This window comes from Streptomyces apricus (assembly GCF_008369065.1).
GTDB lineage: Bacteria > Actinomycetota > Actinomycetes > Streptomycetales > Streptomycetaceae > Streptomyces > Streptomyces apricus.
Genome location: NZ_VDFC01000034.1, coordinates 68502 through 111670, shown reverse-complemented (window position 1 = coordinate 111670; position 43169 = coordinate 68502). Strand labels below are relative to the sequence as shown.

Annotated in this window: 32 protein-coding genes and 2 pseudogenes (1 of these 34 only partly in view); 29 read left to right on the top strand and 5 right to left on the bottom strand. The window is 72.3% G+C overall.

Features of this window, described 5'->3' with window-relative positions; genetic code table 11:
- The first annotated feature begins 69 nt into the window (after positions 1 to 69).
- From FGF04_RS12170 to FGF04_RS12070, 20 genes and pseudogenes are all read left to right on the top strand, one after another.
- Positions 70 to 1548, top strand: a complete 1479-nt coding sequence (locus FGF04_RS12170; protein ID WP_149511309.1) for a sugar transferase — start codon at positions 70 to 72, stop codon at positions 1546 to 1548.
- Between the two features lie 73 nt (positions 1549 to 1621).
- Positions 1622 to 2941, top strand: coding sequence for a nucleotide sugar dehydrogenase (locus tag FGF04_RS12165; protein ID WP_149511308.1), 1320 nt, complete (start codon positions 1622 to 1624; stop codon positions 2939 to 2941).
- A 58-nt stretch (positions 2942 to 2999) separates the two neighbouring features.
- Complete coding sequence (locus FGF04_RS12160) at positions 3000 to 4253, top strand: glycosyltransferase family 4 protein (RefSeq protein WP_149511341.1); 1254 nt, start codon at positions 3000 to 3002, stop codon at positions 4251 to 4253.
- Positions 4250 to 5600: pseudogene (locus tag FGF04_RS12155) on the top strand (Wzz/FepE/Etk N-terminal domain-containing protein). Before FGF04_RS12160 ends, FGF04_RS12155 begins: the two are co-directional and overlap by 4 nt.
- On the top strand, positions 5597 to 7162 hold the full coding sequence (locus tag FGF04_RS12150) for a Wzz/FepE/Etk N-terminal domain-containing protein (protein WP_149511307.1): 1566 nt from the start codon (positions 5597 to 5599) through the stop codon (positions 7160 to 7162). The pseudogene FGF04_RS12155 and the gene FGF04_RS12150 overlap by 4 nt, the downstream one beginning before the upstream one ends.
- A 3-nt stretch (positions 7163 to 7165) precedes the next feature.
- Entirely contained in the window at positions 7166 to 9112 is a 1947-nt protein-coding gene (gene asnB / locus FGF04_RS12145; RefSeq protein WP_149511306.1) for an asparagine synthase (glutamine-hydrolyzing), read from the top strand.
- Positions 9113 to 9189: 77 nt separating this feature from the next.
- Positions 9190 to 11397, top strand: coding sequence for a bi-domain-containing oxidoreductase (locus FGF04_RS12140; RefSeq protein WP_149511305.1), 2208 nt, complete (start codon positions 9190 to 9192; stop codon positions 11395 to 11397).
- Positions 11394 to 14864 carry a heparinase II/III domain-containing protein gene (locus FGF04_RS41000; protein WP_235882294.1) on the top strand — a complete coding sequence of 1157 codons (3471 nt, stop codon included), beginning with the start codon at positions 11394 to 11396 and terminating at the stop codon, positions 14862 to 14864. The genes FGF04_RS12140 and FGF04_RS41000 overlap by 4 nt, the downstream gene beginning before the upstream one ends.
- 1 nt (position 14865) lies before the next feature.
- Entirely contained in the window at positions 14866 to 16221 is a 1356-nt protein-coding gene (locus tag FGF04_RS12125) for an O-antigen ligase domain-containing protein (protein ID WP_188114059.1), read from the top strand.
- 15 nt (positions 16222 to 16236) lie between these two features.
- A complete protein-coding gene (locus tag FGF04_RS12120; RefSeq protein WP_149511339.1) occupies positions 16237 to 17511 on the top strand; it encodes a glycosyltransferase in 1275 nt (424 codons plus the stop codon).
- Entirely contained in the window at positions 17508 to 18743 is a 1236-nt protein-coding gene (locus FGF04_RS12115) for a class I SAM-dependent methyltransferase (protein WP_149511303.1), read from the top strand. The genes FGF04_RS12120 and FGF04_RS12115 overlap by 4 nt, the downstream gene beginning before the upstream one ends.
- Before the next feature lie 13 nt (positions 18744 to 18756).
- Positions 18757 to 19566 carry a glycosyltransferase family protein gene (locus FGF04_RS12110; RefSeq protein WP_149511302.1) on the top strand — a complete coding sequence of 270 codons (810 nt, stop codon included), beginning with the start codon at positions 18757 to 18759 and terminating at the stop codon, positions 19564 to 19566.
- A pseudogene (locus FGF04_RS12105) lies at positions 19563 to 20204 on the top strand (PIG-L deacetylase family protein); the annotation flags it as partial. The gene FGF04_RS12110 and the pseudogene FGF04_RS12105, both read left to right, overlap by 4 nt.
- A 99-nt stretch (positions 20205 to 20303) precedes the next feature.
- Positions 20304 to 21329 carry an NAD-dependent epimerase/dehydratase family protein gene (locus FGF04_RS12100; RefSeq protein WP_149511300.1) on the top strand — a complete coding sequence of 342 codons (1026 nt, stop codon included), beginning with the start codon at positions 20304 to 20306 and terminating at the stop codon, positions 21327 to 21329.
- 65 nt (positions 21330 to 21394) lie between these two features.
- Positions 21395 to 22648 carry a DUF4910 domain-containing protein gene (locus tag FGF04_RS12095; protein WP_149511338.1) on the top strand — a complete coding sequence of 418 codons (1254 nt, stop codon included), beginning with the start codon at positions 21395 to 21397 and terminating at the stop codon, positions 22646 to 22648.
- A 5-nt stretch (positions 22649 to 22653) separates the two neighbouring features.
- Positions 22654 to 23940, top strand: coding sequence for an MATE family efflux transporter (locus FGF04_RS12090; protein WP_149511299.1), 1287 nt, complete (start codon positions 22654 to 22656; stop codon positions 23938 to 23940).
- Positions 23937 to 24884 (top strand): glycosyltransferase family 2 protein, encoded by a 948-nt coding sequence (locus FGF04_RS12085; RefSeq protein ID WP_149511298.1) that lies wholly within the window; start codon positions 23937 to 23939, stop codon positions 24882 to 24884. Before FGF04_RS12090 ends, FGF04_RS12085 begins: the two co-directional genes overlap by 4 nt.
- Positions 24881 to 26155 (top strand): polysaccharide pyruvyl transferase family protein, encoded by a 1275-nt coding sequence (locus FGF04_RS12080; protein ID WP_149511297.1) that lies wholly within the window; start codon positions 24881 to 24883, stop codon positions 26153 to 26155. The genes FGF04_RS12085 and FGF04_RS12080 overlap by 4 nt, the downstream gene beginning before the upstream one ends.
- Positions 26152 to 26703 carry a dTDP-4-dehydrorhamnose 3,5-epimerase gene (gene rfbC, locus FGF04_RS12075; protein ID WP_149511296.1) on the top strand — a complete coding sequence of 184 codons (552 nt, stop codon included), beginning with the start codon at positions 26152 to 26154 and terminating at the stop codon, positions 26701 to 26703. Before FGF04_RS12080 ends, rfbC begins: the two co-directional genes overlap by 4 nt.
- Positions 26704 to 26710: 7 nt before the next feature.
- Entirely contained in the window at positions 26711 to 28054 is a 1344-nt protein-coding gene (locus FGF04_RS12070) for a glutamate-1-semialdehyde 2,1-aminomutase (protein WP_149511295.1), read from the top strand.
- 13 nt (positions 28055 to 28067) lie between these two features.
- Here FGF04_RS12070 and FGF04_RS12065 read toward each other — a convergent pair whose 3' ends face one another.
- Both FGF04_RS12065 and FGF04_RS12060 read right to left on the bottom strand, forming a co-directional pair.
- Positions 28068 to 28769, bottom strand: a complete 702-nt coding sequence (locus tag FGF04_RS12065) for a phosphatase PAP2 family protein (protein WP_235882293.1) — start codon at positions 28767 to 28769, stop codon at positions 28068 to 28070.
- A 65-nt stretch (positions 28770 to 28834) separates the two neighbouring features.
- Positions 28835 to 30073 carry a DUF418 domain-containing protein gene (locus FGF04_RS12060; RefSeq protein ID WP_149511293.1) on the bottom strand — a complete coding sequence of 413 codons (1239 nt, stop codon included), beginning with the start codon at positions 30071 to 30073 and terminating at the stop codon, positions 28835 to 28837.
- 176 nt (positions 30074 to 30249) lie between these two features.
- On the opposite strand from FGF04_RS12060, the gene FGF04_RS12055 reads away from it, so the two are divergent.
- The 7 genes from FGF04_RS12055 to FGF04_RS40015 all read left to right on the top strand — a co-directional run bounded on the left by FGF04_RS12055 (position 30250) and on the right by FGF04_RS40015 (position 37083).
- Entirely contained in the window at positions 30250 to 30915 is a 666-nt protein-coding gene (locus tag FGF04_RS12055) for a response regulator (protein WP_149511292.1), read from the top strand.
- Entirely contained in the window at positions 30912 to 31826 is a 915-nt protein-coding gene (locus tag FGF04_RS12050) for a histidine kinase (protein WP_149511291.1), read from the top strand. Before FGF04_RS12055 ends, FGF04_RS12050 begins: the two co-directional genes overlap by 4 nt.
- Before the next feature lie 592 nt (positions 31827 to 32418).
- Positions 32419 to 33603, top strand: coding sequence for a cytochrome P450 family protein (locus FGF04_RS12040; protein WP_188114056.1), 1185 nt, complete (start codon positions 32419 to 32421; stop codon positions 33601 to 33603).
- Between the two features lie 177 nt (positions 33604 to 33780).
- Positions 33781 to 34122: a DUF427 domain-containing protein gene (locus FGF04_RS12035; protein ID WP_149511290.1), complete on the top strand. Its 342-nt coding sequence runs from the start codon at positions 33781 to 33783 to the stop codon at positions 34120 to 34122.
- 192 nt (positions 34123 to 34314) lie between these two features.
- Complete coding sequence (locus FGF04_RS12030; protein WP_223146376.1) at positions 34315 to 34668, top strand: hypothetical protein; 354 nt, start codon at positions 34315 to 34317, stop codon at positions 34666 to 34668.
- Positions 34665 to 36311, top strand: a complete 1647-nt coding sequence (locus tag FGF04_RS12025; protein ID WP_149511289.1) for a molybdopterin-dependent oxidoreductase — start codon at positions 34665 to 34667, stop codon at positions 36309 to 36311. The genes FGF04_RS12030 and FGF04_RS12025 overlap by 4 nt, the downstream gene beginning before the upstream one ends.
- Before the next feature lie 418 nt (positions 36312 to 36729).
- Positions 36730 to 37083, top strand: a complete 354-nt coding sequence (locus FGF04_RS40015; protein ID WP_188114055.1) for a COG4315 family predicted lipoprotein — start codon at positions 36730 to 36732, stop codon at positions 37081 to 37083.
- 435 nt (positions 37084 to 37518) lie between these two features.
- On the opposite strand, the gene FGF04_RS12015 is transcribed toward FGF04_RS40015, so the two are convergent.
- Positions 37519 to 38892, bottom strand: a complete 1374-nt coding sequence (locus tag FGF04_RS12015; protein WP_149511287.1) for an FAD-binding oxidoreductase — start codon at positions 38890 to 38892, stop codon at positions 37519 to 37521.
- A 550-nt stretch (positions 38893 to 39442) separates the two neighbouring features.
- Between FGF04_RS12015 and FGF04_RS12010 the strand changes: the two genes are divergently transcribed.
- Entirely contained in the window at positions 39443 to 40225 is a 783-nt protein-coding gene (locus FGF04_RS12010; RefSeq protein ID WP_149511336.1) for an SAM-dependent methyltransferase, read from the top strand.
- A gap of 178 nt (positions 40226 to 40403) precedes the next feature.
- Here the strand turns inward: FGF04_RS12010 and FGF04_RS12005 are convergent, their stop codons facing one another.
- Entirely contained in the window at positions 40404 to 41276 is an 873-nt protein-coding gene (locus FGF04_RS12005) for a helix-turn-helix transcriptional regulator (RefSeq protein ID WP_149511286.1), read from the bottom strand.
- Positions 41277 to 41466: 190 nt separating this feature from the next.
- Between FGF04_RS12005 and FGF04_RS12000 the strand changes: the two genes are divergently transcribed.
- The gene (locus FGF04_RS12000) at positions 41467 to 42225 is read left to right on the top strand and encodes an SDR family oxidoreductase (protein ID WP_149511285.1); all 759 of its coding nucleotides are present in this window, start codon (positions 41467 to 41469) and stop codon (positions 42223 to 42225) included.
- A gap of 408 nt (positions 42226 to 42633) precedes the next feature.
- Here the strand turns inward: FGF04_RS12000 and FGF04_RS11995 are convergent, their stop codons facing one another.
- Positions 42634 to 43169, bottom strand: the 3' portion of a protein-coding gene (locus FGF04_RS11995; protein ID WP_268893769.1) for a DJ-1/PfpI family protein. 151 nt of this gene lie beyond the right edge of the window; the window shows 536 of its 687 coding nt (coding positions 152-687); its start codon lies off the right edge, out of view — the gene reads right to left on this strand; it ends in the stop codon at positions 42634 to 42636.

Here is a 43169-nt window from a genome sequence, read left to right as displayed (position 1 = left end):
GGGGTCTCCCGAAGGGGGAGGAACAGTGTTGGGCGAAGACGTCGAATCACTGGGGACCTGGGGGGTTCTGTGCAACGGGGGGAATTAGTCGACCCTTTTCCGTCTGCGCGCGGAGGTCTGGCCAGCAGAACGATCAGCCGGGCCACGATCGACTGGGAGCAGCGCTACAGACGCACGGTGATCATCACCGACACCCTGACCACCGCTTTCGTGGTGGCGTCGATCGGCAACTTCTTCGGAGCCCGGGACGCGGCCAACTGGCATGAGAAATGGGTGATCCTGGCCTTCGGCACCGAACTGCTGGTGCTGGGAGCGCTCGCGGTGAGCCGCGCCTGGGCCCCGGCCGTACTGGGCCAGGGCGCCGAGGAGTTCCGCCGGCTCGGCCGCTCGCTCTTCGCGGCGGCCGTCGTGCTGGCACTCGGCGGGATCGCCCTGACCTCGCGCAACATCAAGCTCTGGATCTTCGTCGCGATTCCCGCGATCGCGATCCTCACCATGATCGCGCGGTACCTGCTGCGTCTGCGGCTGCACAGGCAGCGCATCGAGGGACGGTGCCTCAGACCGGTGCTCGCGGCCGGGAGCCCGGACACCGTGCGCGACCTGATCGCCCGCTCCCGCAAGTTCCCGCACCTCGGCTGGCGGGTGGACGCGGTCTGCACGACGGACGGACTCGGGCCCGACGGCGACCACCTGGACGGTGTGCCGGTCGTCGGCCGGCTGTCGGACGTCGCGGGCCACGTCCGCCGCGACGGCTACCGGGTCGTCGCGATCACCCCGGACCCGCACTGGTCACCGGACCGGCTGCAGCGGCTGGCCTGGAACCTCGAAGGCAGCGACGCCGAGATGGTCGTAGCCCCCGTGCTGATGGAGGTGGCCGGCCCGCGGCTGCACGTCGACGCGGTGCTCGGCATCCCGCTGCTGCGGGTCAGCATGCCGGCCTTCACCGGCGGCCGCCGGGTGGTCAAGGGGGTCGTCGACCGGCTGGGCGCGGCGGTCCTGCTGCTGCTCCTCGCGCCGCTGATGGTGCTGGTCGGGCTGCTCGTGCTGCTGGACAGCCGGGGCGGCGCCCTCTACCGGCAGCGCCGGGTCGGCAAGGACGGCCGCGAGTTCACCATCTTCAAGTTCCGCACCATGGTCGCCGGGGCCGACCGGGCCCGCGCCGCGCTCGCCGGCCGCAACGAGGGCGCGGGGCTGCTGTTCAAGCTCCGCCGCGACCCGCGGGTGACCCGGGTGGGAGCGGTGCTGCGCCGCTACTCCCTGGACGAACTCCCGCAGCTCTTCAACGTACTGACCGGGTCGATGTCGCTCGTCGGCCCGCGCCCCCCGCTGCCGGAGGAGTCCGCCGCCTACGGCCCGGACATCCGGCGGCGGCTGCTGGTCAAGCCAGGCCTCACCGGCCTGTGGCAGATCAGCGGACGCAGCGACCTGCCGTGGGAGGAGGCGGTCCGCCTCGACCTGCGGTACGTGGAGGACTGGTCGCTCGCCCTGGACACGGTGATCTTGTGGAAGACGCTGCGCGCGGTGCTCTACGGCCACGGGGCCTACTGATGTGGGGGAAGCGCCGCCTCGGCGGCGCACGGACGGCGGGCCGCCGTGGCCTGCCCGGGGGGAGGGACGGGTCATGAGAGTCAGTGTCTTCGGGCTCGGCTACGTGGGCTGCGTGTCGGCCGCGTGCCTGGCCAGCATGGGACACGAGGTCATCGGGGTGGACGTCAACCAGGTCAAGGTCGACCTGGTCAACGACGGCAAGGCCCCGGTGGTGGAGGAACGTATCGGCGAACTGATCGCCGAGGTCGTGCGGACCGGCGCGCTGCGCGCCACCGACGACGTCCGCGAGGCCGTCATGAACAGCGAGGTGTCGCTGGTCTGCGTGGGCACGCCGTCGGAGCCCAACGGCAGCCTGTGCACCACCTACCTGGAGCGGGTCACCGAGCAGATCGGCGCCGCGCTGGCCGAGCGGGGCGGGCGGCACACCGTCGTCTTCCGCTCCACCATGCTCCCGGGCACCTGCCTGAACCTGCTCGTGCCGATCCTGGAGAAGTACGTCGGCGGCACGGCCGGGGTGGACGTCGGGGTCGCGGTCAACCCCGAGTTCCTGCGCGAGGGCACCAGCGTGCGGGACTTCTTCGATCCGCCCAAGACCGTCATCGGCGAACTCGACCGGGCCAGCGGCGACGCGGTCGCGGCGCTGTACGAGGGCCTGCCCGGCGAGGTGTTCCGGGTGCCGGTCCCGACCGCCGAGGCGATCAAGTACGCGGACAACGCCTTCCACGGCCTCAAGATCGGCTTCGCGAACGAGCTGGGCGCGGTGTGCCAGGCCCTCGGGGTCGACTCGCACCAGGTGATCGATGTGTTCCTGGCCGACCGCAAGCTGAACATCAGCCCCGCCTACCTGCGGCCCGGCTTCGCCTTCGGCGGCTCCTGCCTGCCCAAGGACCTGCGCAGCCTGGTCCACGCGGCGCAGCGCGCCGACGTCTCGGTGCCCATCCTCGCCCATGTGCTGCCCTCCAACTCCGCCCATCTGCAACGCGCGGTGGAGCTGGTCGAGCGCACCGGCAGGCGCCGGGTGGGGATGTTCGGGCTGTCCTTCAAACCCGGCACCGACGACCTGCGCGAGAGCCCGCTCGTCGAACTGGCGGAACGTCTCTTCGGCAAGGGGTACGACCTGAAGATCTACGACGCCAACGTCAGCCTCTCCCGGCTGCTCGGCGCGAACCGCGAGTACATCGAGAACCGGCTGCCGCACCTCGCGCACCTGCTCGCCGACTCCGTCGACGACGTCCTCGACCACGCCGAGGTGTGCCTGATCGGCACCAAGGACCCGGCCGTCCTGTCGGCGCTGCCCCACGGCGACGGCGGACCGCTGCTCATCGATCTCGTCCACCTTCCCGACGCCGAGGCGCGCCGGACCGAACCGGGGTACATGGGCCTTGCTTGGTAACGGATCGTCCGGCGGCACACCGTCCGGCGGCACCTCGCACGACGCCGCCGGTGGCGGCATCGCCGGCGGCGGCCGGCCGGACCGGCGCGCGCTGATCCTGGTGGAGAACCTCTCGGTGCCCTTCGACCGGCGGGTGTGGCAGGAGTGCACCACGCTGCGCGACGCGGGCTGGGAGGTGCACGTCATCTGCCCCCGCGGGACCAAGCGGGACACCGAACCGGAGGCGGTCGTCGACGGGGTGCGGATCCACCGCTACCCGCTGCGCGCGGCCACCGGGGGACCGGCCGGCTACCTGCGGGAGTACGGCTCGGCGCTGTGGCACACGGCCCGGCTGGCCCGCAGGGTCGGCCCGGTCGACGTGGTCCACGCCTGCAACCCGCCCGACCTGCTGTTCCTGCCCGCGCTGTGGCTCAAGCGGCGCGGCGCGCGGTTCGTCTTCGACCAGCACGACCTGGTGCCCGAGCTGTACCTCTCGCGCTTCGGCCGCGGCGAGGACCTGCTCTACCGCGGCGTGCGCGCGCTGGAACGCATGACCTACCGGGCCGCGGACGTCGTGCTCGCCACGAACGAGAGCTACCGCGACGTCGCCGTGCGCCGCGGCGGGAAGCGCCCCGAGGACGTCTTCGTGGTGCGCAGCGCGCCGCAGACCGACCGCTTCCGGCCGGTGCCGCCCGAACCGGAGCTGAAGCGCGGCAAGCCCCATCTGCTGTGCTACCTCGGCGTCATGGGCCCCCAGGACGGCGTCGACTACGCCCTGCGGGCCCTGGCGAAACTGCGCGACGAACTCGGACGCACCGACTGGCACGCGGTGTTCGTCGGCTCCGGCGACGCCTTCGACGCGATGGTGGAGCTGTCCGGGCGGCTCGGGCTCTCCGATCAGGTCGAGTTCACCGGCCGCATCCCGGACGCCGACCTGGTGCGGTACCTGTCCACCGCGGACGTGTGCCTGTCGCCCGACCCGTGCAACCCGCTCAACGACGTGTCGACCATGAACAAGGTCCTGGAGTACATGGCCATGGGCCGGCCGATCGTCTCCTTCGACCTGCGGGAGGCGCGGGTCTCCGCCGGTGACGCCGCCCTCTACGCGTCCGCCGACGACGAGGCCGAGTTCGCCAAGCTCGTCACGGTGCTGCTGGACGACCCGGAGAAGCGGGCCCGCATGGGCCGGACCGGCCAGGAGCGGATCGGCGGGGAGCTCTCCTGGCGCAACTCCCAGCGGTCGCTGCTCGCCGCCTACGCCGCCGCCTGCCGCGACCGCGGCCCGGCGCCTGCGAAGGGCCCCCGAAGCACAGGGAAGAGGCAGCACCGTTGAACGACGAGACCATACGCCTGATCACGATCGGGCGGATCCTCCGCCGGCGCCGGCGACTGCTCGCCCTCCTCACCCTGGTGGGCGCGCTCGTCGGCCTCGGCGCCTCGGTGGTGTTCCCGCCGAGGTACACGGCCTCGGCGTCGGTACTGCTGCCGGGGCAGTGGGAGGAGCGCGAACTGCTGACCCAGGCGGAGATCGCGACCAGCTCGGTCGTGGTCGACCGCGCGGCCGCCGCACTCGGCTGGCGGGGCGTCAGCGGCGGGGACCTCAAGGACCGGGTGAGCGCCCGGGCCGCCGACGGCAACATCATCAAGATCTCCGGCACGGCCGGTACCCCGGAGCGCGCGCAGCAGCTCTCCGACCGGATGGCCCAGCAGTTCGTCACGTTCGCCGCCCGGATCGCGGGCGACAGCACCGACTCCGCGCAGACCACGGGCCCCGAGGCACTGCGGGAGCAGGTCGAGGAGACCAACCGCCGCATCTCCGACCTGGCCGAGGCGGCCGACCCGGGGCGGACCGTGGAGAGCGTGCAGGCCCGCACCGCGCTCGCGAACCTGCGCACCGCGCTGGAAGAGGCCATGGAGAAACTGGACCAGGCCGACCCGGCGAGCAACGTGGCCGGGATGGTCGTCATGGGGCCCGCGGCCCGGCCGAACGGCGAGGCGCCGCCCACCCGGGTGCAGCTCGTCGTCGGCGGGGCGCTGCTGTTCTTCCTGCTCACCGTCATCGGTCACCTCACCGCCGCCCGCATGAACCGCCGCCTGCGCACCGAGACGGAGATCGCCGCGGCGCTCGGCTCGGCGCTGCTGGGCACCGTCGACGTCCCCGGCGAACCGCCCGCGCAGCGCCCGCGGGGCCGTGGCGCGCGGGCCCGGATCCGCCGGCTCCTGGGCGTCGACACCCGCTGGGACGTGCCCGACCCGCAGTTGTCCGGCGACGAGGCCGGCAGACGGATCCGCTACCGGCGGGTGTGCGCCCGCCTGCGGGACCGGCTGCCCGCGCCGCGACGGCTGCTGGTCGTCGTACCGGACGGCGACGGGCCCGCCCGCCGCGCCGCCGGACAGCTCGTCACCGAGGCCGGGGGCGACCCGCTGCTGCGGGTGGTCGAGGTCCCGGTGTCCCAGCCGATGGTGCCGGACCGCGGCACCATTCCTCGGCGCGGGCAGCTGGACCGCCGCGGAACTCACCGGCGTCGCCGAGGCGTGCGCGGACGCCGGGCACGAGGTCGTGGGCGTGGTCGTGGCCGGCACGGTCCGCGAGCGCCCCGCGCGCCCGACCGCCCCTCCCGCGGACGGCGCCGCCCCGGCCCTCGCGGCCCGCGGCCGGTCGACGGGGGGTCCGGCATGACGACGACGGGCACGACTCCACCGCCGCCGGCGGCCACCCCGCTCCTCGACCTGCACGCCCTGGTGGTGGCGGTGCGCAGGCGCCGCCGCCTCTGGAGCTCCCTGGCGGTCCTGGGACTGCTGCTGGGAGCGGCGGTCGCGGTCCTGCTGCCACCGCCGCCCACCGCGACGGTCAAGGTCCTGGTCGTCCACGAGGACGACCAGCCCAACGACACCGGCACGCTGATCCGCACCGACGTCGCGCTGCTGGGCACCACGCGGATCGCCGGCAACGCCCTGAAGTCCCTCAACTCCCCGGAGGATCCCGAGGACTTCATGGAGGACTACCGGGGCACCGGCCTCACCAACAATCTGCTGCAGATCGAGGTGACGGGTGAGGACGACGCGCAGGCGGTGGCCCGCGCGGGGGCACTGGCCGACGCCTTCGTCGCGGACCACGTACGGCGGATGCGGCAGACCGCGGCGGCCGAGGCCAAGGCGCTGCTCGACCAGCGCGACCGCATGCGCGACGAACTCGCGCAGGTCAACGAGGCGATCGGCGACCGGTCGCCGGAGAGCGACCCGCAGGCATCGGCGAGCATCGAGTCGCTCTACGCCCGCCGGGCCCTGCTCAACTCGCGGATCGCCGACTTCGACCAGCGCGCCGCGGACGCGCGCACCGGCACACCCAAGATCATCGCCGGTACGCAGATCGTGGACGCCCCGCGCGCGGTGCGGCACTCCCTGCCCAAGGCCGCCGCCACCAACGGCGCGATCGGGCTCGTCCTCGGGCTCGTCCTCGGGCTCATGGTGGCCGCGATCGGCACGGTGGTGGCGGACCGCCCCGTCCTGCGCCGGGAGATCGCGGCGAACCTGGGCGCCTCCGTCATCGCGGAACTGTCCGCCACCTCCCGCCGGCCGTCCTGGCCGTGGCGGCGCCGGCGCACCCGCCTGGCGCACGAACGGCTCACCGCGACCCTGGCCCGCGCCGTGCGCGGCTCCACGGAACCGGTGTCCCTGCTGGAGCTGGGCTGCGCGCGCACCACCGGCGCGCTCGCCCTGGACGTCGCCGGGGCGCTCACGGCGGAGGGCCCGGTGGCCGTCGTCGACGGGCTGCCGCGTCCGCGGCTCGCCGACAGCCGCCGCAAGCCCCGCGACGTGAGCGTGGTCGCCGGTGAGCACGCCGCGGCCGTGCCGCTCACGACCCGCCGGATCGGCGTCGGCTCGGTCGCCCCCGGCACCGCGTGGACCGACCTGCACCACCTCGGCGGCCAGACCGTGCTGGTCGTACGGGCCGGGCACGGCAGCGCCGCCTGGCTGCACACCGTGGCACGGCAACTCGCCGACCAGCGCATCCCGGTGATCGGCGTGGTGCTGGTCGATCCCGATCCGCGTGACCGGACCGACGGCACGCTGTGGGACGGGCAGCGCACCGCGCTGCGCGGCCACTACGAGTGGGCGGCCCGGCAGAACGGTACGGGTACCTCCCACGCCGTTCAGGCCGTGGGGGACGGCCGCCCGCGCACGGAACGGCCGCCGAGGCCGGCCGTACGGGTCCCGGACAGCGACCAGGAGGCCAGGTAGACCATGTGTGGCATCGCAGGCACATACCACTGGCCGGACGGGAAGGCCGTGACCGACCGGCTCACCGACGTCCTCGCCCACCGCGGCCCGGACGGGTCCGGCCGGTACGGCCACTCCGCGGGCGACGGCGAGGTGCACCTCGGGCACCGCCGGCTGTCCATCATCGACCTGTCCGAGACCGGCGCCCAGCCGATGGTGTCCGACGGCCTCGTGCTGACGTACAACGGCGAGCTGTACAACGCACCCGAACTGCGGGCCGAGCTGACCGCCGCCGGAGTGCGCTTCCGCGGCACCTCCGACACCGAGGTGCTCCTTGAGGCGTGGCGCCGCTGGGGCACGGACTGCCTGCCCCGGCTGCGCGGCATGTTCGCGTTCGCCGTCTTCGACGAGCGCACCGGGGAACTGGTGCTCGCCCGCGACCAGCTCGGCATCAAGCCGCTGTTCCTGCTCCGGCGCGGCCAAGGCCTGATGTTCGCCTCCGAGCTCAAGGCGCTCGCCGCCGTGACCGGCGGGTCGCTGGAGGTGGACCCCGCGGCCCTGGTGGCCTCGCTCCTCTACTACTGGGTGCCGGACTCGCGCTGCGCGTACCGCGAGGCGGAGAAACTGCCGCCGGGCAGCTGGCTGCGCCGCCACCCCGACGGCCGGACCGAACGCGGCCGGTACTGGAACCTGCGGGACGTCGCCGCCGAGGGCCAGGAGCGGGCCCGCAGCGGCGAACTGCCGGACCTGGCCGCCGTCGTCGAGGAGTCGACCCGGCAGCACCTGCTCTCCGACGTGCCCGTGGCGACCTTCCTCTCCGGCGGCCTCGACTCCAGCTGGCTGACCGCGCTGGCGGCCCGCCACCGGCCCGGGATCTCCGCCTACACGATCGGGTTCCGCGCCGAGGACGCGAAGTTCGAGGCGATGCCGAACGACCTGCGCTACGCCCGGCAGGTGGCCGAGCGGTTCGGCGTCGACCTGCACGAGATCGAGATCGCCCCGGACGTGCTCGACCTGCTGCCGCGGATGACCCACCACCTGGACGAGCCGATCGGCGACCCCGCCGCCATCAACACCTACCTGATCTGCCGGGCCGCCCGCGAGGCCGGAGTCAAGGTGATGCTCTCGGGGATGGGCGCCGACGAGCTGTTCGCCGGGTACCGCAAGCACCTGGCCAACCTGCTGGCGCTGCGCTACCAGCGCGTCCCGCGGCCCCTGCGGCGCGGCCTGTCGGCGGCCGTGGACCGGCTGCCGGTCGCCACGTCCCGCCGCGGGTACCGGTCGGTGCGCTTCGCGAAGCGGTTCCTGTCCTTCGCGGACCTGCCGGAGGAGACCGCGTTCCGGCGCAGCTACACCCTGTACGACCGGCAGGAGCTGCTCGCCCTGATCGACCCGGACCTGGCCCCGGCGGTCGACGACGTGCTGACCGAGCACGCGGACACCTACCGGGACAACGAGCTCGACGACTTCGTCAACCGGATGTGCCTGGGCGACGCCCGGATGTTCCTGCCGGGCCTCAACCTCGCCTACACCGACCGCTCCAGCATGGCCGCGTCGACCGAGGTGCGGGTGCCGTACGTGGACGTCGAGGTGGTCAGGGCGGCGTTCGCCGTGCCCGGCGACCGCAAGATCGTCGGACGGCAGGGCAAGGCCGTCCTCAAGGAGGCGGCCACCTCGATCCTGCCCCGGGAGATCGTCTACCGGCCCAAGGGCCTGTTCAGCGCCCCGCTGCGGGCCTGGATGAGCCGGGACCTGGCACCGCTGGTGCGCGAGGTGGTGCACGACGGACTGCTCGTCAACTCGGGGCTGCTGCGCCGCGACGCGCTGGCGCGGATGGTCGCCGAGGACGCCGCCGGGCAGCGGGACTTCTCCAAGCACCTGTGGCACGTGCTGACCCTGGAGCACTGGTACCGCGAGGCGACCTCCGGGTCCGGCTCCGGGACCGGGTCCGGCGGGAGCCGAGCCGCCTGACCGCGCGAAGACATGGCCGGGAGACACGGCGCAGGGACCCGGCACAGAGACACGGCGTAGAGACGAAGAGGACTTCGGTGAAACAGGTTGTTCAGAACTACAAGAGCGGCGAGCTGGCGGTCCTCGACGTGCCGGTGCCGGGGTGCAAGCCGGGCGGGGTGCTGGTGCGCAGCGCCTACTCGCTGATCTCCACCGGGACCGAGCTCATGAAGGTGTCCGAGGCCGGCATGTCGATGGTGGGCAAGGCCCGCTCCCGGCCGGACCAGGTCGCCAAGGTCATGCAGAGCGTCGCCACCAACGGGGTGCCCGCCACCTACCGCAAGGTGATGGGCAAGCTGGACTCCTACACCCCGCTGGGCTACTCGCTGTGCGGGGTGGTCGAGCAGGTCGGCGAGGGCGTCGACGACGTGAAGACCGGCGACCTCGTGGCCTGCGCAGGCAACGAGCACGCGCTGCACGCCGAGCTGAACTGGGTGCCGAAGAACCTCTACGCGCCGGTGCCGGACGGCCTCGCGCCGCGGCACGCGGCCTTCGGCACCGTCGGGTCGATCGCGATGCAGGGCGTGCGCCAGGGCGAGCCGCAGCTCGGCGAAGTGGCGCTGGTCGTCGGACTCGGGCTGATCGGGCAGCTGGTGGCGCAGCTCCTCACCGCCTCGGGGGTCCGCGTCGTCGGCGCCGACCCCGACCCGGCGCGCTGCGAGCTCGCCGAGCGCCTGGGCGCCGCGGCCTGCGGCGACCCGGGGTCCGCGGCCGTGGAGAGCGCCGTCGCCGAACTCACCGGCGGGCACGGCGTGGACCAGGTGTACCTGGCCGCCGGCGGCGGCTCCAACCAGCCCGTCGAGCTGGCCGCCCGGCTCTGCCGCGACCGCGGCCGGGTCGTCGACATCGGCAAGTGCCGGCTGGACCTGCCCTGGAACGCGTACTACGAGAAGGAGCTCGACGTCCGCTTCTCCCGCAGCTACGGCCCCGGGCGCTACGACCCGGAGTACGAACTGGAGGGACGTGACTACCCGATCGGGTACGTGCGCTGGACCGAGCGCCGCAACCTGGCCTGCTTCCTCGACCTGATGGCCCGCGGCAGCGTCGACGTGGAGCCCCTGGTCTCCCACGTCGCCGACTTCGACGACGCCGTCGAGACGTACCGGCGGCTGAAGGACGGCGAACTGAAGGCCGTGGCCGTCCTGTTCCGCTACCCCACGCACGCGGCCGAGGCGCAGGACCCGGCCCCGGCGCCGGCGGTGACCGTGCCCGAGGTCAGGCGCGGCGGCGGGACCCCCGCTCCGGCCAGGCCCGTGAAGTCGCCGGTGCGGCTGGCGTTCGTCGGCGCGGGGAACTACGCGACGTCCATGCTGCTGCCGCACCTGGCGCGGCGCGACGGCGTCGAACTGTCCACGGTCGTCACCACGACCGCGCTGTCCGCGGCCAACGCGAAGCGGAAGTTCGGATTCACCAATGCCACCACCGACCTCGACGCCGTGCTCGGCGACTCCTCGGTGGACGCGGTGTTCGTCGTCACCCGCCACAGCTCGCACGCCGACCTGACCCGCCGGGCCCTGCTCGCCGGCAAGACGGTGTTCGTGGAGAAGCCCCTGGCGCTCACCGAGGACGAACTGGCCGGCGTGCTCGCGGCGGTGGAGGAGTCCGGCAACGACCGGCTGCAGGTGGGCTTCAACCGCCGCTTCGCGCCCCTGCTGCAGGAGGCGAAGAAGCGGTTCGGCGTCCGCACCGGCCCGGCGAGCCTGCGCTACCTGGTCAACGCGGGCCGGCTGCAGCACGGCAGCTGGTACCTCCAGCAGGGCACCGAGGGCTCCCGGTTCGCCGGTGAGGGCGGGCACTTCATCGACACGGCGAGCTGGCTGCTGGGGGCCGACCCGGTGTCGGTGTACGCCGTCGCCCCGGCCGGCAACGAGGACCTGCAGGTCGTGCTCGGCTACCCGGACGGCTCCACCGCCACCCTCAGCTACGTCACCACCGGCGCGCCCGGCTTCCCCAAGGAGACGCTGGACCTCGTCGCGGACGGCAAGGTGCTGCGGCTCGACGACTTCGTGCGCGCATCCGTGTACGCGGACGGCAGGGGCGCCCCCAAGCGCTGGGTCAGCTCGCGGCTGCCCAAGGCCCGCGACAAGGGCCAGTCCGCCGAACTGGCCGCCTTCGTCAGGGCCGTGCGCACCGGCGGTCCGATGCCGGTGCCGCTGGAGTCGCTGGTCGCCACCACGGCAGCCACCCTCGCCGTGCGGACGGGCCTGGCCGGCGGTGTGCCGGTGACCCTGGCGGGCGCCCGATGACCATGACCGCGGGCTGGTACCTGCGGCGCCTGTCCCGGATGGGCCCGCGGGAGATCGGCGGCCGGGCGGGCGACACCGTGCGCAGACGGCGCTGGCGGCGATCGGCCCCGCCCGAATGCCCGCAGGTCGACGGCGCCCGGTTCACCGCGGCGCTGCCCGCCCAGGCGATCGCCGAGGTGCCGCCGGACGCGGCGAAACGGCTCGTCGCCGAGGCGGACCGGCTGATGGACGGGCACGCCGAGTTCTTCGGCGTGGCCCGCGACGACCTGGTCGACCCGGACTGGTGGTACGACCCGAAGACCGGGCGCCGGGCCCCCGGGGGCTACGCCTTCGACGTGCCCTACCGGGACGAGGCGACGGCCGGGGACGTCAAGCAGATCTGGGAACCCTCCCGGCACCAGTACCTCACCGTGCTCGCCGCCGCCTACGCGCTCACCGGGGACGAGCGGTACGCCGAGCGCGTCGCCGCGCACCTGCGGTCGTGGTGGGCGGCCAACCCGCCGCTGCGCGGTGTGCACTGGGTCAGCGGCATCGAGCTGGGCATCCGGCTGCTGTCCTGGGTCTGGATCCGCCGGCTGCTCGACGGCTGGCCGGGCGCGCCCGCCCTGTTCGAGGACGACCCGCTGGCGCGCCACCAGATCTGGCACCACCAGCGCTGGCTCGCCGCCTTCCCCAGCCGGGGCTCCTCGGCCAACAACCACGTGATCGCCGAAGCCGCCGGGCAGTTCGCGGCGGCCTGCGCCTTCGGCTGGTTCCCCGCCTCGCCGCGCTGGCAGGCCGACGCGCTGCGCTCCCTGGAGCGGCACCTGCGCGCCAACACCTTCCCCTCCGGCCTCAACCGCGAGCTGGCCACCGAGTACCACGGGCTCGTCCTCGAACTCGGCCTGGCCGCCGTGGCCGAGGCGGACGCCGCGGGCGTGCCCGTCCCCGACTCCGTCCGGCTGGTGCTGCTGCGGATGACCGACGCGCTCGCGGCCGTCGTGGACGACCGGCTGCGGCCACCGCGCCAGGGCGACGCGGACGACGGGCACGGCCTCGTCGTGGACGGCGCCGGCACCGACCGCTGGGCCTCGCTGCTGGCCACCGGGGACGCCGTGTTCGGCCGGCTCGCCTGGTGGCCGGCCGTGACCGGCACCGATGTGCGCACCCCGCTGCTCGCCGCGCTCCTGCGGCCGTACGCGAAGGAGGGCACGGCGCCGCCCGTGACCCGCCCGGCGAGCAGACCGGCCCACTTCGCCGACGCGGGACTCACCGTCCTGCGCGGCCCGGGCCGCGGCTCGGCCCCGGGTGCGGATCCGGACCCGGGGGAGATCTGGTGCCGCTGCGACGGCGGGCCGCACGGCTTCCTCTCCATCGCCGCGCACGCCCACGCCGACGCGCTGTCCGTGGAGGTACGGCACGACGGGGTCGACGTGCTCGCCGACCCGGGGACGTACTGCTACCACGGCGAGCCGAAGTGGCGGCAGTACTTCCGCTCCACCCTCGGCCACAACACCCTGCAGCTGGACGGCGCCGACCAGTCCGTCTCCGGCGGCCCGTTCCTGTGGACCCGCCAGGCCCGCAGCCGCGTCCTGGCCGTGGACGCCACCCAGGGGGAGACGGCCACCTGGTGCGCCGAGCACGACGGTTACGGCGACTCCGTGCACCGCCGCCGGGTGGAGCTGACCGCCGCGGACCGCACGCTGCGCGTGGTCGACGAGGTGCGCGGCGGCCCGCGCCGGGCCGTACGCCTGGCCTTCCACCTCGGTCCTGCGGTCACCGCGGACCTGACCGGGAACCGGGCCCGGCTCACCTGGACCCGGGACGGCCGGGACCGTTCCGCGGTGCTCGACCTGCCCGGACGGCTGGAGTGGCGGGCGCCCCCCGGCCCGCGACGGCACGCGGGAGTTCACGACCGTACTCACGTTCGGCGCACAGGGCTAGGAAGGAAGGGACGACGCGTGGGGATCAGAGGGCGGAAGCGGGTGCTGCCGTCGGTGGCGCTCGCCCTGCTGGCGGCCGGCTGCGTGGGCACGCCCGGCGGCCCGGCGAAGCCGGCCACCGCGCCGCCGTCCACGTCCGCGGCCCCCGCCGTGGCCCGGGTGTGCGCCCATCCCGCGCCCGGACCGGCGAAAGCACCGAAGGGCGCGGTGACGGTCGATCCCGCGGTCGTCGGCGACCTGGCCGCGAAGACCAGGAAGAACCTGCCGGGGACCACGTTCTGGCTGCGGCCGGGCACGCACCGGCTCGCACCGGACCGCTACGCCCAGGTCGTCCCGAAGAAGGGCAACCGCTACCTCGGCGCGCCGGGCGCGGTGCTCGACGGCCGCAGGACCAACCAGTACGCGTTCGGCGGCGGCGCCCGCGACGTCACCATCCGCCACCTCACCGTGCAGAACTTCGTCGCGCCGCACGACGAGGGCGTGGTCAACCACGACTCGGCCGACGGCTGGGTGATCGAGCACGCGACGATCCGGCGCAACTCCGGCGCCGGCCTGATGGCCGGCGCCCGCCAGCAGGTGCGCGCCAGCTGCCTGCGCGACAACGGCCAGTACGGCATGAACGCCTACAAGTCCGCGGGCCGGCTGCGCGACCTGGTCGTCGAGGGCAACGAGATCACCGGCAACAACACCGGCGACTGGGAGCGCAAGCGGGAGGGCTGCGGCTGCACCGGCGGCATCAAGTTCTGGGCCGTCGACGGCGCCGACGTCCGCGGCAACTGGGTCCACGACAACCGCGGGGCCGGGCTGTGGGCGGACACCAACAACAACGACTTCCGCATCGAGAACAACGTGATCGAGGCCAACGACGGCGCCGCGCTGATGTACGAGACCAGCTACAACGCGGTCATCCGCAAGAACACGATCCGCCGCAACAACTGGGTCGAGGGCCGCAGGTACGCCGACCGCGGCGACACCTTCCCCTTCGCGACCCTCTACCTCTCCGAGTCCGGCGGCGAACCGCGCGTCCCGGCCCGCACCGACAGGATCGAGATCTACCGCAACGTGCTGGAGGACAACTGGTCCGGCATCACCCTGTGGGAGAACGCCGACCGGTTCTGCAACAGCCCGGCCAACACCTCCTCCGGCGACTGCACCCTGCTGGCGCGCGACACCGACCGCTGCGTGCGGCCGGGGATCACCCGCGCGCCGCTCTACGCCGACTGCCGGTGGAGGACCCAGCGGGTGGACATCCACGACAACCGCTTCCTGCTGGACAAGTCCGTCGTCGGGTGCACGGTGCGGTGCGACCGCATGGGCGTGCTGGCCAACTACGGCACCTACCCGGACTGGTCGCCGTACAAGGGCGAGAAGGTGGCCCGGGCGATCACCCTCGACCAGCACAACCGCTGGCACGACAACGTCTACGTCGGGCCCTGGCAGTTCGTCGCCCACGACCCCAGCCGGGTCCTCGACTTCGGGCAGTGGCAGGGCGCGCCCTACCAGCAGGACGCCGGCAGCACCCTCGACCCGCGGGCCGGTGGCTGACATGGACCAGGAACTGCGACCCGGCGGACCGCCCGCCGCACCGGACCCGGCGGCCACGGCGGCCACGGCAGCCACGGCGGACGGCGGGCCCGGCGCCGGACCGCCGCCGTCCACCGGCACCCCGAGGACCGTCGGCGTCGTCTGGGGGCTGCTGGTCCTCAACACCCTCGGCTCCGCCGGGGCGAAGACCATCGTCCCGCTGCCCCGCTCCCTCATCCAGCTGGTCACCATGGGCGCGCTGGTCGCCGCGTTCACCCTGGCGCTCGTGCTCAACCTGCGGCTGCGCGTCCGCCCCAGCGCCTACGTGCTGCTGCTCACGCTGCTGCTGGTGCCGAGCCTGATCTCCAGCATGCAACTGGAGTCGGGCCTCGGCGCACTGTTCCGCTGCGCCCGGCTGGCCCTCTTCGTCGCCACGCTGTGGCTGCTCACCCGCTGGTGGGACGGCGGCACCACCTTCGTGCGGCACCACATCCGGATGTACTTCGCGGTCCTCGGCTCGGTCGCCGCGGGAGCGCTCGTCTCACCCGGCGCGGCCATGCCCGAGCTCTACGGCGGACGGCTGGTCGGCGCGCTGTGGCCGCTCACCCCGCCGCAGATCGGCCAGTACGCCGCGGTGATCATCGGGCTCACCGTGCTGCTCGTCCTGGGCCGCCGCACCGACCGCACCAGTGCGGCGGTCGTCATCGTGCCCTCGGTCGTCCTGCTCGCGCTGACCCACACCCGTACGGCCACGCTCGGCCTGCTCATCGGACTGGTGCTGGCGATCGGCTCGCTCGTCCTGACCAGCGCCGCCGCCCGCCGGTTCTTCACCTGGACGGTGCTTGTCGCCGTGGTGGCCGCGGTGGGCTTCGCCTCCGCGCTGCGGACGTGGTTCCTGCGCGGGCAGAGCCAGGAGAACCTCACCAGCCTCACCGGCCGGGCCAAGGTCTGGGACGCCCTGCTGGCGGCGCCCCGGAGCACCGGCGAGGAGCTGTTCGGCGTGGGCCTGGGCGACAAGTCGTTCGGCGGGCTGCCGATCGACAACAGCTGGCTGGCGGTCTACCACGAACAGGGCTGGGCCGGGGTGACCCTGGTGGCGGCGGTCTTCGCCGTGCTGGGCGGCGTCGCGCTGCTGCGGCCGCCGTCGCTGTCGCGGGCCTGCGCGATCTTCCTGATCAGCTACTGCGCGATCGCGTCGTACACCGAGGCCGGCCTGGGCGACGCCTCGCCGTACCTGCTGCACCTGGCCGTGGCGGCCTCGCTGCTGGCCGCGCCCACCCCCCTCACCGCAGCCCCGGGGACGCCCCTCGCGACCCCCCTGACGACGTCCGTGACCCGCCGCCGGCAACGACATGTCCCGCGCTGGGCCAGGGACTAGGAGATGACCTCACGCATGCACGTCCTCGTGGTGCACAACCGCTACTCCTCGGCGCAGCCGAGCGGGGAGAACAGGGTCGTCGACCAGGAAGTGGAGCTGCTGCGCGCGGCCGGCCACCGGGTCGGGGTGTTCGAGCGGCGCAGCGACGACATCGCCGCCCGGTCCCTGCCGGGCAAGGCCGCGCTCCCGCTCCTCGTGCCGTGGAACCCGTCGGTCCGCAAGGAACTCGTCGCCCGGCTCCGTGCCGAGCGGCCGGACGTGGTGCACGTCCACAACGTCTTCCCGCTGCTGTCGCCCGCGGTCCTCGCCGCCTGCGCCGACGCCGGCGTGCCCGCCGTCGCCACGCTGCACAACTACACCCAGGTCTGCCCGCCCGGCACGCTCCTGCGCGACGCCCGGCCGTGCACCGAGTGCGTCGGCTCGACGCCCCTGCCCGCCGTCCGGCACGGCTGCTACCGCGACTCCCGGCTGGCGACCGTGCCGCTGGCGGTCAGCCTGTCGGTCAACCGGCGGCGCTGGTGGACGGGCGTGCAGCGGTTCCTGTGCATCTCCGCCGCCCAGCGCGAGGTCCTGGTGGCCGCCGGGATGCCCGCCGACCGGCTGGCGGTCAAGCACAACTTCGTCCCCGACCCGGACGTCCACCGCCCGGGCGACGGCGAGCACCTGCTCTACCTGGGCCGGCTCGCGGAGGCCAAGGGCGTACGGCTGCTCATGGCCGCGTGGGACGAGGTCGCGGCGGGCGGCGGCGCGGGCGTGCCGCTGGTGATCGCCGGCACCGGACCGCTGGAGCGGGAGGTGACCGCCTGGGCCGCGGGCCGCGACGACGTCCGGTACGCCGGCCTGCTGGACCCGGCGCAGTGCCGGGAGGCGCTCGCGCGGTCGGTCGCCGTGGTGGCGCCCTCGACCTGGCTGGAGGCGTTCGGCCTGGTGGTCGTGGAGGCGATGGCAGCCGGGGTCCCGGCCGTCGCCGCCGGGCACGGCGCCTTCACCGAACTCGTCGACGACGGGGGGACCGGGCTGCTGCACCGGCCGGGGGAGGCCGCCTCGCTCGCGGCCTGCCTGCGCCGGATCACCGCTGATCCGGCCCGCAACCGGGAGATGGGACAGGCGGCCCGGCGCCGCTACGAACAGCGGTTCAGCCCGCAGGTCGGGCTGGAGCGCCTGCTGGAGGAGTACCGCACCGCGATCGCGGGACGGGCCGCCGACGGGGACCGCCCGCCGGCGGCACAGGACGCAAGCAGTGGCTCGCGGCGGGGGGCCCGCGCGAGCAGGGATGGGGGAAGCAGATGACAGCATGCCGACTCTGCGGCTCGGCGGCGCTGGAGAGCGTCGTCGACCTGGGGGCGACCCCGCCGTGCGAGAGCTTTCTCGCGGCCGATCAGCTCGACCAGCCGGAGCCGGCGTACCCGCTGCACCTACGGGTCTGCACCGACTGCTGGCTCGCCCAGATCCCTCCGCTGATCACTCCGGAGGAGACCTTCAGCGAGTACGCGTACTTCTCGTCCTTCTCGACCTCCTGGGTCGAGCACGCGCGCACCTTCGTGGCCGGCGCCGTGCACAGGACCGGACTGCGCCCCGACGGGTTCGTCGTCGAGGTCGCGAGCAACGACGGGTACCTGCTGAAGCACGTGGTGGACCGCGGGATCCGCTGCCTCGGCGTCGAGCCGTCGGTCAACGTCGGCGCCGCGGCGCGGGACGCGGGGGTACCCACCCTCACCGCGTTCCTGTCCCCGGACACCGGCGCGGCCGTCCGCGCCGAGCACGGCCCGGCGGACCTGGTCGTGGCCAACAACGTGTACGCGCACATCCCCGACGTGGTCGGGTTCACCCAGGGGCTGCGCGCCCTGGTCGCCGACGACGGCTGGGTCTCCATCGAGGTGCAGCACCTGCTGACCCTGATCGAGGAGAACCAGTACGACACGATCTACCACGAGCATTTCCAGTACTACACGGTCGCCTCCGCGATCCGGGCCCTGGCGAGCGGCGGACTGACCCTCGTGGACGTGGAGCTGCTGCCCACGCACGGCGGCTCGATCCGGCTGTGGGCCCGCCCGGCCGAGGCGGCCGGCGAGCCGTCCCGGCGGGTGGCCGACGTGCTGGCCCGCGAGAAGGCCGCCGGACTGCAGGAGCTGTCCGGGTACGCCGAGTTCTCCGCCCGGGTCGCCAAGGTGCGCCGCGACCTCCTGAAGTTCCTCATCGGGGCGGCCGAGCGCGGCGAGACGGTCGTCGGCTACGGCGCCCCCGGCAAGGGCAACACCCTGCTCAACCACTGCGGGATCCGGCCCGACCTGCTCCCGTACACGGTCGACCGCAACCCCTACAAGCACGGCAGGTTCACCCCGGGCACCCGCATCCCGATCCTGGCGCCGGAGCGGATCGCCGCCGACCGGCCGGACTACGTGCTCGTCCTGCCCTGGAACCTGCGGACCGAGCTCGTCGAGCAGCTCTCCTTCGTGCACGAGTGGGGCGGCCGGCTGGTCTTCCCCATCCCCGAACTCAGCATTGTCGAGGCCACGTCGTGAAAGAGGTTGCAGCATGAAGGTCATACTGTTCTGCGGCGGCTACGGGCTGCGGATGCGCAGCGGGGCCTCCGACGACATGCCCAAGCCGATGGCGATGGTCGGCCCGCGCCCGCTGATCTGGCACGTCATGCGCTACTACGCGCACTTCGGGCACACCGAGTTCATCCTGTGCCTGGGCTACGGGGCCCACCACATCAAGGACTTCTTCCTCAACTACGAGGAGACGACGTCCAACGACTTCGTCCTGCGCGGCGGACGCACCGAGCTGCTGTCCACCGACATCGCCGACTGGACGATCACCTTCGCGCAGACCGGCATCGAGTCGCCGATCGGGGAGCGGCTGCGCCGGGTGCGCCACCACCTGGACGGCGACGAGATGTTCCTCGCCAACTACGCCGACGTGCTCACCGACGCCCCGCTGCCGCGGATGATCGAGCAGTTCGCCCGGCGCGACGCCGGCGCGTCGATGATGGTGGTGCCGCCGCAGTCCTCGTTCCACTGCGTGGACCTGGGCGAGGACGGCCTGGTGGGCGGCATCACCGCGGTGAGCGACATGCCGCTGTGGGAGAACGGCGGCTACTTCGTGCTCCGCCAGGAGGTCTTCGACCACATCCCGGAGGGCGGGGACCTGGTCGCCGACGGATGCGGTCAACTGGCCAAGCAGGGAAGGCTGGTGGCGTACCAGCACCGCGGCTTCTGGAAGCCGACCGACACCGTCAAGGAGAAGGCCGCGCTCGACGGGGCCTACGCCCGGGGCGAGCGCCCGTGGGCCGTGTGGGAGCAGGACGGCGTGCGGGCGGACACCAGAGCGGTGACCGCGTGATCCGGCTCGGCGCCGGGCCCCTGGACCGGATCGTCGCGGTGGGCGCGCACTGCGACGACATCGCCATCGGCGCCGGCGGCACCCTGCTGTCGCTGTGCCTGGCCCGGCCCGGCATCCGCGTCGACGCCCTCGTCCTCACCGGCGGCGGCAGCGAGCGCGAGCAGGAGGAGCAGGCCGCGCTCGCCGCCTTCTGCCCGGGCGCGGACCTGCGCCTGACCGTGCTCAAACTGACGGACGGCCGGCTGCCCGCGCAGTGGGAGGAGGCCAAGGGCGCGGTCGAGGAACTGCGCGGGCGCACCGAGCCCGACCTGGTCCTCGCCCCGCGCACCGACGACGCGCACCAGGACCACCGCGGCCTGGCGCAGCTGATGTCCACCGCGTTCCGCGACCACCTCGTCCTCGGCTACGAGATCGTCAAGTGGGACGGCGACCTCGGCCGGATGGCGGCGTACCAGCCGCTGCCGCCGGGGATCGCCGAACGCAAGGCCGACCTGCTGCAGCAGCACTACGCCTCGCAGCGGCACCGGCCCTGGTACGACCGGGAGGCCTTCCTCGGGCTCGCCCGGATCCGCGGGATCGAATGCCACGCGCGCTACGCCGAGGCGTTCGCCGTCACCAAGCTCACGCTCGGCCTGGGCACCTCCGGACCTGCCACCTCCGCACCGGCCGCTTCCGGGCCGGGCACTTCCGGGCCGGGCACTTCCGAACCGGTTACCTCCGACCTAGGGGAATGAACTGTGCGCGTACTGCTGACCGGGCACCAGGGTTATCTGGGCACCGTGATGGCCCCGGTCCTCGCGGCCGCCGGACACGAGGTCGTCGGTCTCGACGCCGGCCTGTTCGCCGACTGCGTCCTCGGCCCGGTGCCCGCGGACCCGCCGGGACACCGGGTGGACCTGCGGGACGTCACGGCCGAGCACGTGGCCGGGGTGGACGCCGTGATCCACCTGGCCGCGCTGTCCAACGACCCGCTGGGTTCACTGGCGCCGGAACTCACCTACGACATCAACCACCACGCCTCCGTACGGCTGGCCCGCCTCGCCCGCGAGGCCGGCGTGCGGCGCTTCCTGTACGCGTCCACCTGCTCGGTCTACGGCGCCGCGGGCGGCGACGAACTGGTGGCCGAGGACGCCCCGCTGCGCCCGGTGACGCCGTACGCGGAGTCCAAGGTGCGGGTCGAGGACGACCTGCACGCCCTCGCCGACGCCGACTTCAGCCCGGTGTACATGCGCAACGCCACCGCCTTCGGGTACTCGCCCCGGCTGCGCGCCGACATCGTGCTGAACAACCTGGTCGGTCACGCACTGCTGTCGGGCGAGGTGCTCGTGCTCTCCGACGGCACGCCCTGGCGCCCGCTGGTGCACGCCGCCGACATCGCCCGGGCCTTCACGGCCGCCCTGGAGGCGCCCCGGGAGGCGGTCCACGACCGGGCGTTCAACATCGGCAGCGAGACCAACAACGTCACGGTCGCCGAGATAGCGGAGCAGGTCGCCGAGGCGGTGTCCGGCGCGAAGGTGCGGATCACCGGCGAGAACGGCGCCGACCCGCGCTCCTACCGGGTGGACTTCTCCCGGTTCCGCGCCGCGGTCCCCGGCTTCGACTGCGAGTGGACGGTGAAGCGGGGCGCGCTCGAACTCGCCGACGCCTACCGCGAACACGGGCTCACCAAGGAGGACTTCGAGCGCCGCTTCACCCGGCTCGCCGTGCTGCGGTCCGCGTCCGAGGCCGGGGCCGTCGACGACACCCTGCGGTGGCGCCGGTGACCACAAGGACGACCACACGGACGACCGGGCGGGCGCAGGACGGCGGCGGCGACGCCGGCGAGGAGATGCACGCGCTGGTGGAGCGGCTGTACCCGCTGTGCCGCAGCATCACCGGCGACGGGGTGCGCGCCACCCTGGACATCGTCGGCGAATACATCCCCTTGCGGGTCCACGAGGTGCCGACCGGGACGCAGGTCCTCGACTGGACGGTGCCGCAGGAGTGGAACATCCGGGACGCGTACGTCGCCGACGCCGCGGGCGACCGGGTCGTCGACTTCCGCGCGTCCAGCCTGCACGTGCTCGGCTACAGCCTGCCGGTGTCGCGGACCATGCCGCTCTCCGAGCTGCGCGCGCACCTGCACACCCTGCCGGAGCAGCCGTCCCTGGTGCCGTACCGCACCAGCTACTACAAGCCGGACTGGGGGTTCTGCCTGGCCCAGGAGACCCTGGACGCGCTGCCCGACGGCGAGTACGAGGTGCGCATCGACTCCACCCTGGCCGACGGCCACCTCACCTACGCCGAGCACGTGATCCCCGGGCAGGTCCCCGACGAGGTGATCGTCTCCTGCCACGTCTGCCACCCGTCGCTGGCCAACGACAACCTGGCCGGCGTCGCGGTGGCCACGTACCTGGCCAGGGCGCTGGCGCGGACGACCCCCTACTACACCTACCGGTTCATCTTCGCGCCCGGCACCATCGGCGCGATCACCTGGCTCGCCCGCAACGCGGAGCGGATCGACCGGGTGAAGCACGGCCTCGTCCTGGCCTGCGCGGGCGACAGCGGGGATCTGACGTACAAGCGGAGCAGGCGCGGCGACGCGGAGATCGACCGGGTGCTGCGGCACGTGCTCACCGCCTCCGGACGCCCGCACACCGTCAACGAGTTCACCCCGTACGGCTACGACGAGCGGCAGTACTGCTCGCCCGGCTTCGACCTCGGCGTGGGCTCGCTCAGCCGGACCCCGTACGCCGGGTACCCCGAGTACCACACGTCGGCGGACGACCCGGACTTCGTCTCCCCGGAGGCGATGGCCGACACCCTCGCCGTCTGCCGCGAGGCGTTCGCGGTCCTGGACCGCAACCGGACGTACACCAACCTCAGCCCCTACGGCGAACCGCAGCTGGGACGGCGGGGGCTGTACGACGCGCTCGGCGGGCGCAGTGACACCAAGCAGGCCCAGTTGGCCATGCTCTGGGTGCTCAGCCTCTCCGACGGCGGGCACAGTCTGCTGGACGTCGCCGAGCGCTCCGGGCTGCCGTTCGACGCCGTCGCCGGCGCGGCCGACGCCCTGCACGGCGCCGGGCTGATCAAGGCATGACGCCGATGGCCACCGGGAGGGAGAAGAAGACGGCCCCGCCGGGCGCCGGGCGGGGCCTCGTCGGCCGGCTGTCCTGGGGACTGGCCGACCAGGCGGCCTCCAGCATGACCAACTTCGCGGTGGGCATCTACGTGGCGCGCTCGCTGGGGCTGTCCGCGTTCGGCGTGTTCAGCCTGGCCTGGCTGACCTACGGCGTGGTGCTCAACGTCGCCCGCGGGCTGGCCACCGACCCGCTCGTGGTGCGCTTCAGCGGCGTGCCGGACGCGTCCTGGCGCGCCGCGACGGCCCGGGCGTCGGGCGCCGCGCTCGGCGTCGGTACGGTCCTCGGCACGCTGTGCCTGCTGGTCGGGCTCGGCCTCGGCGGCCGGGTGGGCCCCGCGTTCGTCTGCCTCGGCGTCGTCCTGCCGGCGCTGCTGCTCCAGGACGCCTGGCGGTTCGCGTTCTTCGCCGCCGGCGCCGGACGCAAGGCCTTCCTCAACGACCTCGTGTGGGGGATCGCGCTCGTCCCGGCCATGCTGGTGGCGGCCCGCGCGGACACCGTGGGCGCCTTCGTGCTCGCCTGGGGCGCCTCCGCGGCGGTGGCCGCCGTGTACGGCTGCGCGCAGTCCGGCATCCGGCCGCGCATGACGCGGGCCCGCGGCTGGCTGCGCGAGCAGCGCGACCTCGGCTACCGGTACCTCGTCGAGAACGTCAGCCTCAGCGGCGCGAGCCAGCTGCGGGCGTACGGGCTCGGCGTGATCGCCGGCGTCGGCGCGGTGGGCGCCGTGCGCGGCGCGGAACTCCTGCTCGGCCCGTTCCTCGCCCTGCTCATGGGCCTTTCGCTGGTCACCGTCGCGGAGGCGGCCCGCGTCCTGCGGCGGGCCCCGCACCGGCTGGGCAGGTTCTGCCTCCTGCTCGGCGGCGGACAGGCCGCCGCCGCCCTGCTCTGGGGCGCGGCCCTGCTGCTGATGCCGGACCGGGCCGGCGAGTTCGTGCTCGGCGGCGTCTGGGACTCCGCCGCACAGCTCATCGTGCCGGCCACGCTGGGCGTCGCGGGCGCCGGACTCGGCAGCGGCGCCGCGGCCGGGCTGCGCGCGCTCGCCGCGGCCCGGCGCAGCCTGCGCTGCCAGCTCTTCGCCTCCGCCTGCTACGTCACCGGCGGGCTCGGCGGAGCCGCCCTGGGCGGCACGGTCGGCTCGGCCTGGGGCGTCGCCGCCGCGACCCTCTGCGGCTCGGCCGTGTGGTGGCTGCAGCTGCGCGCCGCCCTCCACGAGCGCCATCGCATCCCCATCCCCGAAGTGAGGACCCCATGACCGCCCACCCCAGGCTGAGCATCGGCCTGCCCGTCCACAACGGCGAGGAATACCTCGCCGAGGCGTTCGACGCCCTGCTCGGCCAGACCTACGAGGACTTCGAACTGGTCGTCTCCGACAACGCCTCGACCGACGGGACCCAGGAGATCTGCCGCACGTACGCGGCCAAGGACCCGCGCATCCGCTACATCCGGCTGCCCCGCAACATCGGCGCCGCGCCGAACCACAACTACGTGTTCACCGAGTGCCGTGGCGAACTGTTCAAGTGGGCCTCCCACGACGACCTCTACGCCCGGGACCTGCTGCGGGCTTGCGTGGAGGCGCTGGACGATCGCCCTGACGTGGTCCTCGCGCACAGCGGCCAGGCGGTCATCGACGAGGCCGGCCAAGTCAAGGTCCCCTACGAGTACGCGCTCGCCACCGACTCGCCGCACGCGCCGGAGCGCTTCCGCAGCCTGCTGTTCGAGCCCGGCGGCGACGACTTCTACGGCGTGATGCGGGCCGACATGCTGCGCCGGGTGAAGCCGCACGACAGCTACCACCACGCGGACCGCACCTTCGTCGCCGAGATCACCCTGCACGGCCCCTTCCACCAGGTCCCGGAGCTGCTGTACTTCCGCCGCGACCACCCCACCCGTGCCGAGCGGGCCAACCCCTCCAAGCGCTCCCGGTGCGTCAACCTGGACCCGCGCCGGGCGGGCCCGCTGCACCCGACGCCCCGGCTGCTGGCCGAGTACGTCTGGGGCTTCGTCTCGGCGGTCCGGCGGGCGCCGCTGTCCGCGGCCGACCGGCGCGCCTGCTACCGCCACCTCGCCGCGTGGGCGACCAGCCGGGCCCGGCCGGGCGCCGGCGAGCGGGTCGAGGACCGCGCCCCGGTCGACCCGGCCCGGCTCACCGTCTCCGTCGACGCCCTGGTGGCCGGCCGGGAGGGGAGGCGGGCATGACGTCCGCGGACACGGCGGGCGCGGCGGGCACGGCTCCGGTACGGGTCGGGGTGTTCGGCCTGCTCGGCTCCGGCAACCTCGGCAACGACGGCTCCCTGGAGGCGGTGCTCGGATATCTGCGCACCGCGCACCCGGACGCGGCGGTGGACGCGCTGTGCGGCGGCCCCGAGGTCGTCACGGCCCGCTACGGGATCCCCGCGACGCGGCTGCACTGGTACCGCGGCGAGTACCGCACCGCCTCCCGGGCCGGCGCGGTCGCGGGCAAGGCCCTGGGCAAGCTCGTCGACGTCTTCCGCACCGCCGCCTGGGTGCGCCGGCACGACGTGGTGATCGTGCCCGGCATGGGCGTCCTGGAGGCCACGCTGCCGCTGCGGCCGTGGGGCTTCCCGTACTCCCTGTTCCTGCTCTGCGCGAGCGGCCGGCTGCTCGGCACCCGGGTCGCGCTGGTCGGCGTCGGCGCCGCCCCGATCCGGGACCGGGCCACCCGGGCCCTGGTGCGCCGGGCGGCCCGGCTGGCCGCGTACCGCTCGTACCGGGACGACCGGTCCCGCGACGCGCTGCGGGAGATGGGCGTGGACACCGCGCACGACAGGGTCCACCCGGACCTGGCGTTCGCCCTGCCGGCACCCGGGGCGAGCGGGCCGCAGGGGTCGCCGGGCCCGGTCTGCGTCGGCGTCATGGACTTCCACGGCAGTAACGACGACCGCGCCCGCGCCGGGGAGATCCACCGGCGCTACCTCGACGGGACGACCCGGTTCGTCCGCGCGCTGGTCGAGGACGGCAGACCGGTCCGGCTGCTCACCGGCGACGCGTGCGACGCCACGGTGGTCGCCGCGATCCTCGACGCGGTGGACTCGCCGCTGGTCACCGCCGCCGGGGCGGACTCCCTGGCCGGCCTGATGGAGGAGACGGCGGCCGCGAGCGCCGTGGTGGCCACCCGCTACCACAACCTGGTCTGCGCGCTGAAGGCCGGCACCCCGACCCTCGCCCTCAGCTACGCCGCCAAGAGCGACGCGCTGATGGCCCGGATGGGGCTCGGCGCGTACTGCCACCCGGCCCGCGAGGTCGACGCCGGCCGGCTGCTCGAACAGTTCCGCGACCTGGAGAAGCGGTCGGCGGAGCTGCGGCTGACCCTGGCCGAGCGCAACGCCGACGTCACCCGCCAACTCGACGACCAGTTCGCGCAGTTGACCGCGGCCCTGTTCCCGAAGACCGACCGGACCGACGCCCACACCCACGCCCACACTCACGCCGTACGGAAGGCCCCATGAGAGCGACCGAAGTCCCGGCGATCGCCGGCGCCTACCTGTTCGAGCCGACGCCGTACGCCGACGAACGCGGCTTCTTCAGCCGCACCTTCGACGCCGACGTGGTCCGCTCGGTGGGCCTCGACCCGCACGCCTTCGTCCAGGACAGCGTCTCCCGCTCGGCCCGGGGGGTGCTGCGCGGCCTGCACCTGCGCTCCGGCGCCGGCGAGGCCAAGCTGGTGCGCTGCTCGTACGGGAAGGTCTTCGACGTCGTCGTGGACCTGCGGCCGGACTCGCCGACGTACCGCAATGTGGCCACCTTCGAGCTGTCCGACGAGACGCAGGCGACCCTCTACATCCCGGCGGGATGCGCCCACGGCTTCCAGGCGCTGACCGCGACCGCCGACACCTCCTACCGCATCGACCGCCCGCACGATCCGGCCGAGGACGTGACGATCGCCTTCGACGACCCGGAGCTCGCCATCGCGTGGCCGCTGCCGGTCACCTCCATGTCCCCGCGGGACCGGGAGGCGCCGAGCCTGGCCGTGGCCCTGAAGCAGAGGGAGGGCTGAGGCCGTCATGGACACCGAACAGAGCGCAGAAGCAACGGAGTTCGCCCTGCCCCGTTCGCGGGCGGCCAACGAACGGCTGCACGCCCTGGTCCCCGGGGGCGCGCACACCTACGCCAAGGGCGACGACCAGTACCCCGAGGACCTGGCCCCGGTCATCAGCCACGGCCGCGGCGCCCACGTGTGGGACGTCGACGGCAACCGCTACGTCGAGTACGGCTCCGGCCTGCGGTCGGTCAGTCTCGGCCACGCCCACCCGCGCGTGACCGAGGCCGTACGGCGCGAACTCGACCGCGGCAGCAACTTCGTGCGGCCCTCCGTCGTCGAGGTCGAGGCGGCGGAGCGCTTCCTGGCCACCGTGCCGACGGCGGAGATGGTCAAGTTCGCGAAGAACGGCTCCGACGCCACCACCGCGGCGGTACGCCTGGCCCGCGCCGCCACCGGACGCCCGCGGGTGGCCGTCTGCGCGGACCACCCGTTCTTCTCCACCGACGACTGGTTCATCGGCACCACGCCGATGTCCGCGGGCATCCCGGCGGCGACCACCGACCTCACCGTCCGCTTCCCCTACGGGGATCTGGCCGCCACGGAGGATCTGCTCACCCGGCACCGGGACGAGGTCGCGTGCCTGATCCTCGAACCCGCCACCCACACCGAGCCGCCGCCCGGCTACCTGGCGGGACTGCGCGAGCTGGCCGACCGGCACGGCTGCGTCCTGGTCTTCGACGAGATGATCACCGGCCTGCGCTGGTCCGAGGCGGGCGCCCAGGGCCTGTACGGCGTCGTTCCCGACCTCTCCACCTTCGGCAAGGCGCTGGGCAACGGGTTCGCCGTCTCCGCGCTGGCCGGGCGCCGCGAGCTGATGGAACGGGGCGGGTTGCGCCACTCCGGCGAGCGGGTGTTCCTGCTCTCCACCACGCACGGCGCGGAGACGCACTCCCTGGCGGCGGCCATGGCCGTACAGGCCACCTACGCCGAGGAGGGCATCACGGCGCGGCTGCACGCCCTCGGCGAGCGGCTGGCCGCCGGGGTGCGCGACGCCGCGGCCGGCATGGGCGTCGGTGACCACGTCGTCGTCCGGGGCCGGGCCAGCAACCTGGTCTTCGCCACCCTCGACCAGAACGGGCAGCCGTCGCAGGAGTACCGCACGCTGTTCCTGCGCCGGCTCCTCGCGGGCGGGGTGCTGGCGCCGTCGTTCGTGGTGAGCAGCGCGCTCGACGACGCCGACATCGACCACACCGTCGACGTGGTGACCCAGGCGTGCGCGGTGTACCGCAAGGCACTGGACGCGGGCGACCCCACGCCGTGGACGGGCGGCCGGGCGGTGAAACCGGTGTTCCGCAGCCGGTCCTGACGCGACGTCAGCCCTACTGGTACCCCTGCTGCCGGTGCCCGCGCCGTTCGGCGATCCGGTCGGCGATCCGGTCGACCAGCCACGCGGTCACCGGCACCACCGCCAGCGCGGTGCACCAGCCGCCGAGGACGTCGGTCGGGTAGTGCGCGCCCAGGGCGACCTGCGCCCAGCCCATGGCGGCGCCCGCAACCAGCGCGGCGGCCAAGGCGAGTGAGGCGCCGGCCGCCCCGCCGGGGCCGGGCCGCCCGGCCGGGAGGAGGGCCAGGGCGAGGGCGAGGGCGAGCGCGGTGAGGAAGGCGGTGTGCCCGCTCGGGTAGGACAGGTTGCCGGGCCCGTGGATGGTGCGTCCCACCAGGGACTTGAGCAGCGTGGCCACCACCACGGCGACGCCGGTCCCGGCCACGGCGGACACCGCCGCACGAGGACGCCGCAGCAGCAGGCAGCCCGTCACGGCGGCCAGGACCAGGACGGCGGCCCCAACGGGCTCCCCGAGGAAGTCGACGGCGAGCGCGACGCCCCGCCAGGGCGGCCGCACGCTGTCGGCGGTCGGGTCCATGACCCACCGGTCCGCCCGGCCGGCCTCGCCGTGACCGGCGTACACCGCCGCGAGCACGGCGACCGCGACCGCGGCGAGGGCCGCGAGCACCCCGAACCACGCGCGTAACGGCGGGGGCAGTGCGGCGGGCACCGGCCGGGACTCAGTCTCTGCTGCCACCCTGCCCACCCTAGCCAACGGGTGGACGTGGCCCACGGCGTATGCAGGTCCCCGCCGCACCGGTGTCACCTGATGCGGCGGGTGACGAGCGTGGCGCGGTGCAGCAGGTACTCCAGCGGGCCGCGGCGGAAGTACCGCGTCCAGAGCGTCGCCGCGAGCAGGGCGGCCGCGCTCAGCGCGCCCAGCGCGAGCAGGGCGGGTCCGGTCTCCTCCGCCATGCCGAACCGGGCGATGACGAGGATGTGCACGACGTAGGCGGACAYCGCGACCGCGCCCACCGCGGCGACCGGGCCGGCCAGCCGTGTCAGGCGCGGCATCCGGGCGGCAACCGTCACGCAGGCGGCCACCACGAGCAGGGCGACCCCGGTGTTACCCAGGACGGAGAACGTGGACTGGCTGTGGGGCGCGCCCACCAGCAGCCAGGCGGCGGGGGCGCCGTCGTCGAGCCCGCCGACGGTGTCGGACCACCAGGCGGAGGCCCCCGCGTCGCCGTCGGTGGCCGCGGCGACGGCGGCGCGGGCATGCGGGACGGTGTGCAGAGCCAGCCAGGAGCCGCCGTACCCGAGCACCGCCAGCGCCGCGCCCGTCCACGCCAGGCGGAGGCGGATCCGGCCGCTGCCGAGGTCGAGCCGGGCGAGCGCCATCCCGGCGAGCACGAACGGCATCCAGGTCACCACCGGGTACTCGCCGGTGAACAGCAGCTCGAACAGCCCGTCGGTGCCGGTCAGGCGCGCGAGGGGGTCGGCGCCGACGAACGCGTCGGCCCAGTCGCCGTCGTACGCGGCCCGCCGGACCAGGTACAGCAGTTGGGGCATGAGCAGGGCGCTCGCGGCCGCCAGCAGGGCCAGGGTGCGGGCCCGCAGCCGGTGCAGGGGCAGCAGGAGCAGGAAGAGCAGGCCGTAGAAGGAGAGGATGACGTCGACGTCGGTGTCCAGGGCGGTCAGCGCGTAGCCCGCGGCGATCAGGACGAGTGCCCGTACGACGACGCGGCCCGCCGCCTGCCGCCCGGCCCGGCCGGTGTGCGGCCGCGGACGGCCGGTGATCAGGACGAGGGAGAACCCGGCGAGCAGCGCGAAGAGCGCGGAGGAGCGGCCGCGGGGCAGTTCGGCGAGGAAGCCCAGCGGTCCGCCGATCGCCGGCTCTGGCCCCACGTGGGCGGCGTACATGCCGAGGACCGCCAGGCCGCGGGCGAGGTCGATGCCGACGAGACGGCCGGGCCGCGGAGTCGGTCGTGGCGTGAATCGCGGCGTGGGGTGCGGAGCCGGCCGGGGCGGCGCGGGCACCGAGGACGCGTCGTGTGTCATGGATTCCAGGCTGGCGCCGTCCCGCGCCCGGGCCCATCCGGCACCTGGCCGCTCCTCGCCCGCCGACCGGCTGGATGCGTGCCGCCGTCCGGTGGGAAAGGGGAGGGGGAACCCCCGCGTGGCCCCGTGCGTGGTAGGAATCGCCCGGCGGCCCACATCGATGCGAGGGGGCGCACATGATCCGCGTACTGGTGGTCGACGACGAGGCGTTGGTCCGCACCGGCTTCGAGCACATCCTGTCCGCGGCGGACGACATCGAGGTGGTGGCCGCGGTCGCCGGCGGCCGGGCGGTCCGGGCCGCCCGGGAACTGCGCCCGGACGTGGTGCTGCTGGACATCCGGATGCCGGACGTGGACGGGCTGACCGTGCTGGCCCAGCTGCGCCGGCTGCCCGACCGGCCGGTGGTGGCCATGCTCACCACCTTCGACATGGACGAGTACGTGGCCGCCGCCCTGCGCTCGGGAGCGGCCGGTTTCCTGCTCAAGGACACCGATCCGGTGCAACTGCCGGTGCTGGTGCGCAATCTGGCCGCAGGTGGCGTCGTGCTGTCCTCCTCCGTGACCCGCACCGTCGTGCACGGCTACCTCGACAACGGCCCCCGGCATGCTGCGATGCGGCGCGTCCAGGTGCTGAGCGAGCGCGAACGCGCGGTGCTGGTCCTGATCGCCGAAGGACTGTCCAACACCGCCATCGGGGCGCGGCTGCACCTGAGCACCGGCACGGTCAAGGACCACGTCAGCGCCGTCCTGTCCAAGCTGCGGGTCGTCAGCCGCGTCCAGGCGGCCCTGCTGGCCGAACGCGCCGGTCTGCTCAAGGCGCCGGAGCCCCGGGAGGACCGGTGAGGGGCGGCCGGGTCCCCGCTCCCGTACTGGACGTCCTGCTCATCGCCGTGTCCCTGCTGGACGTCCTCGTGCACGAGGAGTCGGGGGAGCCGCTGCGCAGGGGCGCCGCCCTGCTGGCCACCGCCGCACTGGCCCTGCGCCGCCACGCGCCGCTGCCGGTCTTCGTGCTGACCCTGCCCGCCGCCCTGGTCAGCGACGCGCTCTTCGCCCCGCTGGCCGCGCTCTACACCCTGGCCTCGCTCAACCGCCACCGGGTGCTGCTGGCGGCCGGGGTGCTGGTGCTGGCCGCCTGCGACCTCACCCACTGGACGTGGCCGGCGCCGGAGTTCGCCGACCTGACCGACTCCTCCGACCTGGTCACCGTCACCTACAGCCTGGCCACCGCCACCGCGCCGGTGTTCCTCGGCCAGCTCGTCCAGGCCCGCCGCGAACTGTCGCTGCGGCTGACCGAGATCTCCCGGGCCCGCGAGCACGAGCGCGAACTGCTGGCGCAGAGCGTGCTGGCGGCGGAACGCGCCCAGCTCGCCCGGGAGATGCACGACGTGGTCTCGCACCAGGTGAGCCTCATCGCGGTCCGCGCCGGAGCGCTCCAGGTCGCCACCCGGGACGACGCGGCACGCGAAGCCGCCACCACCATCCGGCAGTTGAGCGTGCAGACACTGGAGGAACTGCGGCGCGGTGGCGGTGGCCAGGCTGTAGGTGACGGTGACCAGGTCGGAGGAGTCGGTCAGGTCGGCGAACTCCGGCGCCGGCCACGTCCAGTGGGTGAGGTCGCAGGCGGCCAGCACCAGCACCCCGGCCGCCAGCAGCACCCGGTGGCGGTTGAGCGAGGCCAGGGTGTAGAGATCTTCGACGGCCTGCGCCCCGCGGGAGCCCACCCGCTGCCCCAGCCGCCGCCCGCTTCCCCGTAAGGAGGCGCGGGCGCTCATTGGCGCGTCCGGCCAGAAATCCGCCGGCGAGCTGCGACGGCCTCGGCCACCGGTGCGATGGTGGTGCGCAGAAGGGTGCCGTACGCGTTCTGGGGGAGGTTCGGGGCGTGCTCTCTGGCCGCGTCGCTCGGCGCCTCGCGCCTCTCGTCGAGGCAACGGGAGCTGCGGAACTGGTGCTGTTCATACCCGTGTACGCACCGCGGGATCGTCTGCGCTCGTACGAACTCATCGGCTAGGCCTCGACGGAAGCCGCCGTCAGTGCGGTGGAAAGGCCGACAGGACGGCGTGGTAGAACGTTCTGTCTTTACAACAGGGGAAGCGTTCGTTAGCGTTCCCCTCGGCAGAACGACCAGTCTGGCTGAACGAATGCAGTCCGCCCTATGCCCTCGGCAGGCAGACCTGACGACAGGATGCCTGGGCGTGGCGGCGGCCCGGACCGCGGAGGTCTTCACCTGCGCGCCGAGAGGCAACTGATCGCACCTGGCACGTCGTTGGAGAAGTCATGGCCGTCGGCCCGCAGCATGTGTCGATGTTCGAGCCCGGTAGCCCGACCTCTACGTGAGAAAGGCATTACGTGACGAACATCGTTGACCTGGAAGAGTTCGGTGAGGGGTTCCGAAAGGACCCGCATCCGGTGTACGCGCAATTACGCGCACGTGGCCCGGTGCACCGGGTGCGGCTGCCGGGACCGGGCCCTCGCCAGGAGGTTTGGCTGATCGTGGGACATGAGCAGGCGCGCGCCGCGCTCGCCGATCCACGACTCGCCAAGGACGAGAGCAAAATCGGGTTCATCCCCCTGGACGAGGAGTTGATCGGCAAGCATCTGCTCGTGGCGGACCCGCCGCAGCACACCCGGCTGCGCAGCCTGATCGCGCGGGCGTTCACGGCGCGCCGCGTCGAGGAACTGCGGCCGCGGATCCAGCAGATCACCGACGACCTCCTGGACGTGATGCTTGCGCAGGACCGCGCCGACCTCATCGAGTCCTTCGCCTACCCGCTGCCGATCACTGTGATTTGCGAGCTGTTGGGCGTCCCTGAGCTGGACCGCACCGAGTTCCGCAAGATTTCCAATGACGTGGTGGTGCCGGCCGACCCCGAGATCATGCACAACGCCTTTGCGCGCCTCGCCGATTACCTGGACGGTCTCATCGAGGACAAGCAAGGTGCCGGGCCCGGCAGCGATCTGCTGAGCGAGCTGATCCGCACCACGGCGGAGGACGGCGACCGGCTCTCGCCGGACGAACTGCGCGGCATGGCCTTCGTCCTGTTGGTCGCCGGACACGAGACGACAGTCAATCTCATCACCAACGCCGTCCACGCCTTGCTCACCCACCCCGAACAACTGGCCGCTCTGCGCGCCGATATGACCCTCCTGCACGGCACCGTCGAGGAGGCCCTCAGGTACGAAGGGCCGGTGGAGACCGCTACGTACCGGTACGCCGCCGAGCCCCTGGAGATCGCCGGAGTTCCGATCGCGCAGGGCGAGTGGGTACTGGTCGGACTGGCGGCCGCTGACCGCGACGCGGACCGCTTCGCCGACCCCGACCGATTCGATATCCGGCGGGACACCCGCGGTCATGTCGCCTTCGGCCACGGCATCCACCATTGCCTCGGCGCGCCCCTGGCCCGCCTGGAAGCTCGCATCGCACTCCGGTCCCTTGTGGAGCGTGCCCCGAACCTCGCCCTCGACGGACCGCCGCAGGAGTGGCTCCCGGGCGTGCTGATGCGCGGAGTGCGAAGCCTGCCCGTGCGCTGGTGACGCCCGCGGGGCCGGGCAGCCGTGACCGCGAGTCGTGAGTTGCCGGTTCCTGTGCGGTGTCGACCGGGAGGGATCGCAGGCGTTCGGGGAAGCGATCGCGTTCTTCCGCAGGTGCGGAAGGTGCGCGGCTTCCGATTGCGCTGCCCACATCAGGAATGACCACTGAGGAGAACGACCGTGACCGAAGGACTTCCCAGGCGCGAGGGGCGCCGCATCACCGTCGAGCCGAGCGACCGACCAGTGCGTGCGGTGAGGGGCGGGCAGGTGCTCGCGGAGAGCGACCGAGCGTTGGTGCTGCGCGAGACGGGCTGTCCCGTCGCGTACTACATACCGTTCCAGGACGTACGCCTCGATCTCCTGACCCCGTCAGGGACCCGCACGAACTGTCCCTTCAAGGGCGAGGCCTCGTACTGGTCGCTGCCGGACGCGGCGGACCTGGCCTGGGCGTACCTCGACCCCAAGCCCGAGGTGGCCGAGATCAAGGACCATCTCTGCTTCTACGAGGTCCAGGTGTCCTGACGAGTTGACGCAAGAGAGAACGATCTGTCTTGACAGGTGTGGGCGGAGTCGTGATGCTGGATCAAGATAGAACGTTCAGTCTCAGCATGATGCTCATCGGCTCTCCGCACGTGCCCATACGCCAGGGAAGCCGATGCGCGCATCACCCGCTGAATCCCCTTTTCCCTGTCGTCACAGCACGGAAGGATCATCGTGACCACCGTTGACCCGCCTGCCGCCGCCCCATCAGCGGCCGTCAACAGACATGCGCCGCCTCTGCGCCGGCTGTACCTCGTGCGGTTCGCATTCGCCATCGCTTGGGCGGCCCTGCTGTTCGCCGACAAGTCCCACCTCGGGGCTCTTGGCATCGCCCTGCTCGTCATTTACCCCCTGTTCGACGTCGCCGCGGCCGTCATGGACGCCCGCTCGTCCGGTGCCGCCGGGCCGATCCGTGGTCTGCGCACGAACATCGCGATCAGTGCCATCGCAGCTGTCGGCCTCGCCGTCCCCACATCGGCCGGCCCGGTACTCCGGGGCCGGGTCACGACCTTGACGGAGAACGCATGAGCGAGCAGAGGCCCGGCGGTGTGGAAGACGGGGCGGCCGACAGGTCCGCGCCGGATCCGGAAGAAGGGGAAGCGCAGCAAGAGGCGGGAGCCACCTCAGCCAAGAGCCGCTGGACCTCTCGCAGCGGGCGGATCGCGCGTGGGGTACTGGTCGGCCTGGTGGCCGGCGGCGCAGGGCTTGCTGTGGGTGAACTCATTGCGGTGGCTACGGGGGAAGCGTCTGCGCCGGTGACGGCAGCCGGGAACTGGGCGATCAGCATCACGCCCACATGGCTGGAGCAGTACGCGATTCGCACCTTCGGCAGCAACGACAAGACTGTGCTGCTGATCGGCGTCTATACGACGCTGGCGTTGGCAGCGGCCGTCGACGGCGTACTTGCCCGCGCGCGGTTGACGCTTGCGGGCATCCTGACCGCGGTGGTCGGCGTGGTCGGTGCGATCGTCGCGGTCACGCGGCCGACTGCGGAAACGAGTTGGCTGCTCCCCTCGCTGCTCGCCGGACTCGCCGCGGCGTTGGTGCTGCGATGGCTGACGATCTTGTCGCTGAAGGGGGCTCAGTCCTCGGCCGGGCTGACTGAGAGGCGCCGCTTCCTGTTCGGCACGCTGGGTACGGCCGCGGGCGCGCTGGCGGCGGGATACGGCGGCAACGCGTGGATCAAGAAGCGTTACAACGTTTCCGATGCGCGCGCGAAGGTGGTACTGCCGACTCCGGCGAAAGCACTGCCCGAACTGCCCGCCTCGGTGCACCCGAACGTAGCCGGGCTCGGGCCTTTCATCACCCCGACCTCCCAGTTCTACCGGGTCGACACGGCGCTCACGCTCCCTCATGTGGACCCGGAGGACTGGAAGTTGAAGATCCACGGCATGGTGGACCGCCCGTTCGAGATCACCTTCGACGAGCTGCTCTCCTACAGGTTCGAGGAACACGACATGACCTTGACCTGCGTGTCGAACGAGGTGGGCGGCCCGTACGTCGGCACCGCGCGCTGGCTCGGCACGCCGTTGGCGCCGCTGTTGCGCCGTGCCGGCGTCCGTCGCGGGACGGACATGATCCTGTCCACCTCGTCCGACGGGATGACGATCGGCTCGCCGGTCGAAGCGGTGCTCGACGGCAGGCAGGCGATGCTGGCGATCGCGATGAACGGTGAGGCACTGCCTGTCAAGCACGGCTTTCCGTGCAGGATGCTGATCCCCGGTCTGTACGGATACGTATCCGCCACCAAGTGGTTGACGGATCTGAACCTCACCACCTTCGCCGCCTCCGACGCCTACTGGACGCCGCGTGGCTACTCGCCGCAGGCCCCGGTCAAGACCGCGTCCCGGATCGACGTGCCGAAGAGCGGGGCGACGGTACCGGCTGGCCGGGTGGTCCTCGCCGGTACAGCTTGGGCGACCCACCGCGGCATCGCGGCGGTGGAAGTGCAGATCGACAACGGGGCTTGGCGGGAGGCGAGGCTGGCGTCGTCGGACACGCCGGACACCTGGCGGCAGTGGTCGTACGAGTGGGCGGACGCCGCCAAGGGGTCGCACAGGGTCAAGGTGCGGGCGACCGACGGCACCGGCGCTGTGCAGACCTCGACCGTCCAGGACGTCGTGCCGAACGGCTCCACCGGCTACCACAGCATCACCGTAAAGGTTTCCTGATCGGACACGTGGGCGGTATGTGACGTCGCCGTCCAGGGCTGCTCCAGAACGGTCGGCGGCCCGGTGCGCCCGCACTGGGGAAGCGAAATACGCAAGACAGAATGTTCGGTCTTGACTCTGGGTAAAGGGTCACACTAGGTTCAGCTGTGTATCGATCGATACATACATAAGTCGGCGAGTCGGTTTCGTCGTACATGAATGAGTAAGGACGGTCATGCTCCACACGACTTCACTGCGAACGCTTGGTCTCGGTCTCTCCCTCGCCGCACTGGCGACGTTCTCGGCGGCATGCAGCAGCTCTTCCGACGACTCGTCGGCCGATGGCTCGACGACGTCAGCGGCGCCGAAGCCGGCCGGCTCAGGTTCGACGGCAGCCTCGTCGGCACCGGACTCCGCTGCCTCGGGATCGAAGCTGGTCTTGAAGACCGCGAAGGGCAGCGCGGGCATCTGGCTCACCGACCCGGCAGGTCGCACGCTGTACCTGAACACCAAGGACAAGAAGACGGCGTCCAACTGCTATGACAAGTGCGCCAAGGAGTGGCCGCCGCTCACGACGACCAAGCCGGTGACGGTCACGGGCAAGTACACCGTGCCGAGCAGCGTGGGCACCATCACCCGGACGGACGGTGCGAAGCAGGTCACCTACGGCGGCCACCCGCTGTACTACTACAAGGGCGACACCGCTCCCAACGAGATCAAGGGTCAGGGCGTCGACGGCAAGTGGTTCCTCATCGGACCGATCGCCAACATCATGAACGGCTCCAAGCCGTAACAACCATCAGGCGAGGCTGCTGCGGCGCCGCGAACCTGCTTGTACAGAAACGGCCTTCGTCCGACTCCGGTGGTGCGCCGCAGGCGCACTCGGTCGGTACGAAGGCCGTAACTCGCTTGACCCATCGGAAAATCGCCATGGCCACCTACGTCGGACGCGGGCTGGGTGCGAGTGCGGGTGCTGTGCTCGGAGGTCGCAGTTCCTAGGACGCGTGGGGCTCGTTCTGTTCCCAGAACACGACAACATCAGCGGCCCGGACGTGTCCTGGTCCCACGCCGGCTTCGGTGGACAGCGCGCCCCTGGAACGACGTATCCACCACCCCGATACGACACTCGGGTCCTGGGCATGCACGACATCGATCCACGGCACGAGAACGGTCCACCGACTGCGTCGGCGGACCGTCACGAAACTTCTAGGCCAGCGGCGTGGTTTCTCTACGCCGGGTCCGGCAGTGGGATCGCTTTGAAGACGTTCTTCGGATCGAAGCGACGCTTCACCGCAAGGAGCCGCGAAGTGTTCGGACCGTACGCGTGGGCAATCCGTGCGGCCTCGTCAGGTCCGAGCAGGTTGGGGTATCCACCCGGTAGCGCATCGGATCCGAACGCACTGCTCGCCCTATCGGCCCAGGCCCGGTGCTCCGCGGCACGGCTGTCGGTGGGATCCCAGAGAGCGATGACTTCGATCATGAGATGTGGGGTGCGGACGCCGAACGCCGTGTCCTCCACGGGAACGCGCGCTGCGGCCCCATGCAGGCTGTGCACGGATACGGCTGAGTAGGGCGACGTCAGCGTGGAGCCGGCGAGGGCCAGCGCGTCACGTACGCCTGAGGTGAGGGAGCGCACCGAGCGTGTACGGATCTCGACGTGCCGTCCGAAGGGGAACAGCGCGTCGACGCCGGCGAGCATTTCAGCGGTGGTGGTGGCAGCGATCTGGGAGACGAGGGGCGTTCCGAGCGAGGCGAGCTGCGCCAAGGCGCGTTCCCCGGCAGTGGCGTCATCGCCGCTCCAAGTCGGCGACAGGAAGACCATCGGCTTGCCATCAGGGCCTGGCAGGACGCCGGACTGCACAGTCAGGTCGTCCGGGCTCCGGAGCAGAACGTCCGACAACCCGGTCAGCACAGTCGTGACCTGCTCCCACGGAAACAGCACCATGCCGGACAGAAGAGTGGACACCCGGTGCAGGCGTACGCGCATGGAGGTGACGACACCGAAGTTGCCGCCACCGCCGCGCAGGGCCCAGAACAGGTCCGGTTCCCGAGCGGAGTCGACGGTGACGATCGAGCCGTCGGCGAGCACCACGTCCGCGGACAGCAGATTGTCCAGGGCGAGCCCGAAGCGACCACTCAGCGGTCCGTAGCCGCCCCCGAGGGTCAGGCCTACCATTCCCACCGCGCCCGCTGAGCCTGTTGCGGCGGTCAGGCCGAAGGGTTGGGCAGCGGCGGCGAGATCGGCAGCCGTGGCGCCTCCCGACATGTGAGCCACTTCGGCCACGGGGTCAACCGTGACCGCGCGCATGCCGGAAAGGTCGATGGTCAGACCGCCGTCGCTCAGCGCCCTGCCGGCCCAGTCGTGTCCGCCACCGCGCACCGTCAGAGGAACTTCGTTCTCCTGCGCGGCCAGTACGGCGGTCCGGACCTCAGCCGGATCGGCGCACCGGACGATCACCCCGGGGCGGGCGGAAACGGCACCGTTCCAGATGCTTCGGCCGACGTCGTAGACCGGCCCGGCGGTAAGCACCTCTCCCGCTTGGACGGCCTTTCGTAGTGTGTTGGTGAGGCGGGTGATCTGTGCGGGGGTGGGTGATGGCATAGCAAGTTCCTCGCGTATTGATTGAATTGGGCGATCGACTCCCGTCGGCAGTTGTTCCGGGGGCCGACGGTTTCTGAATGCCGCAGGGCGACCAGGGAGCCGAGACGAAGATGACCGGCAGCGACTGAACCGGCATTTCTTGTCGAAGAGGTTGACGAGCTTGTCCTACCGAGGCATCGATGCGGTGGCCGTGAGGAGCGACGAGGTAGCGACTCGGGTGCAGGCACTCTGGCGGCCGTCGAGGTCGCTGATGATTTGCGGTAGCGCGCTGGACACAACAGTCGCGGACGGCAGGTGACTCCGTGCGGCTGGTCACCGACATGCCGACTCCGAGCGCCTTCGTGGTGCCACCAGAGCATAAGATAGAACGTTCGGTCTTGACAAGTGTCCCGCGACACCTAGGCTGAGGAGGCCGAGTGTTCTCCCACCTCTGGGCCCGAGCCAGGCCCCGCACCTGTTGCGTTCCGTCCGTAATGACGCCCTGCGGAAAAACCGGTTCAGGCTTCGGCTGTTGCTGCCCGAGGTCTCATATACCAAGGAGTCCCAACCAATGGAACCTGCTGTTCATCTGAGTGCCGACACCAGCAAGCCCCATCCCGCGCGGGTGTACGACTGGCTGCTGGGCGGTGAGAACAACTATCCCGTCGACCGGGAGATCGGTGAGGTGCTGCCGACAGAAACGCGGGGCAACGCGGTCCGGAACAGGGCGTTCATGCGCAGGGCCGTCGACTGGCTGGCGAAGAAGGGTGTCGATCAGTTCCTCGACATCGGTTCCGGCATACCTACCGAGCCCAACCTGCATCAGATCGCGCAGGCGATCGTCCCCGCCGCACGGATCGTCTACGCCGACAGCGACCCGAGCGTCCTGCCACACGCGCAGGCGCTTCTGACCAGCACCCCGCAGGGAAGCACCGACTTCCTCCATGCGGATGTGCGGCAGCCCGTGGTCCTGCTGGAACGCGCCGGCGAAAACCTCGACTTCGAACGCCCCGTAGCCCTTTCGCTGCTCGCGCTCCTTCACTTCCTGCCCGACGACGAGGACCCGTACGGTGTCGTGAGCACCCTGGTGAAGGCACTTGCGCCGGGCAGCTTCCTGATTCTGTCGCACGGGACAACTGATCAGCATCCGGAGTGGAAGGGAAAGATCGAGGCCGCGTACGAGCGGGGTGCCATCCCGCTCCGGTTGCGTACGCGCCGTGAGGTCGAGCCCTTCTTCGAGGGTCTCGAACTCGTCGCGCCCGGACTGGTGTACGCCACCGAGTGGTACCAGGAAGGCCCGGCACCCACCCCGGAGCGAAGTGGCCTCCACGTCGGAGTTGCCAGGATCCCCTGACTGAGCGGTCTGACGGGGCTCAGACCCGGTCGACCGTGCCCGAGCAGGCTCGCCGGAATTGCCCGATCGCCGTCCGCCCACACTTTGCGGATGCCGTAGTTCCGTATCGCCGCCTCCGACGGCACCGACGACACCGCCGAGGAATTACCGGTTGCGCCGCCGGGGCGGCGCGTGCTCGTCAGGGTGTCTTCGGGCGCGGGGCGTCCGCCGGTCCGTCGGGTGTTGTACCGATGGCGTCAGTCTGTGAGAGTGCGGCGAGGAGCTGCAGTTTCTCGTCGCTGTCGCTGTCCTTGTCGGGGTAGTAGACGACGAGGATGACGTCGTCGACGGGGAGTTTGTCGCGGTGCAGGCGCAGTTCACCCACGACGGGGTGGTGGACGGTGGCGGTGCCCCCGTCGAGCCTGCGGACGTCGTGACGGGCCCACAGCGTACGGAACCGCTGACTGGACAGCGCGAGTTCTCCGACGAGCTCGACGAACCGGGGATCGTCGGTGTCGTCCCCGATGGTGGTGCGCAGGGCGGCGACGAAATCGGCGGTGGCTTTCGTCCAGTCCTGGTGAAAGGCCTGCTCCTCGGGATCGAGAAGAAGCGAGCGAAGCCGGTTGTGGCCGGGACTCAGGCGGGGGGAGAGCGCGATGGCCATGGGGTTGGAGGCCAGGACGTCGAACGCGCGCCCTTCGACGAACGCGGGAATCCGAAGGTGGGCGAGCAGCTCGTGCACCCGCGCCGGTACGCGCTCGGGCCGCGCGCGACGCGGCGCCCTGACGCGAGTCGCCGTGAGACCGAGCAGATACGCCCGCTCGATGTCGTCGAGCTGCAGGACGCGCGCCAGTGACTCAAGAACCTGCGGCGAGGGGTTCGTGTCACGGCCCCGCTCCAGGCGCAGGTAGTAGTCGGGACTGATCCCGGCGAGCAGCGCGACTTCCTCACGGCGCAGACCGGGCACACGGCGGTTGCCACCCGCCACGATCCCCGCCTGCGCGGGGGAGACCAGCTCACGCCGGGCGCGAAGGTAGCTGCCGAGCCGATTGCCGGATTCCGAATCCTTCATACCGCCACGCTAACGCGGCGCACCCATCCTCAAGGGGGCCCTGGCAGGACCAGGGAAGACGGGGGCTCTGCCACTGCCGGGCGCCGGCGCCAACACTCAAGGGGCAATGTTCCACACGGGACGCACGACATCACTGCCTGCGCCGCGGAGCTGAACGCCCTCGGCGCATCGGATGGAAAGGGAAAACCTCGTGGATCTCTCCCACCGCACCGTTCTCATCGTCGGCGGGACCTCGGGCATCGGACGGGAGCTGGCCCGGCGGTTCGCCGCGGCGGGCAGCACCGTGGCCGTCGGCGGCCGCAACCCGCAGGCGCTTGCGGAACTCGCCCAGGAAGGGTTCGGCACGATCAGCATCGACGTCACCGACAGCGCCTGCGTCGAAGCCGCCCGCGACGCCGTGCTCGCCCGGTACCCCGAGCTGGACACCGTGGTGACGATGCCGGGCCTCATGCTCCTGGAGGACCTGCGCGACCCCGCGCACTACGAGGCGGCAGCAACCATGATCGACACCAACCTGCTCGGCACCATCAGGGTCATCGACGCCTTCACCCCCCACCTGCTGCACCGGGGCGCCGGCACCTTCGTCACCGTCACCTCCGGCATCGCCTTCCTGCCGTTCCCGCCCATGCCCACCTACGCCGCCTCGAAGGCCGCGGTGCACGCCTACTCCGAGGCACTGCGCGCCCAGCTCGACGGCACCGGCGTCGCCGTCGTCGAGCTCGTGCCCCCGGCCGTGGCCACAGCAGGACAAGAAAAGGTGAACCCGCACGCGCTGCCGCTCGACGACTTCGCCGCCGAGGCCATGGACCTGCTCTCCCAGACCCCGACCCCCCGCGAGATCCTCGTGAAGGGAGTCCTCATGCACCGCTGGGCCGAACGCGACGGCACCTACGACGCCCTCGTCACCCAGCGCTCCCAGGCCCTGACCATGCTCCCCGGCCGCTCATGAGCGGTTTGTCCTGGCCACCAAGTACACCTCCGGCAGCGACGAACCGAGTGGCATCGGCTCCGCCGACAACGGGCGCAAGACAATGATCCGGTCGCCGGAAGCCGGCCGGCGGTCTGCTCACCGGCAAGGGGGCACTGACAGCAGACGCATCGAGCGCCCCGAGACCGCGCGCACCACGGTGCAACTCGACGGCTACCTCACCGCGCTCGGTCTCGACCTGAGCCAGGAGCAGTACGACCGTCTGGAGCGGGTCAGCGCCGTCGCCCATGGCACCCCGCACGAGGCGGTGGCCGGCACCTTGCCCGGCTCATCGGCGGCGACCTCGGCAAGCTGCGCCAGCACCCGGTGCCAGTGGTCTGATCGCGCGCCGTTCGGATGGCGATCAGCCAGTTGGCTTGATTCTGAAGTTCAGTCCCTACGCCACACCGCACCGCGCTGCTCGTACTCCATCACGGTCTCGACGCCGGCAGTGACAGGAGATCCGAACTCCCTGGTGACCAGCCACAGCGCCAGGTCCAAGCCGCTGGTGACGCCGGCGGCCGTCACAAGGTCTCCGTCATCGACCACCCGCGCGGACACCACCTCACCGCCCTCCTGCTTCAAGACGTCCTTCGTCAGGTGGTGGGTCGTACAAGGCCTTCCCCTGACGAGGCCCGCTGCCGACAGAGCCAGGACTCCTGTACACAATCCCGCCAGCACCACACCCGAGTGGTGCGCGCGCCGGAGGTTGCGCAGCACCGACGAACTCTTACGCAAGGTGTGTATGCCTGGTCCGTCGGGATTTCCCCAGCCGCCGCCTGGAATGACAAGGATGTCGGCTTCGGTGGGCTTCCACTCCTTGTCCACAAGGATTTTCGTGCCGAAGGCGCAGGTCACTTCCCCTGGTCCACCCGGTCGCACCAAGGAGGTCTCCACTGCGCCACCGGCGTGTACGGCGTGCCCGA

What these genes read in the sequence shown, in the direction of transcription:
- FGF04_RS12165 (WP_149511308.1), top strand. Translation starts at nt 1,622, where the DNA reads ATGAGAGTCAGTGTCTTCGGGCTCGGCTACGTGGGCTGCGTGTCGGCC.
- FGF04_RS12150 (WP_149511307.1), top strand. Translation starts at nt 5,597, where the DNA reads ATGACGACGACGGGCACGACTCCACCGCCGCCGGCGGCCACCCCGCTC.
- asnB (WP_149511306.1), top strand. Translation starts at nt 7,166, where the DNA reads ATGTGTGGCATCGCAGGCACATACCACTGGCCGGACGGGAAGGCCGTG.
- FGF04_RS41000 (WP_235882294.1), top strand. Translation starts at nt 11,394, where the DNA reads ATGACCATGACCGCGGGCTGGTACCTGCGGCGCCTGTCCCGGATGGGC.
- FGF04_RS12125 (WP_188114059.1), top strand. Translation starts at nt 14,866, where the DNA reads ATGGACCAGGAACTGCGACCCGGCGGACCGCCCGCCGCACCGGACCCG.
- FGF04_RS12120 (WP_149511339.1), top strand. Translation starts at nt 16,237, where the DNA reads ATGCACGTCCTCGTGGTGCACAACCGCTACTCCTCGGCGCAGCCGAGC.
- FGF04_RS12115 (WP_149511303.1), top strand. Translation starts at nt 17,508, where the DNA reads ATGACAGCATGCCGACTCTGCGGCTCGGCGGCGCTGGAGAGCGTCGTC.
- FGF04_RS12110 (WP_149511302.1), top strand. Translation starts at nt 18,757, where the DNA reads ATGAAGGTCATACTGTTCTGCGGCGGCTACGGGCTGCGGATGCGCAGC.
- FGF04_RS12095 (WP_149511338.1), top strand. Translation starts at nt 21,395, where the DNA reads ATGCACGCGCTGGTGGAGCGGCTGTACCCGCTGTGCCGCAGCATCACC.
- FGF04_RS12090 (WP_149511299.1), top strand. Translation starts at nt 22,654, where the DNA reads ATGGCCACCGGGAGGGAGAAGAAGACGGCCCCGCCGGGCGCCGGGCGG.
- FGF04_RS12085 (WP_149511298.1), top strand. Translation starts at nt 23,937, where the DNA reads ATGACCGCCCACCCCAGGCTGAGCATCGGCCTGCCCGTCCACAACGGC.
- FGF04_RS12080 (WP_149511297.1), top strand. Translation starts at nt 24,881, where the DNA reads ATGACGTCCGCGGACACGGCGGGCGCGGCGGGCACGGCTCCGGTACGG.
- rfbC (WP_149511296.1), top strand. Translation starts at nt 26,152, where the DNA reads ATGAGAGCGACCGAAGTCCCGGCGATCGCCGGCGCCTACCTGTTCGAG.
- FGF04_RS12070 (WP_149511295.1), top strand. Translation starts at nt 26,711, where the DNA reads ATGGACACCGAACAGAGCGCAGAAGCAACGGAGTTCGCCCTGCCCCGT.
- FGF04_RS12055 (WP_149511292.1), top strand. Translation starts at nt 30,250, where the DNA reads ATGATCCGCGTACTGGTGGTCGACGACGAGGCGTTGGTCCGCACCGGC.
- FGF04_RS12025 (WP_149511289.1), top strand. Translation starts at nt 34,665, where the DNA reads ATGAGCGAGCAGAGGCCCGGCGGTGTGGAAGACGGGGCGGCCGACAGG.
- FGF04_RS12015 (WP_149511287.1), bottom strand. Translation starts at nt 38,892, where the DNA reads ATGCCATCACCCACCCCCGCACAGATCACCCGCCTCACCAACACACTA.
- FGF04_RS12010 (WP_149511336.1), top strand. Translation starts at nt 39,443, where the DNA reads ATGGAACCTGCTGTTCATCTGAGTGCCGACACCAGCAAGCCCCATCCC.
- FGF04_RS12005 (WP_149511286.1), bottom strand. Translation starts at nt 41,276, where the DNA reads ATGAAGGATTCGGAATCCGGCAATCGGCTCGGCAGCTACCTTCGCGCC.